55 protein-coding genes and 4 tRNA genes (1 of these 59 running past the window's edge) are annotated in these 56501 nt (G+C 74.0%); 28 read left to right on the plus strand and 31 right to left on the minus strand.

Annotated elements, in window-relative coordinates; translation table 11 throughout:
• Positions 1-1413 (plus strand): FtsX-like permease family protein (locus tag CS2_RS19025; RefSeq protein WP_217997367.1); only part of this gene is annotated, 1413 nt, incomplete at its 5' end.
• A 152-nt stretch (positions 1414-1565) separates the two neighbouring features.
• Here the strand turns inward: CS2_RS19025 and CS2_RS05880 are convergent.
• Positions 1566-2246, minus strand: coding sequence for a TetR/AcrR family transcriptional regulator (locus CS2_RS05880; protein WP_070319315.1), 681 nt, complete (start codon positions 2244-2246; stop codon positions 1566-1568).
• Positions 2247-2327: 81 nt separating this feature from the next.
• Between CS2_RS05880 and CS2_RS05885 the strand changes: the two genes are divergently transcribed.
• The 6 genes from CS2_RS05885 (at position 2328) to CS2_RS18775 (ending at position 11010) form a co-directional block, all read left to right on the plus strand.
• Complete coding sequence (locus CS2_RS05885; protein WP_070319276.1) at positions 2328-3164, plus strand: NAD(P)H-binding protein; 837 nt, start codon at positions 2328-2330, stop codon at positions 3162-3164.
• 109 nt (positions 3165-3273) lie between these two features.
• Positions 3274-3543 carry a hypothetical protein gene (locus tag CS2_RS05890; protein ID WP_070319277.1) on the plus strand — a complete coding sequence of 90 codons (270 nt, stop codon included), beginning with the start codon at positions 3274-3276 and terminating at the stop codon, positions 3541-3543.
• 1147 nt (positions 3544-4690) lie between these two features.
• Positions 4691-6265, plus strand: a complete 1575-nt coding sequence (locus tag CS2_RS05895) for an ATP-dependent nuclease (protein ID WP_169798628.1) — start codon at positions 4691-4693, stop codon at positions 6263-6265.
• Positions 6262-7782, plus strand: coding sequence for a UvrD-helicase domain-containing protein (locus CS2_RS05900; protein WP_082739914.1), 1521 nt, complete (start codon positions 6262-6264; stop codon positions 7780-7782). Before CS2_RS05895 ends, CS2_RS05900 begins: the two co-directional genes overlap by 4 nt.
• Positions 7783-8406: 624 nt before the next feature.
• Positions 8407-9282 carry a restriction endonuclease gene (locus tag CS2_RS05905; RefSeq protein WP_070319280.1) on the plus strand — a complete coding sequence of 292 codons (876 nt, stop codon included), beginning with the start codon at positions 8407-8409 and terminating at the stop codon, positions 9280-9282.
• Positions 9283-9423: 141 nt separating this feature from the next.
• On the plus strand, positions 9424-11010 hold the full coding sequence (locus CS2_RS18775; protein WP_156442019.1) for a hypothetical protein: 1587 nt from the start codon (positions 9424-9426) through the stop codon (positions 11008-11010).
• A gap of 50 nt (positions 11011-11060) precedes the next feature.
• Here the strand turns inward: CS2_RS18775 and CS2_RS05920 are convergent, their stop codons facing one another.
• Entirely contained in the window at positions 11061-11531 is a 471-nt protein-coding gene (locus tag CS2_RS05920; protein ID WP_070319283.1) for a hypothetical protein, read from the minus strand.
• A 220-nt stretch (positions 11532-11751) separates the two neighbouring features.
• Between CS2_RS05920 and CS2_RS05925 the strand changes: the two genes are divergently transcribed.
• Positions 11752-12087, plus strand: coding sequence for a hypothetical protein (locus CS2_RS05925; protein WP_070319284.1), 336 nt, complete (start codon positions 11752-11754; stop codon positions 12085-12087).
• 15 nt (positions 12088-12102) lie between these two features.
• Complete coding sequence (locus CS2_RS05930; RefSeq protein ID WP_233421083.1) at positions 12103-12672, plus strand: N-6 DNA methylase; 570 nt, start codon at positions 12103-12105, stop codon at positions 12670-12672.
• Between the two features lie 193 nt (positions 12673-12865).
• Here CS2_RS05930 and CS2_RS18780 read toward each other — a convergent pair whose 3' ends face one another.
• A complete protein-coding gene (locus tag CS2_RS18780; RefSeq protein ID WP_156442020.1) occupies positions 12866-13180 on the minus strand; it encodes a hypothetical protein in 315 nt (104 codons plus the stop codon).
• Positions 13181-13299: 119 nt separating this feature from the next.
• Between CS2_RS18780 and CS2_RS05940 the strand changes: the two genes are divergently transcribed.
• Positions 13300-13372, plus strand: a tRNA-Lys gene (locus tag CS2_RS05940).
• A 26-nt stretch (positions 13373-13398) separates the two neighbouring features.
• Here CS2_RS05940 and CS2_RS05945 read toward each other — a convergent pair.
• Entirely contained in the window at positions 13399-14205 is an 807-nt protein-coding gene (locus tag CS2_RS05945; protein ID WP_070319285.1) for a hypothetical protein, read from the minus strand.
• Between the two features lie 206 nt (positions 14206-14411).
• Between CS2_RS05945 and CS2_RS05950 the strand changes: the two genes are divergently transcribed.
• The 3 genes from CS2_RS05950 (at position 14412) to CS2_RS05960 (ending at position 17176) form a co-directional block, all read left to right on the plus strand.
• Positions 14412-15503 carry an NADH:flavin oxidoreductase/NADH oxidase gene (locus CS2_RS05950; RefSeq protein WP_070319286.1) on the plus strand — a complete coding sequence of 364 codons (1092 nt, stop codon included), beginning with the start codon at positions 14412-14414 and terminating at the stop codon, positions 15501-15503.
• 78 nt (positions 15504-15581) lie between these two features.
• Positions 15582-16127 carry an MOSC domain-containing protein gene (locus tag CS2_RS05955; protein WP_070319287.1) on the plus strand — a complete coding sequence of 182 codons (546 nt, stop codon included), beginning with the start codon at positions 15582-15584 and terminating at the stop codon, positions 16125-16127.
• A gap of 359 nt (positions 16128-16486) precedes the next feature.
• Positions 16487-17176 carry a YceI family protein gene (locus CS2_RS05960; RefSeq protein ID WP_070319288.1) on the plus strand — a complete coding sequence of 230 codons (690 nt, stop codon included), beginning with the start codon at positions 16487-16489 and terminating at the stop codon, positions 17174-17176.
• Between the two features lie 43 nt (positions 17177-17219).
• On the opposite strand, the gene CS2_RS05965 is transcribed toward CS2_RS05960, so the two are convergent.
• The gene (locus CS2_RS05965; RefSeq protein ID WP_082739915.1) at positions 17220-17855 is read right to left on the minus strand and encodes a M15 family metallopeptidase; all 636 of its coding nucleotides are present in this window, start codon (positions 17853-17855) and stop codon (positions 17220-17222) included.
• A gap of 152 nt (positions 17856-18007) precedes the next feature.
• On the opposite strand from CS2_RS05965, the gene CS2_RS19315 reads away from it, so the two are divergent.
• Both CS2_RS19315 and CS2_RS19320 read left to right on the plus strand, forming a co-directional pair.
• Positions 18008-18676: a response regulator transcription factor gene (locus CS2_RS19315; RefSeq protein WP_070319289.1), complete on the plus strand. Its 669-nt coding sequence runs from the start codon at positions 18008-18010 to the stop codon at positions 18674-18676.
• On the plus strand, positions 18673-19782 hold the full coding sequence (locus CS2_RS19320) for a sensor histidine kinase (RefSeq protein WP_070319290.1): 1110 nt from the start codon (positions 18673-18675) through the stop codon (positions 19780-19782). The genes CS2_RS19315 and CS2_RS19320 overlap by 4 nt, the downstream gene beginning before the upstream one ends.
• 67 nt (positions 19783-19849) lie before the next feature.
• Here CS2_RS19320 and CS2_RS05980 read toward each other — a convergent pair whose 3' ends face one another.
• The 7 genes from CS2_RS05980 to CS2_RS06010 all read right to left on the minus strand — a co-directional run bounded on the left by CS2_RS05980 (position 19850) and on the right by CS2_RS06010 (position 26438).
• Entirely contained in the window at positions 19850-20959 is a 1110-nt protein-coding gene (locus tag CS2_RS05980) for a VanZ family protein (RefSeq protein WP_070319291.1), read from the minus strand.
• Between the two features lie 24 nt (positions 20960-20983).
• Positions 20984-21856 (minus strand): prenyltransferase, encoded by an 873-nt coding sequence (locus CS2_RS05985; RefSeq protein ID WP_070319292.1) that lies wholly within the window; start codon positions 21854-21856, stop codon positions 20984-20986.
• Positions 21856-22218 (minus strand): lycopene cyclase domain-containing protein, encoded by a 363-nt coding sequence (locus tag CS2_RS05990; RefSeq protein WP_070319293.1) that lies wholly within the window; start codon positions 22216-22218, stop codon positions 21856-21858. Before CS2_RS05990 ends, CS2_RS05985 begins: the two co-directional genes overlap by 1 nt.
• Positions 22215-22610, minus strand: coding sequence for a lycopene cyclase domain-containing protein (locus CS2_RS05995; RefSeq protein WP_070319294.1), 396 nt, complete (start codon positions 22608-22610; stop codon positions 22215-22217). The genes CS2_RS05990 and CS2_RS05995 overlap by 4 nt, the downstream gene beginning before the upstream one ends.
• A complete protein-coding gene (crtI, locus tag CS2_RS06000; protein WP_082739916.1) occupies positions 22607-24292 on the minus strand; it encodes a phytoene desaturase family protein in 1686 nt (561 codons plus the stop codon). The genes CS2_RS05995 and crtI overlap by 4 nt, the downstream gene beginning before the upstream one ends.
• Positions 24289-25221: a phytoene/squalene synthase family protein gene (locus CS2_RS06005; RefSeq protein ID WP_046529143.1), complete on the minus strand. Its 933-nt coding sequence runs from the start codon at positions 25219-25221 to the stop codon at positions 24289-24291. Before CS2_RS06005 ends, crtI begins: the two co-directional genes overlap by 4 nt.
• Positions 25222-25292: 71 nt before the next feature.
• On the minus strand, positions 25293-26438 hold the full coding sequence (locus CS2_RS06010) for a polyprenyl synthetase family protein (protein WP_070319295.1): 1146 nt from the start codon (positions 26436-26438) through the stop codon (positions 25293-25295).
• A 159-nt stretch (positions 26439-26597) separates the two neighbouring features.
• Here CS2_RS06010 and galE point away from each other — a divergent pair, with 159 nt between their 5' ends.
• On the plus strand, positions 26598-27584 hold the full coding sequence (gene galE, locus CS2_RS06015; RefSeq protein WP_070319296.1) for a UDP-glucose 4-epimerase GalE: 987 nt from the start codon (positions 26598-26600) through the stop codon (positions 27582-27584).
• Positions 27585-27602: 18 nt separating this feature from the next.
• Here galE and CS2_RS06020 read toward each other — a convergent pair whose 3' ends face one another.
• On the minus strand, positions 27603-28508 hold the full coding sequence (locus CS2_RS06020) for an LLM class flavin-dependent oxidoreductase (protein ID WP_082739918.1): 906 nt from the start codon (positions 28506-28508) through the stop codon (positions 27603-27605).
• Between the two features lie 108 nt (positions 28509-28616).
• Between CS2_RS06020 and CS2_RS06025 the strand changes: the two genes are divergently transcribed.
• Both CS2_RS06025 and CS2_RS06030 read left to right on the plus strand, forming a co-directional pair.
• Positions 28617-29570 carry a LysR family transcriptional regulator gene (locus tag CS2_RS06025; protein WP_070319297.1) on the plus strand — a complete coding sequence of 318 codons (954 nt, stop codon included), beginning with the start codon at positions 28617-28619 and terminating at the stop codon, positions 29568-29570.
• An 80-nt stretch (positions 29571-29650) separates the two neighbouring features.
• Positions 29651-30787 (plus strand): S1 family peptidase, encoded by a 1137-nt coding sequence (locus tag CS2_RS06030; RefSeq protein WP_070319298.1) that lies wholly within the window; start codon positions 29651-29653, stop codon positions 30785-30787.
• 66 nt (positions 30788-30853) lie between these two features.
• Here the strand turns inward: CS2_RS06030 and CS2_RS06035 are convergent, their stop codons facing one another.
• A complete protein-coding gene (locus tag CS2_RS06035) occupies positions 30854-31198 on the minus strand; it encodes a metallopeptidase family protein (protein WP_070319319.1) in 345 nt (114 codons plus the stop codon).
• 156 nt (positions 31199-31354) lie between these two features.
• Between CS2_RS06035 and CS2_RS06040 the strand changes: the two genes are divergently transcribed.
• From CS2_RS06040 to CS2_RS06065, 6 genes are all read left to right on the plus strand, one after another.
• A tRNA-Glu gene (locus CS2_RS06040) sits at positions 31355-31427 on the plus strand.
• A 54-nt stretch (positions 31428-31481) separates the two neighbouring features.
• A tRNA-Asp gene (locus CS2_RS06045) sits at positions 31482-31555 on the plus strand.
• Between the two features lie 39 nt (positions 31556-31594).
• Positions 31595-31667, plus strand: a tRNA-Phe gene (locus CS2_RS06050).
• A gap of 156 nt (positions 31668-31823) precedes the next feature.
• Positions 31824-32255: a phage holin family protein gene (locus CS2_RS06055; protein ID WP_070319299.1), complete on the plus strand. Its 432-nt coding sequence runs from the start codon at positions 31824-31826 to the stop codon at positions 32253-32255.
• Positions 32256-32398: 143 nt separating this feature from the next.
• Positions 32399-32833, plus strand: a complete 435-nt coding sequence (locus tag CS2_RS06060) for a phage holin family protein (RefSeq protein ID WP_070319300.1) — start codon at positions 32399-32401, stop codon at positions 32831-32833.
• Complete coding sequence (locus CS2_RS06065) at positions 32830-33117, plus strand: DUF3618 domain-containing protein (protein ID WP_070319301.1); 288 nt, start codon at positions 32830-32832, stop codon at positions 33115-33117. The genes CS2_RS06060 and CS2_RS06065 overlap by 4 nt, the downstream gene beginning before the upstream one ends.
• A 198-nt stretch (positions 33118-33315) precedes the next feature.
• Here CS2_RS06065 and CS2_RS06070 read toward each other — a convergent pair whose 3' ends face one another.
• Complete coding sequence (locus tag CS2_RS06070; protein ID WP_370297485.1) at positions 33316-33597, minus strand: BldC family transcriptional regulator; 282 nt, start codon at positions 33595-33597, stop codon at positions 33316-33318.
• A 645-nt stretch (positions 33598-34242) separates the two neighbouring features.
• Between CS2_RS06070 and CS2_RS06075 the strand changes: the two genes are divergently transcribed.
• A complete protein-coding gene (locus CS2_RS06075) occupies positions 34243-34455 on the plus strand; it encodes a DUF3073 domain-containing protein (RefSeq protein WP_046529151.1) in 213 nt (70 codons plus the stop codon).
• Positions 34456-34896: 441 nt separating this feature from the next.
• Here the strand turns inward: CS2_RS06075 and purM are convergent, their stop codons facing one another.
• The 10 genes from purM to CS2_RS06130 all read right to left on the minus strand — a co-directional run bounded on the left by purM (position 34897) and on the right by CS2_RS06130 (position 46489).
• Complete coding sequence (gene purM / locus CS2_RS06085; protein ID WP_070319303.1) at positions 34897-36018, minus strand: phosphoribosylformylglycinamidine cyclo-ligase; 1122 nt, start codon at positions 36016-36018, stop codon at positions 34897-34899.
• Positions 36015-37562 carry an amidophosphoribosyltransferase gene (gene purF / locus CS2_RS06090; protein WP_046529154.1) on the minus strand — a complete coding sequence of 516 codons (1548 nt, stop codon included), beginning with the start codon at positions 37560-37562 and terminating at the stop codon, positions 36015-36017. The genes purM and purF overlap by 4 nt, the downstream gene beginning before the upstream one ends.
• Positions 37563-37650: 88 nt before the next feature.
• Positions 37651-38055, minus strand: coding sequence for a histidine kinase (locus CS2_RS06095; protein ID WP_233421084.1), 405 nt, complete (start codon positions 38053-38055; stop codon positions 37651-37653).
• A 187-nt stretch (positions 38056-38242) separates the two neighbouring features.
• Positions 38243-38620 (minus strand): sterol carrier family protein, encoded by a 378-nt coding sequence (locus CS2_RS06100; protein ID WP_046529155.1) that lies wholly within the window; start codon positions 38618-38620, stop codon positions 38243-38245.
• Positions 38621-38950: 330 nt separating this feature from the next.
• Positions 38951-40288 (minus strand): NADP-specific glutamate dehydrogenase, encoded by a 1338-nt coding sequence (gdhA, locus tag CS2_RS06105; RefSeq protein WP_046529156.1) that lies wholly within the window; start codon positions 40286-40288, stop codon positions 38951-38953.
• Between the two features lie 264 nt (positions 40289-40552).
• Positions 40553-41917 (minus strand): glycoside hydrolase family 6 protein, encoded by a 1365-nt coding sequence (locus CS2_RS06110; RefSeq protein WP_070319304.1) that lies wholly within the window; start codon positions 41915-41917, stop codon positions 40553-40555.
• Positions 41918-42175: 258 nt separating this feature from the next.
• A complete protein-coding gene (rsgA, locus tag CS2_RS06115) occupies positions 42176-43282 on the minus strand; it encodes a ribosome small subunit-dependent GTPase A (protein ID WP_082739919.1) in 1107 nt (368 codons plus the stop codon).
• A 72-nt stretch (positions 43283-43354) separates the two neighbouring features.
• Entirely contained in the window at positions 43355-44182 is an 828-nt protein-coding gene (locus CS2_RS06120) for a M15 family metallopeptidase (protein ID WP_070319305.1), read from the minus strand.
• Positions 44179-45663, minus strand: a complete 1485-nt coding sequence (locus CS2_RS06125; protein WP_070319306.1) for an RNB domain-containing ribonuclease — start codon at positions 45661-45663, stop codon at positions 44179-44181. Before CS2_RS06125 ends, CS2_RS06120 begins: the two co-directional genes overlap by 4 nt.
• An 85-nt stretch (positions 45664-45748) precedes the next feature.
• Positions 45749-46489, minus strand: a complete 741-nt coding sequence (locus CS2_RS06130; RefSeq protein WP_070319307.1) for an alpha/beta fold hydrolase — start codon at positions 46487-46489, stop codon at positions 45749-45751.
• Between the two features lie 70 nt (positions 46490-46559).
• On the opposite strand from CS2_RS06130, the gene CS2_RS06135 reads away from it, so the two are divergent.
• Positions 46560-47288: a helix-turn-helix transcriptional regulator gene (locus tag CS2_RS06135; protein WP_070319308.1), complete on the plus strand. Its 729-nt coding sequence runs from the start codon at positions 46560-46562 to the stop codon at positions 47286-47288.
• Positions 47289-47359: 71 nt separating this feature from the next.
• Here the strand turns inward: CS2_RS06135 and cobA are convergent, their stop codons facing one another.
• From cobA to CS2_RS06165, 6 genes are all read right to left on the minus strand, one after another.
• Entirely contained in the window at positions 47360-48586 is a 1227-nt protein-coding gene (gene cobA / locus CS2_RS06140; RefSeq protein ID WP_070319309.1) for a uroporphyrinogen-III C-methyltransferase, read from the minus strand.
• On the minus strand, positions 48583-48927 hold the full coding sequence (nirD, locus tag CS2_RS06145) for a nitrite reductase small subunit NirD (protein ID WP_070319310.1): 345 nt from the start codon (positions 48925-48927) through the stop codon (positions 48583-48585). Before nirD ends, cobA begins: the two co-directional genes overlap by 4 nt.
• Positions 48924-51506: a nitrite reductase large subunit NirB gene (gene nirB, locus CS2_RS06150; RefSeq protein WP_070319311.1), complete on the minus strand. Its 2583-nt coding sequence runs from the start codon at positions 51504-51506 to the stop codon at positions 48924-48926. Before nirB ends, nirD begins: the two co-directional genes overlap by 4 nt.
• 121 nt (positions 51507-51627) lie before the next feature.
• Positions 51628-52965 carry an ABC transporter substrate-binding protein gene (locus tag CS2_RS06155; RefSeq protein WP_070319312.1) on the minus strand — a complete coding sequence of 446 codons (1338 nt, stop codon included), beginning with the start codon at positions 52963-52965 and terminating at the stop codon, positions 51628-51630.
• 47 nt (positions 52966-53012) lie between these two features.
• On the minus strand, positions 53013-53924 hold the full coding sequence (locus CS2_RS06160; RefSeq protein ID WP_233421085.1) for a carbohydrate ABC transporter permease: 912 nt from the start codon (positions 53922-53924) through the stop codon (positions 53013-53015).
• A complete protein-coding gene (locus CS2_RS06165; RefSeq protein WP_217997368.1) occupies positions 53921-54868 on the minus strand; it encodes a carbohydrate ABC transporter permease in 948 nt (315 codons plus the stop codon). The genes CS2_RS06160 and CS2_RS06165 overlap by 4 nt, the downstream gene beginning before the upstream one ends.
• 271 nt (positions 54869-55139) lie before the next feature.
• On the opposite strand from CS2_RS06165, the gene CS2_RS06170 reads away from it, so the two are divergent.
• Both CS2_RS06170 and CS2_RS06180 read left to right on the plus strand, forming a co-directional pair.
• Entirely contained in the window at positions 55140-56207 is a 1068-nt protein-coding gene (locus tag CS2_RS06170) for a LacI family DNA-binding transcriptional regulator (RefSeq protein ID WP_046530779.1), read from the plus strand.
• Between the two features lie 235 nt (positions 56208-56442).
• Positions 56443-56501, plus strand: partial view of an alpha/beta hydrolase gene (locus tag CS2_RS06180; protein ID WP_070319314.1) — the start only. The gene runs 769 nt beyond the window's last position; the window shows 59 of its 828 coding nt (coding positions 1-59); its start codon is at positions 56443-56445; its stop codon lies beyond the right edge, outside the window.

Genomic DNA, 56501 nt, shown 5'->3' on the forward strand with positions numbered 1-56501 from the left:
CGCGCCGCGGCCGCGCGGGACCGGCACGCGGGGCGGCTGGCCGGCGAGGCGGCCGTCGTGCTGCTGGCCGTGGGGGCGCTCGTCGCGCTCGGCGCACGGGGCGTGACCGACGCCGCCGCCGGCTCGGGCGGCACCGCTCCCCCGGCCGCCGACGCGCTGCTGGCGCTCGCCCCGACGCTCGGCGTGCTGGCGGGCGGGGTCCTGCTGCTGCGCGTGCTCCCGGTGCTGCTGCGCCGTGCGGTCGCCGCCGCGGGACGGTCGCGACGCGCCGTCCCGGTGCTCGCGGCGGCCCGCGCGAACGACGCGGCGCGCGGCGGTCTCGCGTTCCTCGCGCTCACGCTCGCGGCGGGGCTCGTGGCGCTCGGCACGACGGTCGTCGCGACCGTGCAGCGCGGCGAGGTCGACGCGTCGTGGCAGGCGGTGGGTGCCGACGCGACCGTGACCGCGGCGGCGCCCGACGCCGGTCTCGCGGACGTCGCCGCGACGCTGCGCGCGTCCGCCGGCGTCGACCTGGCCGTGCCCGGGCGCGTCGACGAGCACGCGCAGGTGTTCGGCCCGTGGGGCGGGCAGCTGGTGCGCGTCGTCGCGCTGCCCGCGGCGGACTACGCAGACCTGCTCGCGCGCACGCCGCTGCCGGACGACCCCGCGCTGCGCGACCTCGGCACGGCCGACGGGCGTCCCGCGGCGCTGCTGAGCCCGGGGCTGCGCACCGCCGACGACCCCGCGGTCGAGCTGCTCTGGGGGACCGCACGCGTCGACCTCGTGACGGTCGGGACGGCGCCCGCCCTGCTCGCCGGGGACGGCGACGCGGTCGTCGTCGACGCCGACGCCCTCGCCGCGGCGATCGGCGTGCCCGTCGTGCCCGACCGCGTGTGGGCCGTCGGCACGGGTGCGTCCGCGGCGGTCGCGGACGCGGCGGGGCTCGACGGCACGACGGTCGCGACGCGCGACGCGTGGCTCGTCGAGCACCGCGCCGAGCCGCTGACCGTGGGCGTGCAGCGCGCCGCCACGGCGGCGACGCTCGCGCTGCTGGTGCTCGTCGCGCTCGTCGTCATGCTGGCGGCCGCCACGAGCGCGCCGCAGCGCGGCGCGACGCTCGCGACGCTGCGGACGCTCGGGCTCGGGGGACGCGACGCGCGGCTGGTGACGCTGGGCGAGCTGCTGCCGGGCGCGCTGCTGGCGGCGGCGGGCGGCGCCGCGCTGGGCGGCGCGCTCACGGGGGCGGTCGTCGGGCCGCTCGCGCTGCGGCTCGTGACGGGGCAGGCGGACGACCCGGCGCCGGTCTGGTCGGCGTGGTCGGCGGCGTCGCTGGGCGTCGCGGCCGTGACGCTCGCGGTGACGGTGCTCGTCGAGTCGTCGCTGCGGCGCCGCGAGCGCCTGGGCGAGGTGCTGCGGGTGGGCGGCAGCCGCTGAGGGGCGTGCGCCGCGGCGGTGCCGGGGCGGCGGTGCCGGGGCGGCGCTGCTGGTGCGCCGCTGCGTCGCTGGCGGGCTGGGCTGCGTCGCTGCCGGGCTGGGCTGCGTCGCTGCCGGGGCGGGGCCGTGGGCGCCGCGAGGCCCGTGGCGCGCTACCGGGCCGCCGTCGCGTCGAGCCCCGCGAGGATCACGTCGATCGCGAAGTCCCGGCGCGCACGTTCGTCGGGTCCCGTGAGCGCGCCCGCGAGCCGGTGCACGTGCGGGAAACGGTCGGGGTCGACGTCGGCGTAGACGTCGTGCGCGCGCCGGGGGTCCGCGCCGCGCCCGCCCGGCACGCCGCGGGAGGTGCGCTCGACGGCCGTCGCGGCGGCGAACTGCGCGATGAGGTCGATGGCCAGGGCCGCCCGGTCGTCGGGGACGCCGCCGCGGCGCAGCAGGTCGAGCTCGTGCTCGGCGAGGCGCAGCGCGCCGGGGAGGGTCGGGATGGTGCCGAGCGCGACGGCCGCGAGGCCGGGGTGCCGTTCGAGCGCCTCGACGGTGCCGACGACGGTCCCCGCGAGCGCGGCCCGCCAGCCGTGCGGCTCGGGGTCGACGAGCGCGACCGTGCCGTAGACGTGGTCGAGCGCGTGCTCGAGCAGGGTCTCACGACTGTCGAAGTAGGCGTACAGCGACGCGGGCCCTGTGGCGACGGCGCGTGCGACGTCGCGCAGCGAGACCCGGTCGACGCCCCGCTCCCGGACGAGCGCGAGGGTCGCGTCGAGGATCGCCTGCCGGGACAGCGCGGGCTTGGCCGGGCGCTCGCGGCGCGACGCGGGCTCGGGTGGCGTCGGCATGGCGCGAGCGTAGTTGACACGAACGCAGTTCGCGACGAACACTGTTCGCGAACGACGTTCGTATCGAGGGAGGGAGCCGTCATGGCGGTCCTGGTGGTAGGCGCGAGCGGCGCCGTGGGCGGCGCGGTGGTCGCGGGTCTGCTGGAGCGCGGCGTGGACGTGCGCGCGACGAGCCGCACGCCCGAGCGACTGAGCCTGCCGCCGCAGGTGCGCACGTCCGCGGCCGATCTCGACGACCCCGCGTCGTTCGACCCGGCCCTCGAGGGCGTGGAGCGCATCTTCCTCTACGCGGACATGACGCACCCGGAGCCGCTGCTGGCCCGCGTCGCCGCGGCCGGCGTGAGGCACGTCGTGCTGCTGTCGTCGTCCGCGGTGACGGCACCGGGCGCGGCGGACGACTTCAACGGCGCGCGCTTCCTGCGGGTCGAGCGCGCGGTCGAGGACTCCGGGGTCGCGCACACGTTCCTGCGGCCGGGCGGGTTCGCGAGCAACGCCGCGCGGTGGAGCTGGAGCATCCGCACCGACGGCACCGTGCCGCTGCCGCACCCCGACGCGGCGCAGGTGCCCGTGCACGAGGCCGACGTGGCCGACGTCGCGGTCGTCGCGCTCACCGGTGACGCGCTGCTCGGCGCCGCCCCCGTGCTCACGGGGCCGGAAGTGCTCACGCTCCGCGAGCAGGTCGCGACCATCGGTGACGTGCTCGGGCGCGACGTGCGGGTCGTCGAGCAGACCGAGGCCGAGTCGGCGGCGCTGCTCGCGCGGCACGTCCCCGAGGTGTGGGTGCGGCAGATCATCGGCGACTGGCGCGCGGCCGTCGGCGCGACGCCCGCCGTGTCACGGGAGCACGAGCGCCTCACCGGGCGCCCCGCGCGCACGTTCCGCACCTGGGTCGAGGACCACGTCGACCTGTTCCGCTGACACGCGCCGCGTGGCGCGGTGCACGACGCCGCGCGCGACGACGGTTGCGTGCGGTCACAGCGCCGCTGACACTGGTCGCGTCCGATTCCGACACGCAGGGGGAACCGTCATGACGCGCATCACCACGAAGCTCGGAGCCACGCTCGCCGCCGCGGGCCTGCTCACGGCGGGCAGCATCGCCGCCGCCGTCCCGGCGCAGGCCGCGACGGTCACCAGCTACGTCATCGCGTCCGCCACGTCCAGCGGGTGCAACACCGCCCTGCAGGGCGACATCCACGACCTCAAGGCGCAGGGGATCTACAAGAACCACACCCCGTGCACCAACACCGGCGCCTCGTCGTACCCGTGGCGCGCGCAGGTCTGGTACTACGCCGTCTGAGCGTCACGGCCGGCCGGGGCGACCCGGCCGGCCACGACCTCGGCGAGCGCGGCGTGACGGTGGCGGGCAGCCCCGGGCCCGCGTGGTCGCTTGCCTCTCCGGGTCGAGCTCTACGCGATTCCGGTCCACCTGGTCTGCTCGTCCACGGGCGACGACCGGTCGACCTGCGGCAGCCGCTCGACGGCGACGTGGCACGTCTCGTCGGGCAGCACGGTCCGGGCACCGGTGACGAGCAGCTCGTGCCGCCCGCTTCACGAATCACCCCTGGTCATCAGCGCGCAGGCGGCGGTGTCGCGGCCTCGCCGCGATCAGACCATCAGGGCCATGGTCATCGCAGCCACCAAGCAGGTGACGAGCGTCGCCCCCGGTCACCCGGCACCGCCCGCTCCGGCCAGCCTGTACCGTCGGTCCGTCAGCCGCAGCGGCCCTCCCGCCGCGCGCAGACGACACGGGTGCTGTCCCGCGTCTCCACGAGCAGGCCCTCATCACCCGGGCCTCTGGGACAAGCAGACATTCACTCCTGGCTGGGAGAACGGACCGCTACGGCGTCGAACGCCACCGCGAACTCGGGATGCGGCCGATGGCGATGCGGAACATCGGTCCCTGACTCCTGGAATGCGGCCTGCTCCGCAAACTGTCCGGGCCCCGGCCACCCAGAGGCCTACACGAACGAAGCTAGTGCTCCCGGGAGACTCGGACGCGCGGCGGTGCTCAGTAGCATGAGCATGGGTCGGCACAGTGAAGACGCGGGGATCCGCAGGACTCGAGGGGGACGCCGTTTATGCACCTGAGCCGCATTCGGGTTCGAGGTCTTCGCGGAGCCGTCGACGGGCCGCTGGAGGTGCACTTACCAGGGCGCTTCGCCGTCATCGCAGGGGCCAACGGCGGCGGGAAGACCACCCTCACGGACGCGCTCTACCTCAGCCATGTCAAGCGTTTCCCGCACCTGCCGAGGCATTCCGCCGCAGCACTTGGAGCTGGCGATCGGGACATTGAGGTTGAGTACCGCTTCGACGCCGACGTTGCCACCGAGGGCCCGCTAGGGCGACAGCTCCAAGCGCAAGCCGGGAGGACCGCGCCGGGAACTGTCGCCGCTGAGTGGGCGCGGACTCTTCACCGTGACCTCGGCGCGGTTCACACTAAGTCCGTGGATGGTCGGTCGAGCGATGTCGAGCAACGAACACTCCTGGTGCACCTGCCCGCTTGGAGGAACCCGCTAGACGAGCTGGCCCGGCGCGAGACGCGCATCCTCGTCGAGTTGCTCCGAGCACAACAGCAGAACCTGGGCCGTGGGCGTGACCTGTCCCGTCTACGTGGCAGGGCCTCAGGTCTCCTCGAGGCGCTCGCCACGGATGACCTACTCGTGGGGCTCGAGGAGCGGGTCAGTGAGCAGTTGCGCGCACTCTCCGCGGGCGTTTCCCGGAACTGGCCCTACATCCGCGGACAGGTCGTAGACGACCGCTACCTGGCGCGCGTGCTCGAGTTGATGCTCGCCACCACCGAAGGACGGAAGGATGCGCTGCCGCTCGAGGTGGTTGGCCTCGGCTATGTCAACCTCCTGCACATCGCCGTCACCTTGGCAGCCATCCCCGACTCGACGCGCATCGCGGCCGCTGCTGCCGCGGTGGCAGGCGGACCGCCAACCGGCCGGGTCGACGCCGGGACGGCGGAGGCGCCGCTGGACGAGGCTGACCGAGTCTTGCGCCAAGCTCGCGCCGAGAGCGAGAGCGTCGAAGACTCGTTCTTCCCTGACGACGCCTTCCATGTCACGTTGGTCATCGAGGAGCCTGAGGCGCACCTTCACCCCCAGCTCCAGCACTCTCTGGTTCGGTACCTGCGTCGCCAGGTGCGCCTCCGCCCCGAACTCCAGGTCGTTCTGTCGAGCCATGCGACAGACGTCATCACGTCCTGCGACCCGACCGAGTTGGTGATCGTGCGTCGCGACAGCCAGGGGCAGAGAGTGTGCCGAGCGATCGCGGACATCCCGCTCAGCAATCGCGACGAGGTCCTCCGCAAGACTCGACTGCATCTGGATGCCAGCCGTTCCGCCTCCTTGTTCGCGGAGCGATTGCTTCTTGTCGAGGGTGTCACCGAGGCGGCCGTGCTCCGCGAGATGGGATGGGTGTGGGCCGGGGAAGACCTTGACAAGCAGGCGTTCGTCGATGCGTTGAGCATCGTGCCGATGGGTACCAAGGTCGGGCCGTGGGCGGTGCGACTCCTTGCGACCAGGGGCCACGAGCTCTGCTCCCGACTAGCGGTTCTTCGCGACAGCGACCTCGACTTCGACGACCTCCCAGCCGCACCCATTTGGGCCAGCGACCATGACCCTGCCGTCTTGCTGGTGGAGCACTGTCATCCCACCCTCGAGCCCCAACTCACCGAAGGGAACGAGGGTCTCGTGGCCGGGGCCCTGCAGGACATCGGGATCTCGGTGCCTGACGAGGTCACGCCCCAGGCGATCCGGGACCTGTTCCGCAGTCGGCACAGGGCGGGCGACGTCACGGTGAGCGCTGGACTCGCCGCAAGCCGCAAGGGCGAGTTCGCGGAGGCCCTAGCGGGGCGGATACGCGAGATGCGCGACGTCGTCGGTGCTGGAGTACGGGTGCCGGAACCCATCGAGCGAGTCTTCGAGTTCTTGTACCCAACGCCCGACGCTCCGCTTGCGGCCCATGCGCCGGTGGCACGTCCCGCTCCGACAGCCGAGCGCGCCACACAGACGTGACCAGTGCCCTCGCGCACGCGGGCGCCATCGCTGATCTCACTGCAGAACAACGACTCGCAGCGGCCTCTTCGGCGAGCAAGCTCTTCATCGAAGCTGGTCCCGGCACCGGCAAGACCACCGTCTCAGCACAACGGTTCGGAGTACAACGCTTCGCCAGCGAACACCGGCACGACAGTCGCGCGGTAGTGGCCGTCAGCTTCACCCGGGCCGCGACCTACACGCTCCGAAGGCGGGTGCAGAGGTTGTGGGGCCCGGCAGCGCTGACCTGGCCGCACCGGATCGTCACCCTGGACACGGTGATGTGTGACCTCCTGCATGACCTGCTTCGCGAGCGATTGGTGATCTGGCCGAACATGGACGCGTTGTGGCCGGATGGCAACGTTGTCCTAGACGTGCGCGACAGCTGGGCCTCATGCGGCGGCACTGTGTCGACCCGCTCGATCTACAGCTTGCACCTGTCCGGGCGCCATGTGCAGCTACGCAAGGATTTCGCACCGAAGCACGCCTACCGGGTTCCAGCGGTAGCGGTCGTGCCTCACATGCTCGCGGGCACCTGCACCCATCAGGATGTCCGCGACATCCTTGAGCTCGCGCTTCGGGATCCTCTGTCTGCGTCGCGAGTGCGCCAGCGGCTCGGCGATGTGATGAGGGCCCTGATCGTCGACGAGGTCTTCGACGCCAACGATCTGGACATCGCGATCATCGAGTCAGCCATCGCAGCGGGCGTTGCCGTGACTCTGGTGGGCGACCCTTGGCAAGCGCTGTACCTCTTCCGCGGTGCCCGCCCGCATCTCGTTCCGGAGCGCCTTAGGCGAGCAAAGGTCCCCACACTGCCGCTGACCCAGTCTTTCCGGTGGCGCAGTGACGAACAACGAGACCTCGCCATGCGACTTCGCGAAGGACGAGGCGTGGTCCTCCCGACGGATACGGAGGATCTGGACGTTGTCCTCGCGCTGTGGTGGAAGGACCTCTGGGAGCTCCGCGGGGTCCTGCCGCTCGCGTTCCATTCCTTCAAAGGCGGATACGAGGAGGCCGCCGCCACCCTGCTTCTCAACCACTTGACACGCAGCATCCTGGACATGGACGCGACCTACCTCAACGACGCCCTGACGGCGCTCAACGTGCAAGACCGTGACGCTCTGAGACGGCTGGAGCCCGGTTTGCGGGAAGTGGTGGAAGTCTTGCGGCCTGGCGGGAGAACCGCCGTGACCGCGGCCTACGTGGAACTGGTGAAGGTCGTCGGCAGCGTGTCCGCGCGCGAGCTGCGCAGACCGCACCCAGCACACACAGGTCGTCTTGCCGACCTTCAGCGGTGCCTTGCGCTTCCCGAGAGACCGGTTCCAGGACTGACGACGCACCAAGCGAAGGGTGGCGAGTGGGACGCAGTCGCCGTTAGGTTGCGGGACGCTGAACGAACCGCCCTCGGGTCGGGTCTCTCATTGGCCGAAGACATGCACCGCAAGATCTACGTCGCATGCACCAGAGCCCGCTGGCGTACGGTCGAGATCTTGCCGTGAGGGGCGCCCTTCGCTCTGAGATGGAACACGTCGCGCTGGAGTGCGGAACGCGATCGCTCATGACGAACGCCCGCGCCAGCCCTATCTCCACGCCGGCTGCCGCACCCAAGTAGCCGCTGGTTCAGTGACCGCCAGTAACCACATGCTCACGCGCTCGCGCGGCTTGCCTCCTTCGATGCCCTACCGGTGACGCGACGGCGCTGCCATCATCGAGAAGTGGACGCCCCTGACGTCGTGGCGCTGAGGTGGAATGCCCCACCGGGTTGGCCTCCCGCGGAGCCGGGCTGGTTCCCCGACGAGCAGTGGCAGCCTCCGACAAGTTGGCCACCACCACAGATGGGCCACCAGTACTGGACGTTCGCGGAGGCTGGCACGCTCGAAGCCGAGGCGCTCGCTGCACCTGGGTACGAGCCAATCGTGTGGGAACCAGACCTGACGGGCATCACCCTGGCCTGGGTACCCGCCCAGGGGTGGCCGACGCCCCCGTCGCGGTGGTCGCCACCAGTGGGGTGGAAGCCACCTCGGGCGTGGCCGGCCGCGCCGCCTGGGTTCAAGCATTGGCAGCCCGACCCGCAGGTAGTCGCCACGCGTACGGACGGGTGGTGGCGCACGACGGTCGATCACGTGCTGCGCACGCTCGAGAGGCCCTGGTGGCGCTGCCTCGAGCTCAACGGTCTGGAAGGAATGTGGGCGCTGACCTGGTCCTACGAGCGGGTGTGCCACGCCCCCGTCCCCGCTGAGGTCGAAGCAGGGTTCGCCATGCCAAGTGATCACGGCGCGCTGCGCGCGGCGCGTTCGGCCACGGTCCAGGCGCTGGCCACCACAGCCCGAGCCCGTCGTGCGTGGCTCACCGGAGGTGCGGACCTGGCGATCGCTCGGCATGTCGCCACGCAAGGGGTGCTGGCTGCGCAGGCCCAGAGGACCGCGTTGGAGTCCGTAGATGCAGCGATGAAGGCTCGCGCGGCCGCCTTTCACGAGCACTTAGAGGCCACCGCGTACCAAGGGCTGGCGGCTGCCGATGTGGACGGAACCTACAGGGCCGCCGAGCGTGCCCTGTCCTCGCTGCGGGCAGCCTCTGAGCAGGTACTCGCAGCGCTCGACCGAGCACGTCCACGTCCAGACTGGCTGCGTGACAACTCTGTCGCCGAGGCTTCAAGCCGTTGGCGTCAGGCCGAGACCGCCGCCGCCGAGCACATGCGGGCGTTGGGCTTCCACGACGCGGCTGTGTCGCCGGACGGTGTCGACGCAGGGTTCGACGTCGAGGCGCGCCGGGCCGTGGCGCAGGTGAAGTACTGGGCGCACCCCGTAGGTCGCCCGCAGGTCCAGAACCTCGTGGGCGCGAACCAGCACGATGCGGTGATGCTCTTCTACGCCCGGTCCGGGTTCACCACCGCGGCCGCGCGCTTCGCCGACCAGGTCGGCGTCGCGCTCTTCGTGATCGAACTGCCCGATCGGGTCGAGCCTGCCAACGACACCGCGTGGGACCTCACCCGACGCTGAGGGCTATCAGGCCGGGACGGCGAGTCTGCCCGGACGGCGCGCTCCCTCCCCCCGGGTGAGTTCAGCCCGAAGTGCCCTACCAAGTGCGAGGACAGCGCTACGGTGCGCCTACGACGCCGACACGACCCGGGGGCCACCGCGATGCAGATCCTCTACGTCACTGACTTCAGCATCGAACCAAGCCCTGGGGTAGACCACGACACGGCTATCGACGCGACCCTTGGCACCCTGAGCACCTGGGTCGGCGACGACACCGATCCGATCCACGCGGCGGACCTTCTGGGGAACGGTCGCCGCGAACTCCAGCCGACACACGACGCACTGCGTAAGCACGCCGAGTGGACCCACCTGGCTTCCCCTCAAGGCGACTGGGTCACGCGACTCGACGTCGTGACTGTCAATGGCGACGGGAGTCACTTCACAGCTCGGGTGAGCATCGGTGAACTTCATGGGATCCTTCGGCTCCGCCTCGGTCTTGCGCGTGAAGTCGATGCGGCAGGACTGAGCCCGATCGCCGACCCTCAGGTGCGTCAGCCGCATGTGTTGGCCAACCTTGTCGGGCACCCCGGCCTGCGAATCCACAGCGGCGGGCAGCTCGTCGATGGCAGCGCCCTGCAGGCACGAGGCGCCGATGCAGCAGCCTTGGTCGCGGAGGCCCTCCGAGTTCAGCACCGTCTGCCCGTGTTACTGGTCCACACCCGTACCCGGGAAGCTATTCAGTCGACACGGCGAGCCGCTGCCGGCCTCGTTGGGCTGGTACGTGTCGTTACTGTCGACCTGCCGACCGCCCGCCAACTTCTCGCAGAGGAGCAGCGAGCACGCGTCCCCTACGCCGGGGGCCTTCTCGTGTGGTCGGACCTCGCCGTGCCACCCACAGCGGTGGGCGAGGACGTCGTGAACGCGCAAGACAACGACGCACTCCGGGCATCGGTCATGGCCCAGGTTGCCCCCTTGTCAGTCCTCACCCGCGGGTCCGACGAGGTGTACCGCGCAGTCCGAGAGGCAGGTCGCATCTCTCGTGCCGACGATGCCGCGGCGCGCACTGCGGCCGCAGTCGAGTCTGGAAGTCAGACAGCAATTATCGAGGCATTGACTCAAGAGCGCGATCAACTGCAAACGGACCTCAGCGAAGCCATGGAGGCATGGTCGGAAACTGAGGCTCGCGCGCGTGAGCTCGCCACAGAAGCAGCTCGCTGGAAGGCGACGACAGAACAACTCCAGATCGCTCAGCGCTACGCCGGCGCGACGACCGTCGAAGAGGCAGGCGAGGAAGGCGTGGATGAGCCACCCGAACTCGCCACGGGCGACACTGACACCCTCAGCGCCCTCATCGACCATCTAGAGAAGTCCGCCGAGGACCGACTGGTGTTCACAGACTCTGCCTACGCGGCGTGGAAGAAGGCAGACCGCTACCCCACACCCGGCGAGATGCAGATCGCCCTGGTCAAGCTCGCCCGCGTCGCACACGACCTCTACGACGGATCGGACCGAACTGTGGGGCACATGGACCGGTGGATTCGGGAGAATTATGACCTGAAGGTTTCGCTGCAGGACGACCAGATGCCGAAGGCGTTTCGCACCTTCACATTCGAAGGCGTCAAGTACGATCGGACGCCTCACGTCAAGGTGAACGATGGCGTGCCGCACCACGAATGCGGGCGGGTTTACTTCGCGTTTGACCAGAAGAATGAGCGCATAATTGTCGATCATGTCGGGTTGAAATACTAGGAGTCTCGTAAACCCGCCCGTACCCACAGTGACGTGGGGCGGGCGGATATTCAAGCGGCGGCTGGCAAGCCGCGATTGTCGCCACGAGTGACGCAGAGTCCGCACCGGGTGTTGTGACTCCCGGGCTCATGGCCCGCAACAGCGTCTATGCTGATCCATCGGTGGAACAGCGCCGCGTGCACGTCGGGGAAGAGGTCTGCGATCTCGTCCTCGACTTCGATCATCAGCGCGAACGTGTCGCTCGCGTCGTCGAGCGCGTGGCTGAACCGCTCGGTCGCCAGAACGGCGAGCCGGTCGCGGGTGCGCAGGAGCTGCTTGAGATGCCGTCGCCGGCGGTGCCCGCTGAGGGCGATGACGGGCTCGTGGTCGAGCGCCGTGGGTGTGGTGGTCACGGTGACCTCCTCGGTTGGACACGCCGCCGGCGGGATGCCGTCGATCGTGCGGAGCGCGGTGCGCTCACCGGGGACGGTGGGCGCGGGCTGTGCGAGCGCAAGGGTCAGGTCCGGAGCGACCTTCCTCATCACCTCTCTTCATGGGGCTCGGTCCGATCCCAGCCGCGGACGCGCTGGGTGCTGTGTGGAGTTCTCAAGCTGCGTTCTGTGACCCTCAAGGTCCGGCCCGAGGTAGTCGTGGCAATGACCCGCACCGACCGCGTCGGCAGGGCGCCCGTCACGCTCGCCCCCGCTCGAGTCGCACCCTCATGGCCACTGCCGTGGCGCCGCCGGCAGGCACGATCGCTGGATGGACACGAACGACTCGACAGCGGAACTCCACCTCAGTGACGGTGGCCTGTGGGCCGTGCGCAGCACCAGTGCCACGGTCTGTTACCTGGATCTGGACCGGATGCGGCTGTACCGCGATCGCGGGCCGGGCAGCCCGGTGTTCTTCTACGACGGGCGGTGGGTGCCACTGGTGCAGGTGCGGTCGTCGCGCGGCGACCGGGGTGTGGTGCGGGTCGGTGACCGGCACGAGTTCCTCACCGATCCCGAGGGCGCGCACCGTGCGGGGTTCTGTCGCCGCCGCGACCTACGCGATGTGCGACGCAGGGATGCGACTGGACGAGACGAAGGCCACTGAGATCACGCCGCAGTCGTGCTCCCCGACAACGTCCTCTTCGAAGACGGAGCCGGCGAGACCCTGCGCCGGCGCCTGCTGCGCGACTTCGACCTGCACACGATGCTCCGACTGCCGACAGGCATCTTCTACGCCCAGGGCGTGAAGGCCAACGTGCTCTTCTTCGACAAGAAGCCCGCAGCTGAAGGCCGCGCCTGGACCGAGAAGCTCTGGGTGTACGACCTGCGCACCAACCAGCACTTCACGCTGAAGCAGAACCCCCTCACCCGAGCCCACCTCGACGACTTCGTCGCCTGCTACGCCCCCTGGCAAGACCGCGCGACTCGCACCGAGACCGAGCGCTTCCACTCGTTCACCTACGACGAGCTCATCGCACGGGACAAGGCGAACCTCGACATCACGTGGCTGCGCGACGAGTCCCTGGAGGACCTCGACAACCTGCCCGCACCAGAGGTGATTGCCAGGGAGATCGTCGAGGACCTCACTGCAGCACTGGCAGAGTTCGAGGCCGTCGCAGCCGCGCTCGAGTCCCCAGTCACCTCGGCGATCGACAGCGGAGTCCCCACCGCACGTCTCTCCGAGGAGTGAGCATCATGGAAGGCCACCACACCGGCGACACCTCGATCCCCTGCGGACGCGGGTGATGGCTGGGCGCCGCAGGGACCACGACGCTGGCTACGTCCTTGACCGAATCGACACGATCCTCGGACAGGCCAGTCTCCGCGAGCATCGCTTCGACAGGCTACGCGGCGACCCGGGCGGGACAGGCCGGAGTGCGCACCTACCGGTCGACGCGTACTGGCCTGGCCTTGCGCTGGTCGTCGAGGTCTACGAGCGACAGCACGATCACCCCGTCGCCCACTTCGACAAACTCGAACGCCTCACGGTCAGCGGCGTACACCGAGGAGAGCAGCGCCGCCTCTACGACCAGCGGCGCAGGTCCGCCATCCCCGCCAACGGCCTGACGCTCCTGGTCGTCCGCACGTCGCAACTCGCTGTCGACCGCCGAGGTCGCCTCCTTCGGGATGCCGAGGCCGACAGCGTGCCGCTCAGCACTCTCGTGGGCGACGCACTTACCGACCCGGGCCGCGTTCACGAAAGCCCGCCGGTCTGACGACGACGCCGCGTACCCTGGGTGCGCGGGCCTGCACGGCTGACCAGGGGTTCTGTCTCGAGTTCTCTCGAGCCTTGTCTCAGTGAATTAGTGCTTGTCTCGGGCCTCTAGCTCAACTGGCAGAGCAGCGGACTTTTAATCCGCGGGTTGTGGGTTCGATCCCCACGGGGCCCACCCACGGCGTGACCACTGTGCGGGACCTACAGGTCGTCCCCCGGCAACGGCACCCGCACCCGCAGGGCCCGCTCCCGCGTCTGCCGGGCCGCTGCCATGAGCGGCTGCACGGGCAGCCCGACCCGCACCCGAGCCGCGTCGTCCGGCCGAGCCGGGTCGTAGAGCGCCTGCGCGGGCACCGCGAACGCCTGGCGGGGCACGACGGTCCGCACCGTGTGCCGCACGCCCTGGGCGTCGTCGAAGTGCAGGGTGCCGAGCACACGGCCCTGCTCGTCGGTGTCGTAGCCGGTGACGCGCGCCCACGCGGCGCGGCGCCCCGCAAGGCGCGCGAGGGTCCCGACGCGGCGCACGTGCCTCACGAGAGCGACGACGGTCGCGACGGTCGCGAGCGCGAGCAGCACCCCGTCGATGATCACAGGCACGCGCACGGCCCCGGCGGTGACCAGCCCCTCGGCGACCGCTCCGCGCCACCCGACCAGCAGCGCCGACGTCGCCACCACCAGGGCCGCGGCCGGCGCGACCCACCGCACGACCCCCGCACCGAGCAGGGCGCCGAGCACGACCGCCATGCCGCCGAGCGACGGCGCCGCCCCGGCGAAGTCGTTCGTCGCGCACGACCCGCCGCCGCAGTCCCACCGCACGAGGCTCGCCTCGTGCGCGCCGAGCCGCAGCATCCACCAGCCGAGCGCGAGCAGCGCGACCGCCGCGAGAGCCAGGGCGGTGCGGCGCTCGGGGCGGGGTGCGAGGGCCCGCGCGAGCGCGGCGTCCTCGGCGTCGAGGCCGGTGGGCTGCTGGCGGGGGTGCCCGGCGGACCGGGCGAGCGTGCTGGTCACACCCCCATCCTGCCAACCGCACGCGACGTCGGGCGCACGCGGGCGCGCCCGGTCCCCCGCGCGCCGAGCGGGTGGCGCCCGCGCAGCCGCACGTCGCTCGGTCCCGTCCGGCGCACCTTCATCACCGGACGTACGCTCGCTCCCGGACCGCCCCGACCCTCGGGCCCGACGGCCCCGACCCCGCCCCTCCCCCGGAAGGCACCCGCATGTCCGCGCTGTTCTCCCCGCTGTCGATCCGTGGCACGACGTTCGCGCACCGCGTGTGGATGGCGCCGATGTGCCAGTACTCGGCGGCCGCCGACGGGCCGGACGCGGGTGCGCCGAACGCGTGGCACGTGCAGCACTACGGCTCGCGCGCGGTGGGCGGGGTCGCGCACGTGATCGTCGAGGCGACGGCGGTGACGGCGGACGGCCGCATCAGCCCGTTCGACCTGGGCCTGTGGGACGACGCGCAGGTCGCGGCGCACCGCACGGTGACCGACCTGGTGCACGCGCAGGGTGTGGTCGCGGGCGTGCAGCTCGCGCACGCGGGCCGCAAGGCCAGCACCGACGCACCGTGGCGCGGTGGCAGCCCGCTCGCGGACGGTGCGGGCGGCTGGCCCGTCGTCGGCCCGAGCGCGGTGCCGTTCAGCGACGCGCACCCGGCGCCGCACGCGCTGACCGTCGAGGAGGTCGCGGACGTCGTGGCGGCGTTCGCGGACGCCGCGCGCCGTGCGGTCGCGGCGGGGTACGACGTGGTCGAGGTGCACGCCGCCCACGGGTACCTGCTGCACCAGTTCTGCTCGCCGGACTCGAACGTGCGCGACGACGCGTACGGCGGCTCGTTCGAGAACCGCACGCGCCTGGTGCGCGAGGTCGTCACGGCGGTGCGCGCCGCGGTGCCGGACATGATGCCCGTGCTCGTGCGGGTGTCCGCGACGGACTGGGTCGAGCCGGCCGGCTGGACGGGCGACGACACGGTGCGCCTCGCGCGGGACCTCGCACCGCTGGGCGTCGACATGGTGCACGTGTCGTCGGGCGGCAACCTGCCGCACGTGCGCATCCCCACGGGTCCGGCGTACCAGGTGCCGCTCGCGGCGCGCGTGCGCGCCGAGGCGGGCGTGCCGACGGTCGCCGTGGGGCTCATCACGGACCCGCAGGACGCCGAGCGGGTCGTGGCCGACGGGTCCGCCGACGCGGTCGCGCTGGGCCGCCCGCTGCTCGCCGACCCGGCGTGGCCGCACCGCGCCGCCGCCGCCCTCGGCGCCGACCTCGCTCTCGCCCCGCAGTACGAGCGCGCCCGCTCCTTCCTCGCCTGAGCACGCGCCTGAGTCCTCGCCCGACCCGTGACGGGCCCCGGCTGCGGGCCACCCGCTGTCGCCGCCTACCCTGGCTCCGTGGCCTCGATCCTCGCCGTGTGCGTCGTGCACGCCCTCCGTCCCGACTCCGGCCCGGTGGGCGTCACCGCGATCGACAAGCGCCCGGTCGACGGCCCGGTGAAGGTGGGCCCGCTGGGGCTGTACGCGGACGTGCAGGCGGACCGCAAGCACCACGGCGGCGAGGCGCAGGCCGTGTACGCGTACGGCCAGGACGACGCCGACCACTGGGCGGCCGCGCTGGGCCGCGACCTGCCGCCGGGCTGGTTCGGCGAGAACCTGCGCGTCGCGGGCCTGGACCCGAACGCGGCGCGCGTCGGCGAGCGGTGGCACGTCGGCGACCGCGTCGTGCTCGAGGTGACGGGACCGCGGACGCCGTGCTCGACGTTCGCGCGCTGGGTCGGCGGCGACGACGAGCGCGGCTGGGTCAAGCGGTTCGCGCAGGAGCGCCGCGTGGGTGCGTACCTGCGCGTGGTGCAGCGGGGGCAGGTGCGGGCGGGCGACGCGGTGGTCGTCGAGCCGGGCCCCGCCGACGCCCCGACGGTGCGGGACCTCCTGCACGTCTGACGGCCTGCGGGCGTCGCCCGTCCGCCGTCACCCGCCCCGCGGATCGCACGCCCGTCAGCACGTGCCGTCCCACCCCTCGACCGGCGGCGCCTCCGACACCCGCCCGTCCGCGCCGACACTCCGCACGACACACCGTCGTGCGCACCCCTCGTGCGGGTGAAACGTTCCGGATGCCCTGGTTCGCACCCGCCGAATGGTTGAATCTTCTCTCATCGCCGTGCGTACCGAGCGCACGTCTCCGACGGTGGAGAGGCCGGCGGCACGCCCGCCGGCGAGCGCAGCAGCCGACGACGCCCGCCCCTCGCGTCGCGCGCCCGCGCGGCCACGGGCCGGGCCGGACGACGTGGGGACGAGGACGCATGAGCGACACGACGCAGGCCACGCAGCGACCCGTGCGCGCGTGGCAGGGCCTGGAGATCCCCGCCCCGGGCGCGTACGAGCTCGACGAGGCGCACAAGCGCGTCGGGTTCGTCGCGCAGCACATGATGGTCAGCCCGGTGCGCGGCGAGTTCGCGCGCGCGGCGGCCACCGTCGTGGTCGGCGACGACCCGCTCACGTCGTCGGTGCGCGCGATCATCGCGACCGAGAGCCTGACCACGCACCACGACGACCGCGACGCGCACCTCAAGGGCGAGGACTTCCTCGACGTCACGCGCTTCCCCACGATCGAGTTCCGCAGCACGGGCGTCACGTGGCAGGGCCAGCAGGACGCGATCCTCCAGTGGGCGCGGCTGCGCAACCGCAACGCCGACCGGCAGCGCGTCTCGGCCGACACGATCGAGCGCGCCGACCGGCACCGCTCGCGGTTCGACGTCACGGGCGACCTGCGCATCCGCGACGTGACGCGCTCGGTCACGCTGCGCATGGACTTCGGCGGCGCGCGGCGCGACCCGTACGGGCGCGACCTCTTCGGGTTCCACGCGACCACCGAGATCGACCGCGAGGACTTCGGCCTCGTGTGGAACGTCGCGCTCGAGACCGGCGGCTGGCTCGTGGGCCGCACGGTCCGCATCGAGATCGCGGGCGAGGCGATCCGCCAGACCGTCTGACGCCGGCGCGAGCCGGGACGCCGCACCGCCCACGAGCCCCCGCTCAGCTCGACCCGTCGGCCTTCGCCGGCGGGCACTCGCCCCCGGGCTCGGTGACGAGCTCGAAGTGCCACATCTCGTTGGCGTACGTCGTGCACAGGCCGTAGCGCGTGCCGTGCTGGGCGAGCCAGCTGTCGGCGTCGGTGTAGCCGATGTCCACGGCGTCGCCCGTGACGTGGCGCGACAGATCGGGCGTGCTGACCCACTTGCGGGCCTCCTCGAGGCTGCCGCGGGTCCGCACCGCCTCGTCCAGCAGGTGCTGCTGGTAGTGCGCGCTGCGCCAGCCCGACGTCACGACCATCTCGACGCCGCGCGCCCCGGCGTCGGTCGTCGCCTGCTCGACCGCGGCGCGCAGCGCGGGGTCGAGGTTCGCGATCGCGGGCAGGTGCGTGTCGAAGATCGTCACGCCGTCGCCGCGGTCGATGACGCCGTCCTCGACGCCGGGCTCCCGGTCGGGGTCGAGGTCGAGGTCGGGCTGCGGTGCGTCCCCCGCGGCGGACGGCACGCCGCCCCCGGGGGCTCCCGACGCGGCCGAGCCCAGCAGGCCCGCGCCCGTGAGGGCCCACGTGACCGCCACGACCACGACGACCACGGTCCCGACGAGCACGAGCGCACGCCGCCGACGAGTGGGGGTGTCCATGTGTCTTTCCTCTCCGCACCGCCCTGGTCCGGGGGTGCGGACCGACTCCACCAGCGGGGACGTTGCGCGGACGTCACGCCGGCAGCACACGTTTCCGCAACACGGCCCGGCCTACGCTCGAGGTCCGGGACGACGACCACGAGGGGGACGCGATGCGGGTGCTGGTCGTCGAGGACGAGCCGTTCCTCGCCGAGGCGCTGCAGGCGGGGCTGCGGCTCGAGGCGATCGCGGCGGACGTCGCGCTCGACGGCGACGACGCGCTCGAGCGGATCGCGGTGAACGACTACGACGTCGTGGTCCTGGACCGCGACCTGCCCGGCACGCACGGCGACGACGTGTGCCGCGTCGTCGCGCGCGACCACCCCGGCACGCGCGTCCTCATGCTCACGGCGGCGACGCGCCTGCAGGACAAGGTCGGCGGCTTCCGCCTGGGCGCCGACGACTACCTCACCAAGCCGTTCGAGCTCGCCGAGCTCGTGGTGCGGCTGCACGCGCTCGCGCGTCGGCCCGCGGCCGCGGCGCCGCCCGTGCTCGAGCACGCGGACCTGCGGCTCGACCCGTTCCGCCGCGAGGTGTACCGCGCGGGACGGTACGTGCGGCTCACGCGCAAGCAGTTCGCGGTCCTGCACCTGCTCATGCAGGCCGACGGGGGCGTGGTCAGCGCCGAGACGCTGCTGGAGAAGGCGTGGGACGAGCACGCCGACCCCCTGACGACGGCGCCGCGCGTCACCGTCTCGACGCTGCGCAAGGCGCTGGGCGACCCCGACCTCATCACGACGGTGCCCGGTGCCGGGTACCGCCTGGGCGGGGTGGACGCGTGACCGGCGCGCCGCCGCCCGTGCGGGTCAGCGCGCGGCTGCGGCTCGCGCTGAGCTACGCGCTGTTCCTCGTCGCGGCGGGCGCGATCCTGCTGCTCGGTGTGTACGTCGTGCTGCGCTACGTGCCGGACTACCCGCTCACGGCCGCGAACCCGCGCGACTCGGGCGGCACGGTCGTCGCGACCCGCGGCGAGATCCTGCAGGCCGTCGTCGGCGTGTCGGGGTTCGCGCTCGCGGCGCTCGCGATCGTCGGGATGGTGGGCGGCTGGCTGCTCGCGGGGTGGGTGCTGCGACCGCTGCAGCGCATCACGGAGGCCGTCCGCGTCGCCGCCGGCGACCGCGGCCACCGGGTCGCGCTGGGCGGCCGCAACGACGAGTTCCGGCAGGTCGCCGACGCGGTCGACCACATGCTCGACGAGCTGCACGCGGCCTACGAGGTGCAGGAGCGCTTCGCGGCGAACGCGTCGCACGAGCTGCGCACGCCGCTGGCCGTGACGGCGACGATGCTCGAGGTCGCCGCACGCGACCCCGAGGGCCAGGACTACCCGGTGCTGGTCGAGCGGCTGCGCGTGACGAACGCGCGCGCGATCACGCTCACCGAGGCGCTGCTGCGGCTCGCGGACGCGCAGGCCGTGGGCGCGCGCGCCGACGTCGTGGACCTCGCCACGCTGGTCCGCGCGTCGCTCGCGGAGAACGCCGACGAGGCCGCGCGGCGCGGCGTCACGGTGACGACGGCGCTCGCGCCGGCGCGGGTGGTGGGCGACCCGAGCCTGCTGGCGCAGCTCGTGACCAACCTCGTCCAGAACGCGCTGCGGCACAGCGGGACGGACGGACGCGCGCACCTCACGACGACGACCGACCCGGCCGACCGCACCGCCGTGCTCGCCGTCGGGACGACCGGCGCGGTGTTCACCCCCGAGGCCGCGGCGCGCCTCGTCGAGCCGTTCCTGCGCGGCGCGGGGCGTCTGGCGCGCGGCGCGGGCGGCCACGGGCTCGGGCTGGCGCTCGTGGACCGCATCGTCACGACGCACGACGGCACTCTCGACATCACGCCGCGCGCGGCCGGCGGGCTCGACGTCCGGGTCGCGCTCCCCGCCGCACGCCCCTGAACCGCCGAGGGGGACAGCACGGGGAGACACCGCGAGGAGTCTCCCCGACCCCGCCCGGCCCGTGCCGTCAGCCGCGCACGTCCACGACGTCGGCACCCGTCAGCGTCCCCGACAGCCCGCGCCGCCCGCGCGTGAACGGCACCGCGAGCACGGCGGCGACCACGAGCAGCGTCGCGAGCAGCCCGGCGAGCGAGCCGACCGGCTCGGGGACGCCGGGCACGTCGGCGAGCCCGTCGAGCACCCACCACGCCCCGCCGACGACGCCGGCCCGCGCGACCCGCTGCGCGAGGCCGCCGACGCGCCCCGCCCACCGCGGCCCCAGCCACACGACGCGCTGACCCCACGACGCGCCGTCGCCCACGAACGGCGGCACCACGAACACCGCGACCCACGGCACGGCGAGCCCGAGCACGGCCTCGACGCCGGGCCGGGACCCGGGCTCCTGCCCCGCGACGGCCTCGCCGACGCGCCACAGCGTCAGCAGCACCGTGGCGAGCGTGGTGGCGAGCGCCCAGTCGAGCAGCATGCCGGTCCAGCGCCGCCACACCGTGACGGGTCGGGGCTGCCGACGAGCGACCTCGAGCGCCTGCACGCTGGGGACGACGCGCAGCACGAGCGGTGCGACGAGCGCTCCGAGCAGCGCGCCGAGGGTGTTCATGAGCACGTCGTCGACGTCCGCGACGCGGTACGAGCACGGGATGATCCCGAAGATCCCCGTGTACTGCGTGGTCTCGATCAGCACCGACGCCGCGAGCCCGCTGAGGGTCGCGACGAGCACGCCGCGGCGCAGCAGCGCGCGCACCGCCACGCCCCACGGCACGAACAGCACGACGTTGAGCACGACCTGCAGCACCGCGGCCGACAGCAGCGTCGCGCGCACGCCGAGGCCGGCGGTGTCGGTGCGGATGTCGGCGAGGAACCCGAGGGGTCGCAGGTTGTGGCCCGCCGCGTGCTGCGCGCACCACTGCGCGAGGTCGCCCGTGGGCAGCGGCAGCAGCGTGTACGCGGCGAGCCCGACGGCGTACGTCGTGACCGCGGCGACCAGCAGCACGCGCCGCCCCGACAGCCGGCCGTAGCGGCGGTACTGCCACGCGACGACCGGCAGGAAGATCGCCGCGAACAGCAGCGTCCCGCCGATGACCCCCACGTACGCCGGCCACGTCCACGCGTCGCGCACGCGGTCCTCCGTCCCGTCCGGCGGCTACGCGCCGAGCGCGACCGCGATGAGCAGCATCGTCACGAGGAACCCCGTGAGCAGGTTGAGCCAGAGGAACGTACGCCAGCCCACGTTGGCCCGCTCGCACGTCTCGTCGGTCACCCGCCGGAACCGCCACGTGCTCACGGCGTACGGCAGCGGCAGCAGCGCGGCGAGCACGCCGGGCCACGGCAGCGCGAGCAGCAGCAGCGCCGCGAGGACGTACGCGCCGGTCGCGGCGAGCACCGTGGGGCGCGCGCCGAGGACGGTCGCGACCGACCCGATGCCGCCCGCGCGGTCGGCCTGCACGTCCTGCACGGCGCCGAACGCGTGCGAGGCCATGCCCCACAGCAGGAACGCGACGAGCACGGGCCACGTGGTGCGCGCGGTCAGGTCCGCGCCGGCCAGCACCAGGGCGTACAGCAGCGGTCCGACGAAGTGCACGGACGACGACAGCGAGTCCAGGACGGGCCGCTCCTTGAACCGCAGCCGCGGCGCCGAGTACGCGACGACGTCGAGCAGCACGACGAGCAGCACGACGCCCGCGAGCGGCGACCCGAGCGCGAGCAGCCACACCACGAACGGCACGGTCGTCAGCAGGCAGGCCCACAGGATCCGGCGGTGCACGGCACGCGCCCGCTCGGGTGCGACCAGCCCGCCCTCGATGCCGCCCTTGCGGGGGTTGGCCAGGTCGGACGCGTAGTCGAACACGTCGTTGATCCCGTACATCAGCAGGTTGTACGGGATCAGGAAGAACAGCGTCCCGACGACGAGCCGGACGTCGACCAGCCCACCGGTGACCATGAGCCACCCGGCGGCGAACGGGTAGGCGGTGTTGACCCAGGAGAACGGCCGCGAGGCCGCGAGCACCTCGCGCATCAGCCGGCGACCTCATCGTCGAGCCCCGAGGGTGCCGCCGGCCCCGTCGCGGCCGCGCGGGCGTGCGACGACGTGCGCGGCGAGCGCCCGAGCACCACCCACAGGACGGGCACGAACACCGCGGCGGCGATCGCGTACGCGAAGTCCTCGAGCGGCGCGCCCCAGACGTACACGCCGAGGATCTTGTCGGTCGCGTACTCGTACAGGCCGACGTCGATCATGATCGTGTCGAACACCATCGTCAGCAGGCACACGTGCACGCTCGCCCACAGCAGCGGCCACCCGCGCATCCGCCGCAGCACGGGCCACGACACGGCCGTGAGCGCCACGAGCACCAGCACGTTCATGACGATGTTGGTCACGCGGCACCCCCCGCGTCGTCGGGACGCCCGGAGCGGCCTGCGTCGTCGGTCGCCGCGAGCGCGCGCCGCCCGGCCTCCCGCTGCGCGGCCGTGACGTCGAACCACCGCCACAGCAGCAGGCCCACGTAGCACAGCAGCGTGAGGAAGAACGCCTCCTCGAGCGGCAGCTCGGGCGCGAGCAGCACGCCGGTCATGTGCGGCGAGTCCCCGCGCGCGAAGATGCCGAGCGCGAGCCCCGCGAGGTCCCACAGCAGGAACCCGACGACGCCCAGCCCGACGGTCCACGCCGAGCGCCGGGCGTCGTACCAGAACGCGAGCCGGAACCGCCGGTCGAGCAGCGCGAGCCCGCCCAGCGAGACCGCGAGCGCGCCGAGGTAGGCGAACCCGATCACGCGCGCACCCCGCCCCGGCGGACGTCGTCACGGCCCGCGGCGACGCGCGACCACAGGCCGCGCGGCAGGCCCGCACCCAGGTAGCCGGGGCGCAGCGGTGCGGGCAGCGGGCGGCCGGACGTCTCGCCCAGCAGTCGCTTGGCGACGAGCTCGGCGCCGATGAGCACCATCGGCAGCCCGACGCCGGGCACGGTGCCGCCGCCGACGTGCAGCAGGTTCGGCACGCGGTGCGACGCGACGCCGGGCCGGAACATCGCCGACTGGCGCAGCGTGTGCTCCATGCCGAGCGCGGTGCCGCGCCACGCGGACATGTCGCGCGCGAAGTCCGCGGGCCCGACGACCCGGCGCAGCACGGTGCGCTCGCGCAGGTCACTGATCCCCGCCCACGACGCGAGCTGGTCGAGGTACCGGTCGGCGTGCGCGTCGAGCTCGCCGGGACGCGTGCCGATCGCCGGGTCGGCGGGGAACGGCACGAGCACGAAGAGGTTCTCGTGGCCCGCGGGGGCGGCGGTCGGGTCCGACGCGGTCGTGCGCGACACGTACAGCGACGCGACGTCGGGCACGTGCAGCCCCGACGGCGGCGTCGAGCGGCCGGGCCCGAGGATCGCGTCGAAGTTGCCCGGCCAGTCGCGCGTGAAGAACAGCGAGTGGTGCGCGAGCTCGGGCAGCTCGCCGCGCACGCCCGCCATGACGAGCAGCGCCGAGATCCCGGGGCCGCGGCGGTCCCACACGTCGGCGGGCAGGTCGGCGTGGGCGGGGTCGAGCAGCGCGGTCTCGGTGTGGTGCCGGTCGGCCGCGGACACGACGACGTCGGCCGCCAGCCGGGTGCCGTCGGCCAGCAGCACGGCGCGCGCGGTGCCCCGGCGGCGCGGCTCGCGCGGCGTGCGGGGCGCGTCCTCGACCTCGATGCCGACGACGTCGGCACCCGTGCGCACGTCCACGCCCTCCTCGACCGCGACCTTCTCGAGCGCCTCGACGAGCGTGTACATGCCACCGCGGGGGTAGTAGACGCCCTCGCCGAGGTCGAGGTGGCTCATGAGGGAGTACAGCGCGGGCACCCGGTAGGGCGAGGACCCGAGGAACACGGCGTGGTAGCCGAGCACCTGCCGCAGCACGGGGTGCTCGACCGTGCGCGCGATCCGGGCGGCGAGCGGTTCGGTGAGCAGCCGCGCGAGCGTGCCGGAACGCCGCACCACGTCGGTCGACAGCGCGCGGTCGGGGCGCTCGAACGTCGTGTACAGGAAGTGGTCGAGCGCGGTGCGGTAGGCGTCGCCCGCGTCGTCGACGTAGCGCCGGATCGCGGCCCCCGCACCCGGCTCGAGCGCGTCGAACGTCGCGGCGTTCGCCACGGGGTCCGCGACCACCTCGAACGGGTCGACGCCCTGCCCGGGCTCGGGGAACAGCCGGTACGCGGGGTCGAGCCGCTGCAGCTCGACGTGGTCCGCGAGGTCGCGGCCGAGCAGCGCGAACGTGTGCTCGAACACCTCGGGCATGAACCACCAGGACGGCCCGGTGTCGAACCGGAACCCGTCCTGCTCCCACGTGCCGGCGCGGCCGCCGAGGCGGTCGTGCCGCTCCAGCAGCGTGACCTGCGCGCCGCCCCGGGCCAGCAGCGCGGCGGTCGCGAGTCCGCCGACGCCCCCGCCGACCACGACGACGTGCACGGGCGCGTGCGCGCTCACCGGGCCACCGCCCGTCGCACGCGCCGCACCGGGCCCGCCTGCCGCACGCGGTCGCCCGCCTCGTCGGCCAGCACGCCCCCGACGGCGCGGGCGACGACGAGCGCCTTGACCGGGCCGGGCACGCGCACGCGCCGCTCGCGCAGCACCTCGACCGGCGTGGCGGCGAGGTCGGCCAGCAGCCGGTCGTACAGGCCGGTGGTCGCTGCCACGGCGCACCGGGCGCGGGTCGGCAGCAGCGGCAGCGCGGCGCGCGCCCGCGCCAGGTCCCCCGCGATCTCGTCGAGCACGGCCCGCACGTCGTCCTCCGTCAGGTGCGCCGGGTCGACGCCCGGCAGGTAGGCGCGGCCCAGGTCGCCGGAGTCGGCGGCGAGGTCCCGCAGGAAGTTGATCTTCTGGAACGCGGCGCCGAGCGCGCGCGCACCGGCCACCGCCTCGGGCGCGGGGTCGACGCGCGGGTCGCCGGGGCGGCGTTCCGCGTCGAGGAACACGCGCAGGCACATGACGCCCACCACCTCGGCGGACCCGTAGACGTACCGCTCGTAGCTCTCGCGGTCGTGCGTGCGGACCGTGAGGTCGGCGCGCATCGACGCGAAGAACGGGTCGATCTCGGCGTGGCCGATGCCGGTGCGGCGCGCGGTGCGCGCGAACGCGTGCACGACGACGTTCGTCGAGTAGCCGGTGCGCAGCGCGCGGGCGACCTGCTCCTCGAGCTCGTCGAGCTCGGCGCCGGCGTCGGGGCCGCGGTAGGTGTCGACGACCTCGTCCGCGAGGCGCACGAGCGCGTAGACCGCCTCGATGTCGCGCCGCGCGCGGCCGCCGAGCAGCCGCGTGCCCAGCCCGAAGGAGGTGGAGTAGGCGCGCAGCACCACGGCGCTCGCCCGTGTCGCGGTCGTGTCGTACAGGACCTGGCCGGTGGGGGCCGTGCGCATGTCGTGCGTCCTCGTCTCGGGGCGGGTCGTGCGGGTGGTGCGGTCCTGCTGCTGCGGCGGGGCTGTCGGGCTCAGCGCTCGCGCCCGGCCAGGTCGTCGACCACGCCGTGCAGGTACGTGGCCAGCGGTTCCGGCAGGGTCGTGGCGAGCGTACGCGCGATGTCGGCGTGGCGGGCGGCCGACGTGCGGACGGCCTCGACGGCACCGGTCGCGTGCAGCACGGCGCGCACGGCGTCGGCGCCGTCGGCGTCGAGGTCCGGGCGTCCGACGTGCGCGTCGAGCACCGCGGTCTGGGCGGCGTCGGCACGCCGGTACGCGATCCGCAGGAGCTCGGTGCGCTTGCCCTCGCGCAGGTCGGAGAGCACGGACTTGCCGGTGACCGCGGGGTCGCCGACCGCGCCGAGCTCGTCGTCGACGAGCTGGTAGGCGACGCCGAGCGCGGTGCCGACGTCGGCGAGCACGGCCCGCGCACCGGGCGCGGCGCCGGCCAGCACGGCGCCGGACTCGAGCGGCACGCGGAACGAGTACACCGCGGTCTTGAGCTCGGCGACGAGGAGCGCGTCGACGTCGGCGGGCGCCGCGAGCGCGCCCCGCACGTCGAGCAGCTCGCCGCCGACGGTCGTGCCGACGCCGTCGGCCAGCAGGCGCAGCAGCTCGGGCAGGGCGCCGGGTGCGGCGGGGGCGGCGCCGGCGAGCAGGCCGAACGCCTGCGCGAGCGCGGCGTCGCCGGCCAGCAGCGCACCGGCCGCGGCCTGCTGCCCGGCCACCGCGGGTCCGTGACCTTGCGCGGCGACGCGGGCGCGCGTGCGCCCGGCGACGTTCGCGCGACCGCGGCGCACCTCGTCGTGGTCGAGCAGGTCGTCGTGCACGAGCATCGCGGTGTGCAGCAGCTCGTGCGCGGCGGCGAGGTGCGCGGCGGCGCCGACGTCGGTGCCGCCGAGGCCGAGGTAGGCGGCGGCCGCGAGCCGGGGACGCATGAGCTTGCCGCCGAGCACGGCGTCGAGGTCGCCCCACAGCTCGCCGCACGCGGGGTCCTCGGCGGCGGCGCGCGTGCGCTGGGACGCGAGGACGTCGCGCAGCAGGTGCTCGGCCGCGACGGTCACGTGCTCGACGCCGTGGGCGAGGAGCGCCCCGTGCGCTCCCCCCTGGGCAGCGGCGTCGTCGTCGGGGAGGATCGGGTGACCGGCGCTGCACCGGTGGACGTCGCCCTGGCTCACGTGCTCCCCTCCCTGCCGTCCCGCCTGCGGAATCCTCAGCGTACTGAGCATCGTCCACGGCGCCACCGGAAGACCGGGAGGATCCGGACGCTCGACGACGATGTCGGAAGTTGTTCGAATCTGTTGCCTTGTGTTCGATCGGGTCGGTATGCTCGCGGCATGACATGGCTGGTGACGGGCGGGGCCGGGTACATCGGGGCGCACGTGGTGCGCGCGTTCCAGGACGCGGTGCGCGACACGGGGGACGCCACGCTCTCCCCCGTCGTGCTCGACGACCTCTCGAGCGGGCACGCCGAGTTCGTGCCCGCGGGCGTGCCGCTCGTGCGCGCGTCCGTCGTCGACACCGCGGCCGTGCGCGCGGCGCTCGTCGAGCACGCCGTCACGGGCGTCGTGCACCTCGCGGGCTTCAAGTACGCCGGCGTCTCCGTGCAGCGACCGCTGCACACGTACGAGCAGAACGTCACCGGCACCGCGCACCTGCTGGCCGCGATGGCCGACGCGGGCGTCGGGCAGATCGTGTTCTCGTCGTCGGCGGCGGTCTACGGCACGCCCGACGTCGACGTCGTCACCGAGACGACCGCCACCGCCCCCGAGTCCCCCTACGGCGAGTCCAAGCTGATCGGCGAGTGGCTGCTGCGCGACCAGGGCGTCGCCACCGGGCTGCGCCACACCTCGCTGCGGTACTTCAACGTCGTCGGCTCGGGCTCCCCCGACCTCCACGACTCGTCCCCGCACAACCTCTTCCCGCTCGTGCTCGACGCGATCACCGCCGGCCGCACGCCCCGCGTGAACGGCGACGACTACCCGACGCCCGACGGCACGTGCGTGCGCGACTACGTGCACGTCGCCGACCTCGCCGTCTCGCACGTCGCGGCCGCCCGTGCGCTCGCCGCCGACCGGCCGCTCGAGCGCGTCTACAACCTCGGCTCGGGCGACGGCCTGTCGGTCGCCCAGATCATGACGACCGTCGCACGGGTCACCGGCGTCGACTTCACGCCCGAGGTCGGGCCGCGCCGGCCGGGCGACCCCGCGCGCATCGTCGCGTCGGGCGAGGCGGCGGCGCGCGACCTCGACTGGGTCATGCGCCACACGCCCGAGCAGATGGTCGCGAGCGCCTGGGACGCGCACCGCCGCGCCCGGGGCTGAGCGGCCCGGACACCCCGGTCAGCGCGGCGCGGGCTCGAGCGCCTGCAGGCGCGGCAGCTCGGCCGCGAGGCGCTCGAGCTCGCGCTCGTCGCCCGCGTAGACGCCCGACGGCCGCGGCCAGTGCAGCACGACGTCGCCGAACCCGAGGGCCGCCGCACGCTCGACGCCCTCGACCGCGAGCGCGGCCGACGTCAACGAGAACCGCGGCGCGCCGTCGAGGCTCAGCCAGCGACCCACGGGGCGCCCGTCCGCGACCTGGTCGAACGCGTCGACCATGCGCGCGAGGCCGCCCCACCAGGACTCCTGCGCGGCCGTCTCGTCGACGCCGTCCCCGACGCCCGTGCCCGGTCCGTACGTCGCCCAGCCCTGCCCGTACCGGGCCGCGAGCGCCATGGTCCGCGGGCCGTTGGCGGCGACGACGAATGGTGTGCGCGGCCGCGCGATCGTGCCGGGCAGCATGCGCGCCGCGTGCGCCTCGTAGAACGCGCCGACGTGCTCGGTCACGGGCTGCGTGAGGAGCGCGTCGAGGACCTCGAGGAACTCGGCGAAGCGGCGCGTGCGCTCGCCGCGGGTCGGCGCAGGGCCGAGCACGCCGGCGTCCCAGCCTTCGCCGCCCGCGCCGACGCCCAGCACGAACCGCCCGCCCGACACGTCGTCGAGCCCCATGACGTCCTTGGCGAAGGGCACGGGGTGGCGGAAGTTCGGCGACGCGACCCACGTGCCGAGCCCGATCCGCTCGGTGACGGCCGCGGCCGCGGCGAGCAGCGGGACCGTCGCGAACCACGGCTCGTCGGCGAGGTCGCGCCACGCGAGGTGGTCGTACGTCCACGCGTGGTCGAAGCCCATCTGCTCGACGCGCCGCCAGCGCTCGCGCTGCACGGACCACCGCTCCTGCGGCAGCAGGACCACCCCGACTCGCACCATGCGGCCACGCTAGCCGGGCCGCGGCACGCTCCGTGGTGTCACGGTCACCGACCCCGGCATGACAGCCGCCCGTGACAGACACCGTCACGCGCCCGTAGGCTCGGGCGCATGGACCTCGAGGTCCGGCACCTGCGCACCGTCGCCACGGTCGCCTCCCTCGGCAGCATCACGAAGGCCGCCGCGGCGCTCGGGATCGCGCAGCCGGCACTGAGCGCTCAGCTCTCCCGCATCGACCGCGCGCTCGGCGGACCCGTCTTCGTGCGGGACCACCGCGGCGTGCGCCCGACCCCCCTGGGCATGCTCGTGCTCGACCGCGCGAGCACGCTGCTGCCGGCGGTCGACGCGCTCCTGCAGGACGCACGACGCGTCGCGTCGGGCGACCCGGCGCCGACGCTGCGCGTGACGTCCGCGGGCTCGGCGCTCGCGGGCCGGTTCGTCGCGCGGCTCGCGCGCGGGGGTGCGACGCCGCCGACGCTGCGCGCGGCAGGAGAGTGCTGCCGCGCCGCCGACGAGCTCTCCGCCGGCGCGCACGACGTGGTGCTGGCCGGGATGTGCGGGGACGCGCTGCCGCCGGGGACGCCGGGCGTGCACTGGCGGCTGGTCGGGACGGACGCGGTGCACGTGCTCGTGCGCGACGACCACGCGTGCGGCGACGAGGCGGACCTCGCCGAGCTCGCGGGCGAGCGCTGGGTCAAGGGCGCCGGTGACAGCTGCTTCGCGGCGTGCTTCCTGCGGGCGTGCGCACGGGCGGGCTTCGCGCCGCCGACGCCGAGCGAGTGCGACCGTGCGACGGGTCTCGAGCTCGTGCGCGCCGGGGCCGCGGTGGCCCTCGCGCAGCCCTTCGGCGCCCTGCCGCAGGGGGTCCGCCCGGTCGCGCTGCGGGGCGCGCCGTTGACGTGGTCGACGTGGCTGGGCGTGCACGACGACGCCCCCGAGGGTCTGCGCACGCGTCTGCTGGCGGCGGCACGGGACGCGCGTCGCGACGAGCTGGCGGGCCTCGCCGCGCGTCGTCGCGACGGCTCCGAGACGGCTGCCGGGCGCGACGCACGCCCGGCGGTATGACCCAAGAGTGATGTCCGCCTCGACGGGAGTCACTGCCTAGTGTGACTGTCACGGTCACCACCGACTCGAGAGGCAGCCCCATGAGCACACCCGCACGCACCCGCCGCGCCGCGGCGGTCGGCGCCGCCGCGCTGGCACTCCTCCTCGCCCCGCTGGTCGCACCCGCGACGGCCGCGCCGCAACCGGGCGCGGCCCCCTCCGCCGACCTGCCCGCGGGCATGGTCGACGCGCTCGAGCGGGACCTCGGCGTCCCGCGGGCCGAGGCGTCGCAGCGCCTGTCGTTCCAGGCCGACGCCGCCACCAAGGTCCGCACGCTCACGCAGGCGCTCGGCACGTCGTACGCCGGCTCGTGGGTCGACCCCGCCGCCGGCACCGTGCACGTCGCCACGACCACGCCCGACAAGGTGCGCGGCCCCATGGCGTCCGGCGTCACCACCGTCGCCGTGGACCGCACGCTCGCCGACCTCGAGGGGCTCGGCGCACGCCTCGACGCCGCCGGCCTGCCCGCCGACGTCGCGACCTGGTACGTCGACGTCACCACCAACAAGGTCGTCGTCGAGGCCGTGGGCGCGTCCACCGACGCGGCGGCCGGGCTCGTCGCCGCGGCGGGCGTCCCCGCCGACGCCGTCACCCTCACCACCTCGCCCGACGCGCCGTCGACGTTCGCCGACGTCATCGGCGGCAACGCGTACTACATCAACCAGACGTCGCGCTGCTCGGTCGGGTTCGCCGTGCAGGGCGGCTTCGTCACCGCGGGGCACTGCGGACGCACGGGCGCGACGACCACGTCGCCCAGCGGCACGTTCCGCGGCTCGTCGTTCCCGGGCAACGACTACGCGTGGGTCCAGGTCGGGTCGGGCGACACCCCCCGCGGCCTGGTCAACAACTACGCGGGCGGCACCGTGCGGGTCACCGGGTCGCAGCAGGCCGCGGTCGGCGCGTACGTCTGCCGGTCGGGCAGCACGACGGGCTGGCGCTGCGGCACCGTGCAGGCCTACAACGCGTCGGTCCGCTACGCCGAGGGCACCGTCTCGGGCCTCATCCGCACCAACGTCTGCGCCGAGCGCGGCGACTCGGGCGGCTCGCTCGTCGCGGGCACGCAGGCCCAGGGCGTCACGTCGGGCGGGTCGGGCAGCTGCAGCACCGGCGGGACGACGTATTTCCAGCCGGTCAACGAGATCCTCCAGGCGTACGGCCTGCGGCTGCTCACCAGCTGACGGACGCGCGCGGGCGGGGGCGGTCGTGGAGGGCGACCGCCCCCGCCCCCTCACGTGCGGCGCGGCTCAGCCCCACCCGAGCGCGTGCAGCCGGTCGTCGTCGATCCCGAAGTGGTGCGCGACCTCGTGCACCACCGTGATCGCAACCTCCTCGACGACCTCGTCACGGTCCTCGCAGATCGCGAGCGTCGGGTTGCGGTAGACGAAGATCCGGTCCGGCAGCGACCCCGCGGCCCAGAACTCGCCGCGCGCGGTGAGCGGGGTGCCCTCGTAGAGACCGAGCAGGTCGGGGTCGTCGGCCGGGGCGTCGTCCTCGACGAGCACGACGACGTTGTCCATCATCGCGGCGAGCTCCTCCGGGATCTCGTCCAGCGCGTCGCGCACCGCGTCCTCGAACTCCTCGCGCGTCATCTCGACCACGGGACCATCCTGCCTGGTCACGCGCGCGCCGGCGGGGTGCGCCGGCGTCCGTGACGCAGGGCACGAGGATCGTTTTTGGCGTTCGGCCGCAGACCCCGTATGGTTATCACCGGTCTTCCGACGCCTCGACGTTCGGGGCGGACACCCGCCCTCATCGTCTAGCGGCCTAGGACCCCGCCCTTTCACGGCGGTAGCACGGGTTCGAATCCCGTTGGGGGTACGAGCAGTGCAGCAGGATCAGCAGGAAGCTTCACGACGGCCTCGGTCGTCACGAGGCCCCGTAGCGCAGTTGGTTAGCGCGCCGCCCTGTCACGGCGGAGGTCGCGGGTTCAAGTCCCGTCGGGGTCGCTGCGAGGGCCGACCGAGAGGTCGGCTCCCTCGTATCGAGGCTCTGTAGCTCAGTTGGTAGAGCGTTCGACTGAAAATCGAAAGGTCACCGGATCGACGCCGGTCGGAGCCACACCACACCGAAGACCCCCGGGCGGAAGCCCGGGGGTCTTCGCGTTCCCGGCCCACCTCACCCGCTCGCGCCCAGCCTCGGGCCGATCGTCCCGACCGCGCGCGCCACCTGCGCGCCTAGCGTGGGAGCCACCGACCCACCGACCGAGGACACCCCGTGACCGCCACGAGCGAGCGACCCCGCACACGACTCTTCGACCGCATCACCGACCCGTTCTCCGAGCGCACGCGCGACAGGATCGTGCGCGCCGAGGACAAGGTCCGGGCCGCCGTCCAGCACGAGCTCGACGCCGTGAGCCGCAGCGTGCGGACGCGCGCCGTGCAGATCCGCCCGTCGGCCATCGCGTTCGCGGCGGCCGCCCTGCTGACGGCGCTGGGGGTCGCGCTGCTCGCCTTCGCGGGCGTCGTGGCGCTGGCCCAGGTGGTGCCGCTGTGGCTGTCCGCGCTGCTGGTCGGGGCCGCGCTGGTGCTGCTCGCGGCCGGCGCCGCCGCGTGGGGCCGTGCGATGCTGCCCGCCGGCCCCAGCCTCATCCCCGTGCCGCCGAGCACCCACCCGGCCGAGGAGCAGGTGCACCCCTGGGCCGACTGAGCCCCGCCCGACCCCCCGCGTGCGCCCCGCCCGCGGGCCGCACGGCACGCCGGCACGCGGGCTGGCCTCGCGCGAAGCCGGGTGGACCAGCAGACTGAAGACCTTCGGCAGCACCCGTCCCCGCAGGTGAGGAAGGTCCTCGAATGGCAACGCACTCCGGATGGGCGACCGACGCCCGCCCCGACGAGCCCCAGGACCCCCGGTCGCTGGGTCAGCTCGTCGCCGACCTCAGCGAGCAGGCGGCACGCCTGGTGCGGGCCGAGATCGACCTCGCCAAGGCGGAGCTCGCGTCGAAGGCCAAGCAGGTCGGCATCGGCGCGGGCCTGCTCGTGGGCGCGGGCGTGCTCGGCCTGTACACGCTGTCGGCGTTCATCGCGACGGCCATCATCGGCCTCGCGAACGCCGTCCCGGCGTGGCTCGCCGCGCTCATCGTGTCGGTCGTGCTGCTCCTGGTCACGGCCGTGCTCGCGCTGCTCGGCGTGCGCCACCTCAAGCAGGGCACGCCGCCCGTGCCGGACCGTGCGATCGAGAACGTCCAGCAGGACGTCGAGGCCGTCAAGAAGGGGTTCCAGCAGTGAGCACCGAGGACACGACGCCCACCCCGCACATCGCCGCGCTCGAGGCCGAGGTCACGCTGTCGCGCGAGCAGCTGGCCGCGACGGTCGACGCGCTGGTCGACCGCGTCCACCCTGCACGGCAGGCCGAGCGCGCCAAGGCCCGCGGCCGCCGCCTGTGGTTCGACGCCACCGACCCCGCGGCGCTCCCCGAGGACCGGGACCACGCACGGAAGGTGCTCGTGGTCGCCGGCGTCGTGGTCGCGCTCGTGGTGGCCGGGGTCGTGCGCAAGGTCGTCCGCGACTGACGCACGCTCGACGACGGGCGCCCGCCGGCACGACGACGGCCGCGTCCCGGCCCTCGGTGGATCCGCGGGTCGGGACGCGGCCGTCGCGCTGCCTGCTGTCCCGGCGGGCGCCTACGGCGTCCGCAGGACGCCCGCCGTCCGCACGCACTCCCCCACGGTGCGCGTCGGCCCGGACGGGCGTCTGGTGGTGCTGCGCCCTCAGGCGTCGGTGCCGCGAGGCTGCGGCACGCCGTTGAGCAGGTCCCGCACCTCGGACTCGCGGTAGCGGCGGTGGCCGCCGAGGGTGCGGATGGACGACAGCTTGCCGGACTTGGCCCAGCGCGTGACCGTCTTGGGGTCGACTCGGAAGAGCGTCGCGACCTCGGACGGTGTCAAGAGGGCCTCGGTCTCTGACGAGTGGGTGGACACGGTTCTACCTCCTTGCTCGTGACCCGGCGATGGAGCTTCAGGCCGGATCCGGGACTGCCCGGTCGGGCACATCGGTCGTCACACGAATCTGACACATCGGGCACTCCGGGACACCTCGGCTTCGTCCGGGAGGCCGGTGAGACGAGCTCCTCGACCGCCCCGGGCGTCGCCACGTCGCTGGAGCGCCGTCCGTGGCACGACCCTAAACCCCCGCGAACCCGGACACATCTGGGCGACCTCCGCCACCCGAATCGCCCGTTCGTGTGACGTCCGTCTCGGCGACGAGGGCGCCCGCGGAGCACCAGGCACGAGCCGCAGCGTGCTGACCAGCGTGAACATCACCCTCCCACGACCCAACCATGAGTTCGGAGAGCGAACGCGGCCGTCACGGGCCACACGAGGGGCCCAACGAGGGGGTGAATGTGATGTACCTCACAGTCAGGACGTCCGCATTGTGGTATCTGGGGGGTCGAAGTCCGGACCTGACGGGTGAGATGTCGGGCGCGCGAGTCACAGCGGGCGACGCACCGCCGTCACGGCCGTCCTGAACGCCCGACCAGCACGAGGTGCGATCGTGGCCGACCCCACCCGCGCGCAGGTGGTCGGAATGGATGACGACCATGTACCGTTGCCACACGAAGAGACTGATACAGCACCCCGGGGCCGCACGTGTGAGCACGGAGCCGCCCCGCTTCCACGTTAGAGGGGGTCGATGCCATGGGGCGCGGCCGTCAGAAGGCAAAGCAGACGAAGGTCGCTCGGGAGCTGAAGTACTTCAGCCCCGACACGAACTACCGGGCTCTCGAGCAGGAGCTCTCGTCTCGCCGCCACAACGACGTCGTCACGGACAGCCGCCGCAGCGCGGTGGACACGGACGACAGCGAGCCCGCCGGCTGGGACCGCTGGCCCTCGGAGGACGACGAGCGCTGACCGCGTTCGGGTCGTACGGGTGCGGTTCCCCTCGGCACCCGTCGGCTTCTCTCGTCCGACGCTGACGTGTGAGCACACCGTCGACGGTCGTCGTGCGTCGAGCACGCGCCGAGTCGACGACGGAGGTGCTGTCGTCGTGCGCTCGTCGGCGCCGCCTCGTCGAGGCGGCGCCGACCTGCACCCGGCGTCCGTCGTCGACCGTTCGAACGCCCCGACCCGGCCGCCGGCCCGCCGCGCGGTGCGTCCCGCGCCGCCGTCCGGTCGCGCACGGCGTGCGGCGCGCGTCCGACCGTGCCGCGACGTCGGGGCCGCTCCGCCGACCCCGCTCGCGAAGGCTGCCGTCACCGGCCCGGCGAGCGCCCGCATCGCGGCGCCAGCGCCGTCGGACGCGGAGCGCGAGCCGACTGCGACGCGGAGCCCGCGCCGGGGTCGCCGTGCCGGTCAGACGGTGCGGTAGGTGCCGTGCATCCGCACCGCACCACCCTGCACACCCTTGGTGCCGGCGACCACGTCGATGGCGGTCGCGTCCTCGTCGCGCCACGCACGGACCGAGCCGAGCACCCACGCGGGCATGCCGAGCTCGCGCGCCGCGCGCTGCACGTCGTCCGCGACGTCGGCCGCGACGACCGCCACCATGCCGACGCCCAGGTTCAGCGTGCCCTCGAGGTCGCCCCACGGCACCTGCCCGAGCCCCTGCACCAGCGAGAACACCGGCGGCAGCACCCACGAGGCGCGGTCCACGTCCGCGACGAGACCCGCCGGGAGGACGCGCGCGACGTTCGCCGCGAGCCCACCGCCGGTGACGTGCGAGAACACGTGCACGCCCGCCACGCCGAACCGCTCGACGAGCGCGAGGCAGTCGGACGCGTAGACGCGCGTCGGCTCGAGCAGCTCGGCGCCCAGCGTGCGCCCGAGCTCGTCCACGTGCCGGTCCAGGCCCCAGCCCGCCACCTGCACGACGCGGCGCACCAGCGAGTAGCCGTTGGAGTGCAGGCCCGACGACCCGAGCGCGACCAGCACGTCACCCTCGCGCACGCGCTCGGGCCCCAGCAGCTCGTCGGCCTCGACCGCGCCCGTCGCGGCGCCCGCGACGTCGTACTCGTCGGGGCCGAGCAGCCCCGGGTGCTCGGCGGTCTCGCCGCCGACCAGCGCGGTGCCCGCGACCGAGCAGGCAGCCGCGATGCCGCGCACGACGTCGGCGATGCGCTCCGGCACGACCTTGCCGCACGCGATGTAGTCGGTCATGAACAGCGGCCGTGCGCCCACCACGACGATGTCGTCCACGACCATGCCGACCAGGTCGAACCCGATCGTGTCGTGCACGTCCATGGCCTGGGCGATCGCGACCTTCGTGCCCACGCCGTCGGTGGACGTCGCGAGCAGCGGCCGGCGGAACGCCGTCAGCGCGGACGCGTCGTACAGCCCGGCGAACCCGCCGACGCCGCCCAGCACCTGCGGGCCGTGCGTCGCGCGCACCGCGTCCTTCATGAGCTCGACGGCCTTGTCGCCGGCTTCCGTGTCGACACCGGCCGACGCGTACGTCACCGGCTGCGGGGCGCTCACGGGTGCTCCAGCGCGGACGCGCCACCGGACGTCGGGACGATCGACAGCAGGCCGTCCTCGGGCTGGCCGAGCGGCAGCTCGTTCTGCTCGAGCAGGTGCTTGCCGAGCTGCTCGCTCGGCGGCAGCTCGATGGGGTACACGCCGCTGAAGCAGGCCGTGCACAGCTGCGACGCGGGCTGCTCGGTCGCAGCGATCATGCCGTCCTCCGACAGGTATCCGAGCGAGTCGGCGCCGAGCGACTGCGCGATCTCGCGCACCCCCAGGCCGTTCGCGATGAGCTCGGCGCGCGACGCGAAGTCGATGCCGTAGAAGCACGGCCACTTCACCGGCGGTGCCGTGATGCGGATGTGGACCTCGGCCGCGCCGGCCTCGCGCAGCATCCGCACGAGCGCGCGCTGCGTGTTGCCGCGCACGATCGTGTCGTCGACGACCACGAGGCGCTTGCCGCGGATGACGTCCTTCAGGGGGTTGAGCTTGAGGCGGATCCCCAGCTGGCGCAGCGTCTGCGACGGCTGGATGAAGGTGCGACCGACGTACGCGTTCTTCGTCAGGCCCTGCCCGAACGTGATGCCGGACTCCGCGGCGTACCCGACGGCGGCGGGCGTGCCGGACTCGGGCACGGGGATCACGAGGTCGGCCTCGACCGGGTGCTCGACGGCCAGGCGGCGCCCCATCGCGACGCGCGCCGCGTGCACCGACCGCCCCTTGATCGCGGTGTCGGGGCGCGCGAGGTACACGTACTCGAACACGCAGCCCGCGCGGTCGACGGGCGCGAACCGCGTCGAGCGCAGACCGTCGGAGTCGATCGCGATGAACTCGCCGGGCTCGACCTCGCGCACGTACGACGCACCGACGATGTCGAGCGCGGGCGTCTCGGAGGCGACCACCCAGCCGCGCTCGGTCCGGCCGAGGACCAGCGGTCGCACGCCCTGCGGGTCGCGCGCCGCGTAGAGCGTGCGCTCGTCCATGAACACGAGGCAGAACGCGCCGCGCAGGCGCGGCAGCACCTCGAGCGCCGTGGCCTCGAGCGTGTGGTCCGGGTCGCCGGCGAGCAGCGCCGTGATGAGCGCCGTGTCGGTCGTGTTGCCGCGCGCGAGCTCGCCGCGCCGCTGGCTGCCGTACCGCTCTGCGACGAGGTCGACGAGCTCGGCGGTGTTGGTGAGGTTGCCGTTGTGGCCGAGCGCCACCGTACCGGCGGCCGTCGGGCCGAGCGTCGGCTGCGCGTTCTCCCACGTCGACCCGCCGGTCGTCGAGTAGCGCGTGTGCCCGATCGCGATGTGCCCCTGCAGGGCGTTCAGCGCGGTCTCGTCGAACACCTGGGAGACCAGCCCCATGTCCTTGTAGACGAGGAGCTGGGAACCGTTCGACGTCGCGATGCCAGCCGACTCCTGACCCCGGTGCTGGAGCGCGTAGAGCCCGAAGTAGGTGAGCTTCGCGACCTCCTCACCGGGAGCCCAGACGCCGAAGACCCCGCAGGCGTCCTGCGGGCCTTTCTCGCCGGGTAGAAGGTCGTGGTTGAGACGTCCGTCTGCGCGGGGGGCCACGGGACCATGGTCGCACACCCCGCAGGGGGCGGGTCCACCCGGTCCGCGAGGCGTCGCACCCACCGCGCTCGGGGTGCGTCCTCCCAGGTCAGGGCCGCACGGAACGCTGCGCGCGGCGCGCGCTGCGACGGTCGACGAACGCCGCGACGCCACCGCCGGCGAAGCAGCCCACGACCGCGCCGGTCAGCGCGAGCAGCCAGCGCACGCCGTTCTGACCGCCGAGGAACGGCAGCACGCCGCCGTCGTCGGACGCCACCCCGCTGCTGCCCGCGGTCGCGAACGCGACGACCAGCGCGACGACGACGCCCACGAGGGCACCGGTCACCATGAACGCGCGGTACCGCGGGGCACGCCGCACGGTCGCGGGCGTCGCGATGCGCTCGAGCTCGGCCTCGGACGGCACGTCACCGGGCACGTCGGGGCGCGCGACGTCACCGGGCACGCCGTCGGTCTCGTCGGGGCGCGCGTCGTCGGGGCGGGGGGCGTCGGGCACCCACCGATCCTAGGTCAGCCCCTCCGGCGGCCCCGCCTCACCAGCGACGGACACCGTCCCGACGCGACGGACACGTGCACGCCCCTGTCCGTCGGTCCGCGAGCCTGTCCGTCGGCGGGGAGAGGGCGAAGAGGTGGCACGCGGGCGGCGGTGGGCCGGGGCGGTAGAGCGGGTGCGGGGCGGACGGTCAGCGGGGGCGGGCGGCCTGCAGCGGCAGGAGCCCGGCGAGGTCGGCGCGCTCGCCCGACGCCTGCACGCGACCCGAGGCCAGGGCGTCGTCCCAGGTGAGGTCGCCGGTGACGAGCCGCAGCCACGTGACGGGGTCGGTCTCGACGACGTTGGGCGGCGTGCCGCGCGTGTGCCGGGGGCCCTCGACGGCCTGCACGGCGCCGTCGGGCGGCACGCGCACCTCGACCGAGTTCCCCGGCGCGACGTCGGCGAGCTCCTCGAGCGCGAACCGCACGGCCGTGCGGCGCGTCGCGAGCGGCACGCCGTCGGGGTCGGCGCGCCACGCCTGCAGCGCGGCGCGGCCGTCGGCGGGGTCGGTACGTCGGCGGGGCGGCACGCCCCCATCCTCCCCCACACGGCACGGCGGATGCCGCGCGCTGCGACACGGTGATCGGTCGCCCCGCGGCACCTCCGCGACGACCGATGACGGGCTCACCCGCCGGAGCCCGCCACCCCCGCGCCCACCCCGCGACCCGTCGCGCACCCGACAGCCGCCGCACGACCGATCACGGGCTCACATGAGGACGGCCCATGCCGCGATCCGTCGCGCAGACGCGCGCCGACCGACGACGACCCCGTGAACGGTCGCGTGCCGGAGCCGGCGGGCGCGACCGATCACGGGGGCGTCGGGCGGACGGGCCGGCCGGGGCCGGACGGGTCAGAGGCGTCAGACGACGCCGAGGGCGAGCATCGCGTCGGCGACCTTGGTGAAGCCCGCGATGTTGGCGCCGAGCACGTAGTTGCCGGGGTGGCCGTACTCCTCGGCGGTCTCGGCGCAGCGGTCGTGGATGCGCGCCATGATGCCGGCGAGCCGCTCCTCGGTGTGCTCGAACGACCACGAGTCGCGCGTCGCGTTCTGCTGCATCTCGAGCGCGGACGTCGCGACGCCACCGGCGTTGGCCGCCTTGCCGGGCGCGTAGAGCACGCCCGCGTCCTGCAGGAGCGCGACGGCCTCGGGCGTCGTGGGCATGTTGGCGCCCTCGGCGACCGCGAGCAGACCCGCGTCGACCATGCGCTTGGCGTCCCGCTCGTCGAGCTCGTTCTGCGTCGCGCACGGCAGCGCGACCTGCGCGTCGACCTGCCACACGCGCGCGTCGGCGACGTAGTGCGCACCGGGGCGGCTGTCGACGTACGCCGAGACGGGCTTGCGCTCGACGTCGCGCACCTGGCGCAGGACGTCGAGGTCGATGCCCTTCTCGTCGACGACGTAGCCGCGCGAGTCGGAGCACGCGACGACGTGCGCGCCGAGCGCCTGCGCCTTCTCGATCGCGTGGATCGCGACGTTGCCCGACCCGGAGACGACCACGCGCATGCCGTCGAACGACAGGCCGCGTGTCGCGAGCATGCGCTCGGCGAACAGCACGGTGCCGTACCCGGTGGCCTCGGTGCGGACGAGCGAGCCGCCCCACGTGACGCCCTTGCCGGTGATGACGCCCGACTCGTAGCGGTTGGTGATGCGCTTGTACTGGCCGAACAGGTAGCCGATCTCGCGGCCGCCGACGCCGATGTCGCCCGCGGGCACGTCGGTGTGCTCGCCGATGTGCCGGTACAGCTCGGTCATGAACGACTGGCAGAACCGCATGACCTCGCCGTTGGACCGGCCGCGCGGGTCGAAGTCGGACCCGCCCTTGCCACCGCCGATGGGCATGTCGGTGAGCGAGTTCTTGAAGACCTGCTCGAAGCCCAGGAACTTGACGATGCCGAGGTACACCGACGGGTGGAACCGCAGGCCGCCCTTGTACGGGCCGAGCGCGGAGTTGAACTCGACGCGGAAGCCGCGGTTGATGCGCACGTGCCCCGAGTCGTCGACCCACGGCACGCGGAAGATGATCTGCCGCTCGGGCTCGCACAGGCGCTCGAGCACCGCGGCGTCGACGTAGTGCGGGTTCCGGTCCAGCACGGGACCCAGGCTCTCGAACACCTCGGTGACCGCCTGGTGGAACTCGCGCTCGCCGGGGTTCCGGGCGAGCACCTGCTCGAGGGCGTGCTGCAGCTGCAGCTTCATGTCGACTCCGCTCTGCTCAGCGAGGATCGGGAAACTGGTCGAGCCTAGAGCCGCACGTCCGTCTCCTGGACAGGACGTCCGGTCCGTGGTCGTCCGGGTTTCGCGCGAGCGTACGCCGGGGGTGCTCTCGCGGGTCCGTGCGCCGACGCGACGAGGCCGCGGGCACCCGGTGCGGGGTGCCCGCGGCCTCGTCCCGCCGCACGGCGGGCGGTGCTGCGCCGGTGCGGGTGGTGCGGCGACGCGAGCGTCACCGCACCACCGCGGTCACCACTTCGCGTTGCGCGCGAGCTCGAGCGCGATCTCCTGCCACCAGGCACCGGCCGACGGGCCGCCGTTGCACGTGCCGTCGGACTCGCCGGGGCGCTTGATCCACAGCAGCGCGTCGAGGCCGGAGCCGTCGTTCACCGCGACGGGCTTGTCACCCAGCGCGCGGCCGCGCGGGTTGCACCACTCGCTGCCGCTCGCGCCGTTGCCGTTGCGCGAGGTGTCGATGACGAACCGCTTGCCGCCCGTGAGCCGCGAGATCTCCTGGCCGTAGGCCTTGGCCTCGGCGGTGGTGCGGTAGTTGGAGACGTTGAGCGAGAACCCGACGGCGTCGCTGAAGCCGACGCGGTTGAGGCGGTTGGCGGCCTCCGACGCCGAGAGCCACGCCGAGTTGCCGGCGTCGATGTACACGCGGGCACCCTTGGCGGTCAGGGACTTCGCGGCGTACTGCAGGAAGCCGACGCGGTCGCCCTGGCCGGCGCAGTCGCCGAGCTGCGCGAGCGCGTCGGGCTCCAGGACGACCCACGGGTTGCCCTGGATGCCGGCCGCGACGGTGTCGACCCAGCGCGCGTACTCGGAGGTCGCGACGCCGCCGCCGGAGTACGAGCCGCAGTCGCGCCCGGGGATCGCGTAGACGACGATCTGCGCGGTCTTGCCGGCCGTGCGGGCGCGGCCGGTGTAGTCGCGGACCGTCGCCTGCGTCTCGGCGGCGCTCGCCCAGTCGCCGATCCACAGCGCCTGCGGCGTGAGGGCGATCTTGGCGAGCAGGTTCTTGTCGTTGCCGGACGCGGCCTGCCACGCGGCGTAGGCGGCGGTCTCGGGGTCGACGTAGAACTGGCTGCTCGACACCGGCGGCGTGGTCGGCTGGGTCGTCGGCTGCGTCGTGGGCTGCGTCGTCGGCTGCGTCGTCGGCTGCGTCGTCGGCTGCGTGACGCCACCGGTGCACGTCGTGCCGTTGAGCGTGAACGACGCGGGCACGCCGTTGCTGCCGCTCCACGAGCCGTTGAAGCCGAACTGCGCCGAGGCGCCGGTGCCGAGGCTGCCGTTCCACCCGACGTTCTTGGCGGAGACCTGCGAGCCGATGGTCGAGACGGTGGCGTTCCACGCCTGCTGGACGCTCTGGCCGTTCGGGAAGGTCCAGCGCAGGTCCCACGACGACACGGGGTCGCCGAGGTTGGTGACGGTGACGGTGGCGCCGAACCCGCCGGACCACTGGCTCGACACGGCGTAGTCGACGCGGCAGCCGGCCGCGGCCTGCGCGGCGGTCGCCGTGAGCGCGCTGAGGCCGGCGGTCGCGACCGCCGCGGCGGCGGTGGCCGCGACGACCGTGCGCCGCAGGCGCGACACGTTCGATCGGGGGGACATGGGCTCTCCTCGGGTGGGTCGACGTGGGGTGCGCACCGGTGCGGCACGGCCGCGGCCGGCACCCCCGGGACGGGCGTCGTCGTCGACGCGCCTGCCCGGGCGACCTGTCGATCACACCCGAGGCGGGTGAGGGATGGCGAGCGCTGCGGGGCCTCCTAATCGTTTCGGCATCGTGACTCGGTGCCGTCGAACCGGTTCGCCGACCGGCAGCGCTCCCAGCGCCCCGACCTGCGCCTCCACGTCCGTCAGGGCCCGACGTCAGCCGCGCGCTCCCCGCGGGCCGCGCACGCGCCGGTGGTACTCGCGCGTGGCCTGCTTGCGCCGCTCGCGCTCCTGCGCCGCGAGCCGCGCGTCCGCCCGGCGGGCCTGGTGCGCCGCCTCCGCGAGCAGGTGCCGCCAGCTCGTCAGCCGACGCTCGCTCAGCTCACCGTCGGCCACCGCGGCGCGCACCGCGCAGCCCGGCTCCGTCTCGTGCGCGCAGTCGCGGAACCGGCACGCCGCCGCGAGCGCGGCGACGTCGGCGAACGCCGCGTCGATCGCGTCGGGCTCGGCGACCAGACCGACGCCACGGACGCCGGGCGTGTCGATGAGGACGGCGCCGCCGGGCAGCGGCACGAGCTCGCGGTGCGTCGTGGTGTGCCGCCCACGGCCGTCCGCGCGCGCCTCGCCCGTCGCCATCACGTCACGACCCACGACCGCGTTGACCAGCGTCGACTTGCCCGCACCCGACGGCCCCACCACCACGAGCGCGACCCCCGGCTCGAGCAGGTCGCGCACCGCGTCGAGCCCGCGCCCGGTCACGACGCTCACGACGTGCACGTCGACGCCCACCGCCAGCTCGGCGACCTGCGCGGCCATGCCGTCCGGGTCCGGCACGAGGTCCGCCTTGGTGAGGACCACGACCGGGCGAGCGCCCGAGCGCCACGCGAGCGTCAGCAGCCGCTCGACGCGCCCCGGCGCCGGGTCGGGGTCGAGGTGCTCGACGACCAGCACGACGTCGACGTTCGCCGCCACGACCTGCTCGAGCGACGTGCGTCCCGCGGAGTCCCGCACGAGCGCCGTGCGCCGCTCGTGCAGCGCGACGACGCGCGGCTCCCCTCCCGTGACGTCGACCTCCTCGACGTCGACCACGTCGCCCACCGCGGGCGGCACGGGCGTGCCGTCGGGCAGCGGCACGAGACCGTCACGGGGCACGGCCGCGTGCCGCGGCTCGGCCGTGAGGTCGTCGGCGGGCACGACCCGCACCGCACCCCGGTCCACTCGCACGACGCGGGCGCGCGACGGCCCGCCGTCGGCGGCGGCCGACGGCGCGACGGACGGTGCGTGCTCGGACGCGGCGGCGTCGGACGCGGTGGGGTCGGGCATGGCCGCGACGGTAGGCCGCTCGCCCCGCGCCCGGCACGCGGATTTCCGCGGTCCGCGGCCCGCGCTCGCGGGTCAGCCGCCGGCGTAGACCGGCCCGCCGGGCACCCCGAACGCCTCCTCGAGGGAGCCGACGCCCGCGCCGTGCAGGTACGCGGCCAGGTCGCGGCCGACCCACCGCAGGTGCCAGCCCTCGGGCGCGTAGCCCGTGACCTCGGTGTTCGCCTCGGTGTAGCGCACGACGAACCCGAACTCCCAGGCGTGCTCGGCGAGCCACGCGCCCTCGGCGGTCTGCGCGAAGCAGGACTGCAGGTCGCAGCCCGGCTGCGTGCCCGAGCCGAGGTCGACCGCGAGCCCGGTCTGGTGCTCGGAGAACCCCGGCCGGGCCGAGTACCGCTCGGCGTGCTCGAACCCGCGACGGGCCTCGATGGCCGCACGGGTCGCCGCCTGGTCCCGGTACGACCGGTACCCCGAGAGGACCCCGAGGCGCGCGCCGGCGGGTGCGGCGGCCTCGACCATCGCCGCGAGGTCGGGCGCGACGTCGGCGCGCAGCTGCACGCCGGGCGCGACGTCGACCAGGTCGGGCGGCACGTGCTCGGCGGGGACCGGGTGCTGCTTGTTGACGACGACCCAGGGGCTGGTCGGGTCGGTCGTGGAGTGGCGCGTGAGGTCGAACGCCGGTGCGGACGGCTCGGGCGCAGGGGCGGGCGCCTCGGGCGTCGGGTCGGCCGGCGTCGGGGCCGTCGTGGGCGCGGTGAGCACGCCCTCCCAGGACACGGTCGCGACGGCGGGCGGCGGCTCGGGGTCCGCACCCCACAGCCCCGCGGCCGCACCGACCCCCGCGACGAGCGCCGCGACGCCGAGCGGCACGCCCACGGCCCGCAGGACGGTCCGGCGCGTCACGGCGTCACGAACCGCACGCGCCGCTGCGGCACCGAGACCTCGTCGAGCCGCGCGTCGAGCGCGCCGCCCAGCGGGAGCGGACCGTCGTGCGAGGTCACGCGCGCGACGACCGCGGGCTCGCGCAGCTGCAGCGCACCGCGTGCGCGGCCCTCGCGGGGCTCGTCCGCGTCGACGACGACGCCGGAGAACGTCGCGCCGACGTGCGGCGCGAGCACGACCGCCTCGACGAGGTCGAGCACGCCGCGGTCGAAGGCGCCCAGGCGACGGCCGGCCGCGGACATCGTGGCCGGCAGGCCCGGCAGCGCGGCGGTCGCCCAGTCGGGGACGTCGCGGCCCGCGACCGCCGCGAGGCAGACCTCGGTGCCGTAGCGGTCGACCAGCCGCCGCAGCGGGGCGGTGACGTGCGCGTAGGGCGCGCGGATCGCGGCGTGCTCGGCCGCGTCGCCCGTGGGCGCGGCCACGTCGCCGCCGAACGCCGTGTACCCGGCGCCGCGGAACAGGGTCGTGGCCTCGTTGAGGAACGCGGCGTGCGGGCCGCGCCGCGAGTCGAGGGTCGGCAGCAGCTCGGCGTAGGGCACGGACTCGGGCCAGTCGATGCCGAGCGCGACGGCCGTGCGGCGCAGCCGGGCGACGTCGCGCGGGTCCGCGGGCGGCAGCGTCCGCAGCACGCCGACGCCCGTGTCGAGCATGATCCGCGCGGCGACGACGCCCGTGAGCAGCGAGACCTGCGCGTTCCAGCCCTCGACGGGCAGGGTCGCGCGGAACCGCAGGCCGTACGTGCCGTCGTCGGCGCGCACGACCTCCTGCTCGGGCACGTCGAGGGACGCGCCGCCCCGCGCGCGCTCGCGCTCCTCGCGCAGCCGGCCGACCGCGGCGACGCCCTGCAGCACGTCGTCGGCGGTGCCCGCGTCGAGGTCGCGCTGCACCTGGTCGTACGCGAGCTGGGCGCGGCTGCGCACGAGCGCGCGCTCGACGTGCACGTCGGTGGGCTCGCCGTCGGCGTCGAGGTCGACGCGCCACAGCACGGCCGGGCGGTCCTGGTCGGCGAGCAGGCTCGCGGCACCCTCCGACAGCACGGCCGGGTGCAGCGGCACGCGCCCGTCGGGGCTGTAGCAGGTCAGGCCGCAGCGGTGCGTCTCGGCGTCGAGCGGCCCGCCGGGCACGACGAACGCCGCGACGTCCGCGATCGCGTAGTGCACGCGCCAGCCCGCGCCGTGGCGCGCGACGTGCACGGCCTGGTCGAGGTCGGTCGAGCCCGCGGGGTCGATCGTGACGAGCGGCAGGTCGGTGCGGTCGGCGCGGTCCCCGGGCGCGTGGCCGCCGGCCGGCAGCGCACGCGCGGCGTCCGCCGCCTCGGCGAGCGCGGCCGGCGGGTAGGTCACGGGCAGCTCGACCTCGGCGCGCAGGGCCGCGAGCCCGGCAGCGACGGTGGTCGTGTCGTCGACGACGGGGGCGGGCAGACGGACGGGACGGCCGGGCACGGGGACGACTGTAGGCGCCCCCGGCGGCCGCCCGCCCGGCGGGAGCGGGGCGCGCGACGGCCCCGCCCCCGCCGGGGCGCGAGCCTCAGCCGGCCGCCCGGCGGGCGACCGCGGCGACGACGTCGGCGAGGTCCGCCGGGCGGCTCCACATGGGCCAGTGCCCCGTGGGAAGGTCGACGACGTCGACGTGCCGCAGCCCGGCGACCTCGGCGAACATCGGGTGCCCGGCGTCCGCGAGCTCGCGGACCTGGGCGCCGGTGATCGAGCAGCACACGAGGGTCGTGGGCACGTCGAGGCGGCGCGGGTCGGTCAGCTCGACGGCCTGCGTCAGGACGGGCCCGGGCTCGGGGACGGCGCGGTCGCGGAACCGCGCGAGGGCGTCGGCGTCCAGCCCGTCGAGGCTGGCCTGCGCGCCGAGCGCGTCGAGGTCGGGCAGCGGGAGCTCGACGAGGTCGGCGGGGGCGCCGGGCGCGAAGACCGCGCCGGGCGCCGCCGGTCCGCTGTCGACCCACACGACGTGCGTCACGAGGTCGGGGTGACGGTCGAGCAGCACGCTGACGGGCGCGTTGGCGCCGCTGTGCGCGACGAGCACGACGGGGTGCCCCGCCCCGGCGGCGGCGCGCACGGCGTCCTCGACGGCGGCGGTCTGGTCGTCGAGCGTGCGGGTCGCGCGGTCGGGGTCGTGCGGGTCGAGGCCGGGCAGCGTGAGGGCGGCGGTCGCGAGACCGGCGGCGTGCAGGTGGGTGACGACGTCGTCCCAGGCCCACGCGCCCAGCCAGTGGCCGGGGACGAGGACGACGGTCGGGGTGGTGTCGGGGGTGCTCATGCCTCGATCGTCGACCGGGGCCCGGACACCGTGGTGTCACCGTTTCCGGCACGATCTGTACCGTGGCCGGGTGAAGCGAGCCGAGCGCCTGCACGCGCTGTCCGAGATGCTGCGGCGCAGCGGTGCGCGCGGCTGCACCGCCGAGCGCCTGGCGGACGAGTTCGGGGTGTCGGTGCGCACCGTCAAGCGCGACGTCGCGGCGCTCGAGCGCAGCGGTGCACCCGTGTGGTCGCGGCCGGGTCCTGGCGGCGGCTACGGGCTCGCTGCCCGCGCGTCGCTGCCGCCCGTCAACCTCAGCCCGGCGCAGGCGGTCGCGCTGCTCGCGGCGGTCTCGGCCGCCCCGGACGCGCCGTACGCCGACCTGGCCGGCGCGGCCGTGCAGAAGGTGCTCGACGTGCTCGACCCGCGCACGCGCGACCGCGCGATGCAGCTCGCCGAGCGCGTGTGGGTCGACGCCCCGCCGGTGCCGAGCCGCGCGGTCCGGTCGGCGCTCGAGCAGGCGATGGCCGACCAGCACGTCGTGCGCATCGGCTACGCCGCGGGCGACGGCACGGTGTCCACGCGCGACGTCGAGCCCGTGCTGTTCGCGGCCGCGAACGGTTGGTGGTACCTCATCGGCTGGTGCCGCCTGCGCGACGCGATGCGCTGGTTCCGCCTGGACCGCGTGCACCGCGCGACCGTCACGACCGCCACGTGCAGCGGGCGCACCGTCGCCGAGGTCGGGGCGCCGCCGCCGCACGCACGGCCCGTGCACGGGCGGGCGCCGTCGCCGTCGCGCGCCGTCACGTCGCCCGGGTGAGGGGCCGGACCCTCCCGACCACGTCGAGCAGCAGCGCCTCCCGAGCGGCGAACGGGCGCCCGGTGCCCCGGTCAGGCGACCGGTCGGTCCAGGAGCCCCTCGGCCGTCACGTCCCCCACCACCACGACGCTCGGCGACCCGAGCCACGCCTCGGCGGCGCGCTGCGCGAGGGCGGCGAGCGGTGCGCGCACGACGCGCTGCCCGGGCAGGGTCGCGCGGGACACGACCGCGGCGGGCTGCGCGGGGTCGACGCCCGCCGCGAGGGCCTGCGCCGTGAGGCGGGGCAGGCCGGCCAGGCCCATGAGGACGACGACCGTGACGTCGGGGGCGCGCAGCGCGGCCAGGTCGACGTCGGTGAGCGCGCCGTGGCCGTTGACGACGTGCAGGCGCGCGCTCGTGCCGCGGTGCGTCACGGGGATGCCCGCCGCCTCGGCGGCGGCGACCGCGGACGTCACGCCGGGCACGACGCGCACGGGGACGCCCGCGGCGCGGCACGCGGCGACCTCCTCGCCGCCGCGTCCGAACAGGAACGGGTCGCCGCCCTTGAGCCGCACCACGCGGTGCCCGGCGAGCGCGTGCTCGACCAGCAGCGCGTCGATCTGCTCCTGCGGCACGGTGTGCCGCCCGGGGGCCTTGCCGACGTGCACGACCGCGACGTCGTCGGCGAGCTCGTCGAGCACGGACGTCGGGCCGAGCCGGTCGGTGACGACCACGTCGGCCTGCGCGAGCAGCGCCCGCGCGCGGACCGTCATGAGCGCGGGGTCGCCGGGCCCGCCGCCGACCAGCGCGACCTCGCCGGCGCGCAGCACGTCGTCGCCGCCGCTGCCGGGGCGCACCTCCCCCACGACGACGCCGCCCGCGGCGACGTGCGCGACGAGCCGGTCGCGCACCGCCACCGCGCGCCCCGGGTCGGGCGGGCCGTCGGTGAGCACGCCCAGGTGCAGGCCGGAGACGCGCGCGGCGGCGACCGTGCGGGCCGTGCCGCGCGACGCGTCGGACGCGACGACGCAGAACACGCGCCGCTCGTGCGCCCACGCCGCGAGCGCCGCGTCGACGTCGGCGACGCCCGTGCACGCGTGCACGAACCACACGTCGTCGAGGTCCGCGGCGCGCACCTCACGGCGGTGCACCTCGACGGCGTCGCCGAGGTCGTCGACGCCCGCGCCCACGTCGGGGGCCACGAGCCGCACGTGCGCGCCCTCGGCGACGGCCGCGCGGGCGCGTCGCACGCCGACGGGCCCGGCCCCCGCGACGAGCACCGTGCGGCCCGTCAGGTCGAGCCCCGCGAGCAGGGTCACGGCAGGACCCGGACGTCCTCGCCGTCGACGACCACGCGGTAGACCCGCAGGTCGACGGGGTCCTTGCCGACCGGGTCGAGGCACGCGCCCGTGCGCAGGTCCCACACCTGCTTGAGCAGGGGCGACGTGATGGTCGGGGCACCGGCGACGTCGCCGACGATGCCGCGGCTCAGCACGTTGGCGCCCGTGTACGGGTCGCGCTGCTGGACGGCCAGCACCTCGTCGGACGCGAGCCGGAACAGCGCGACCCGGTCCTCGCCCACGAGGGCGCCGGTGCCGCACTCGGGCAGCAGGTCGTCGACCGCGCACACGCGGACGCCCTCGGCGGGGACCGTGCTCATCGCTCCTCCTGGGTGCCGGCGGCACGCGCGGACAGCAGGTCGGGGTAGCCCTGCTCGTCGGGTCGGGCCGGGCGCGCCTGCCCGCGCACGGGCACGTACGACAGGTCGGTGTCGGTCGCGTCGGGCGCGTTGACGTACGGCGTGAAGCGCCGCAGCATCTCGGGGTCCTCGAGGGTCGCGCGCCACTCGTCGACGTACGCGCCGACGTGCCGCGCGACCTCGGCCTCGAGCTCGGCGCCGATGCCGTCGGCGTCGTCCACCAGGACGCGGCGCAGCGCGTCGATGCCGCCCGGGTAGGACGCGACCCACGGCGCGGTGCGCTGCAGACGGTCGGCGCTGCGCACGTACAGCGCGAGGAACCGGTCGATGACCTGGATCAGACGGTCGTCGTCGAGGTCCTCCGCGAGCAGGTCGGCGTGCCGGGGCGTGAAGCCGCCGTTGCCGCCGACGTACACGTTCCAGCCCTTCTCGGTCGCGATCACGCCGACGTCCTTGCCGCGGGCCTCGGCGCACTCGCGCGCGCAGCCCGAGACGCCGACCTTGAACTTGTGCGGCGCGCGCAGGCCGCGGTACCGCAGCTCGAGGCGCACGGCCATGGTCGAGGAGTCCTGCACGCCGAACCGGCACCACGTCGACCCGACGCACGTCTTCACGGCGCGCAGCGACTTGCCGTACGCCTGCCCGGACTCGAAGCCCGCGTCGACCAGGCGCCGCCAGATCTCCGGGAGCTGGTCCTGCCGCGCACCGAACATGCCGAGCCGCTGCGCGCCCGTGACGCGCGTGAACAGCCCGAAGTCGTGCGCGATCTGCGCGAACGCGAGCAGCTTCTCGGGCGTGACCTCGCCGCCGGGCATGCGCGGGACCACCGAGTAGGTGCCGTCCTTCTGCATGTTGCCCAGCAGGCGGTCGTTGGTGTCCTGCAGCGTGACCTGGTCGGGCTGCAGCACGTGCCCGATGCCCAGCGAGGACAGGATCGACGCGACGACCGGCTTGCAGACCGCGCAGCCGCGGCCCTGCCCGTGCCGCGCGACGATCTCGGAGAACGTCCGCAGCCCCTCGGCGCGCACGAGCGCGTACAGCTCGGCGCGCGGCATGCCGAAGTGCTCGCACATGGCCTTCGAGACCGTGAACCCGGCCTTCTCGAGCGTGCCGTTGACGACCTTGGTGAGCAGCGGCACGCACGACCCGCAGACCGTGCCCGCGCGCGTGCAGGTCTTGACCTCGCCGACGCTGCGGCAGCCGTGCTCGGTGACGGCGGCGCGCACGGTGCCGACCGACACGTGGGAGCACGAGCACAGCACGACGTCGTCGGGCAGGTCGGTCTGCACGGGCGCGGCACCGCCGGCGGGCGCGAGGAACGCCGACGGGTCGGCGCCCAGCGGCCGGCCCAGCAGCGGGCGCAGCTGCGAGTACAGCTCGATGTCGCCGACGAACACGCCGCCGAGCAGCACGCGCGCGTCGTCGGACACCACGAGCTTGCGGTAGGTGCGCGCGACCGGGTCGGCGAACGTCACCTCGAGCGCGCCGGGCGTCAGGCCGAGGACGTCGCCGAACGCCGCGGCGTCGACCCCGACGCCCTTGAGCTTGGTGCCGTCCGCGGCCTTGGCGTAGACCGCGTCGCCGCCGAACAGCCGGTCGACGACGACGTCGGCCATCGCGTTGCCGGGGGCCACCAGGCCGGCGCACTCGCCGTCGTGGCTCGCGACCTCGCCGATCGCCCAGACCGCCGGGTCCTCGGTGCGGCACGTGGGCCCGACCACGACGCCGCCGCGCTCGGCGACGGGCAGGCCGCCCTCGCGCGCGAGGCGGTCGCGCGGGCGGATGCCCGTGGAGTAGACGACGACGTCGGCCGGCAGCACCTCGCCGTCGGACAGCTCGAGGCCCGCGACCGTGCCCTCGTCCCCCGCGAGCACGCGGCTCGCCGCGGTCGACGTGCGGATCTCCATGCCGAGCTCGGTGACCAGGACGCGCAGCGCCTCGCCGCCGCCCGCGTCGAGCTGCACGGCCATGAGCCGGTCGGCGAACTCGACGACGGTCGGCGCGACGCCGAGCGTGCCGAGCGCGGCCGCGGCCTCCAGACCCAGCACGCCGCCGCCGACGACGACGCCCCGCAGCGGGCGCCCGAGCGCGGCGGCCCGGCCCTCGACCCACGTGCGCAGGTCGACCAGGTCGGCGAGCGTGCGGTAGCGCAGCACGCCGGGCAGGTCGGTGCCCTCGGCGCGCGGCACCCACGCCCACGAGCCCGTCGCCAGCACGAGCTGGTCGTACGGCTCGACGCGGCCCGACGCGGTGGTGACGGTCTGCGCGGCGCGGTCCAGCGCGACGACGCGGTCGCCCGTGACGAGCGTCGCGCGCGGGTCGTCCCACACGCTCGTGTCGAGCACGAGGTCCTCGGGGGTCCGACCGGCGAACACCTCGGACAGGTGCACGCGGTCGTAGGGGGCGTGCGGCTCGTCGCCGATCACCGTGAGGGTCCAGTCGCCGTCGCGGCGGCAGAGCTGCTCCGCGAACCGGTGCGCGACCATGCCCGCACCGACGACGACCACGCGGCCGGGGGCTGCCGCCAGGTCTGCTGTCATGCCCCGAGTTTTCAACGGTCCGGCCGTGGGTAAGTGGGCCGAACGGCCCACCGTACGGGCCGGGGGCGCGGGTGGGCCGCGGGCCCGGGCGCCGGGGGTACCGACGCCCGGGCACCCGCGACTACTGGCCGAGCTGGTTCTGCAGGTCCTTCTGCGCCTGGTCGAGGGCCTGCTGCGGCGCGACGCCGTTCTCGTAGACCTCGGTCAGGGTGGTGGTCGTGAAGAGGTTGTTCAGCGTCGGCAGGTTCGGGTTGGCGAAGCCGTCGAAGTGGCCGATGCCGTCCTTGACCTCGTTGAGCACGTCGAACAGGTTCGTGCGGAAGTACTTGTTGAACTTGTTCTCCGGGTCCTTCGTGACCGCCTCGTCCTCCCACACCGACATGTTGACGGGGTCGAAGCCGAGGACCTCCCACACGGCGACGTTCGCCTCGGGCGACAGCTTGGCGAACGCGAGCCACTCCGCCGCGAAGTCCTTCTTCGGCGACGACTCGATGACGGCCGTCCCGGTGCCGCCGCCACCGATCGTGGCGACCTCGCCGCCCTCGACGACGGGCGCCGGGGCGATCGCGACGTCACCGGCGAGGTCGGGCATGTAGTCGACGAAGCGCGACGTGTACCAGGCGGGGTACACGACGGCGGCGTAGTCGCCGCTGTTGATGACGCCGAACGCCTGCTCGTCGTCGGGGCTGCCGCCGGGGATGGTGGAGATGGCGCCCGCGTCGAGCATGGCCTTCTGCATCTCGAACGCCTTGACGACGTCGGGGTTGGCGACGTCGACGTCGCCGTCCTCGTCGAAGAAGTTGCCCCCGAGCTGCGCGACGATGAGCGGCTCGACGAAGTTGACGGACGTGCTGGCGACGCCGAACGCCTTGCCGGTCGCCTGGTGGTACGTCGCGCCGGCCTCCGAGAAGTCGTCCCAGGTCTCGATGGTCGTGTAGTCGATCCCGGCCTCCTCGAGCAGGGCGGCGTTGTAGAAGGTCACGAACGCCCCGACGTGCATGGGGAAGCCGAGGATCTTGTCCGCGCGGGTGTAGAGGTCGAGCCGCGCCTGGACGATGTCGTCCTGGTAGGGCTTGGCGGCCTCGGACAGGTCCATGAGCGGGGTGCGGCCGTCCGCGGACACGAAGTTGCCGAACTTGTTGACCTCGATGTCGACGACGTCCGGCAGTCCGGAGCCCGAGTTGACCGCGAGCTGCAGCTTGTTGTGCATGTCCTGGTACGGGTAGACGGTCACGTCGAGGTCGACGGGACGGTCGGGGTTCTGCTCGTTCCACTCCTCGGCCATCTGCTCGTAGTAGTCCGCGTGGAGCTCGGCGAACACCCACATGTCGAGCGCGGTGGCCTCGCCGTCGGCCGGGGCCGCCGCGGGCTCGTCCGAGCCGCCGCTGCACGCCGAGAGCATGAGCGCGCCTGCCAGGCCGGCCGCGACGAGCGCCGGGTACCTGCGTGGTCCTGCCATGGTGGTGACTCCGTTTCGTTGTGTGGTGCGGGTGGCGGGGTGGACGATCAGCCCTTGAGCGCCCCCGCCGTCATCCCGGCGACGAAGAATCGCTGGAAGCAGAGGAAGAGCACGAGGACGGGCAGCAGGGAGAAGAAGGACCCGATGATCAGCAGGTCGTAGTTGTTCCCGTACGGCGTGAGCAGGGTGTTCAGACCGATGGGCAGCGTGAACTTCTCCGCGGAGCGCAGCACCAGCAGGGGCCACAGGAAGTTGTTCCACGTGACCATGCCGTTGAGGATCCCCATGGCGGCCAGCGCCGGCCGCGAGATGGGCAGGACGACCTTGAAGAAGATGCCGAACTCGGTGACGCCGTCGACGCGGCCCGCCTCGAGCAGCTCCTTGGGGATCCCCGTGAAGTACTGCCGGAAGAAGAAGATCGTCACGGACGCCGCGAGGAACGGGAGGACGATGACGGCGTACGAGTCCGCGAGCCCGAGGTCGTTCACCATGACGTACAGCGGCAGCATCATGATCTCGAACGGCACGGTCATCAGGAGCAGCACCGCGATGAACGCGGCGGTCTTGCCCTTGAAGTCGTACATCGCGAACCCGTAGGCGACGAACGAGCTGACGAGCAACGTGCCGGCCACCTGGACGACCGTGAGTCCCACCGAGTTGGCGAACCACCGGAAGTACAGGCCGGAGTCGGTGAGGAGCATGACGTAGTTGTCGAGCCGGAACGACGAGACGTCGACGTCGAGCCGCAGGCCGCTGCGCATGATCTCGCCGCCGTCCTGGAACGTGCCGACGAAGATGACCGCGAGGGGCACGAGGACGATGAGGCCGATGACCGCGAGGAAGACGCTCTGGATCGTCACGAACATCGCGCGCGGCAGCGGGTACCGGCGGCGGCCGGGGCCGCTCGTGGCGCGCTCCGCCGACGCGCCGGGCATGGTCGTGGTGGTCGGCGCGCTCATCGGGACTCCTTCTTGAACGTGCCGGTGAGGGTGAGGTAGGTGAGGTTGATCGCCATGATCACGACGAGCAGGACCACCCCCACGGCGGACGCGTAGCCGAGGTCGTTCTCCTCGATGCCGCGGCGGTACAGGTAGCCGACGACCGTCAGGCCCTGGTTGTTCGGGGAGCTGTTGCCGGCGTAGAGCATGAAGCTCTCGAGGAACATCGCCAGGCCGCCGTAGATGCTGATGGTCGTGACGTAGACCATGGTCGGCTTGATGTTCGGCAGGGTGATGGAGAAGAACTGCCGGAGCTTGCCGGCGCCGTCGATCGACGCCGCCTCGTAGTACTCGTCGGGGATCGACTGCAGGCCGGACAGGAAGTACAGGATGTTGACGCCGGTGTAGCGCCAGGTCGCCAGCGAGAGCAGCGCGACGAGACCACCGATGTCGGTGCGCAGCCACCGCACGGGGTCCGCCCCGAACCAGGCGATCACCTGGTTGACCAGGCCCGTGCTCGTCTCGGCGAACATGAGCCGGAAGATGATGCCGGCCACGACCACGGACGTCAGGGCCGGGACGAACATCGACGCCTTGAAGAGGTTCTTCAGGCGGGGCGACCCGAGCCGCGCGTTGAGCACGACCGCGAGCAGCAGCGGGACGGGGATGAGGATGACGAGAGTGAGGACCATGTAGCGGGCGCTGTTGTACATCGCCTGCCAGAAGATCCGGTCCCGCCACAGCCGCTCGAAGTTGTCCGTGCCGACGAACGCGGCCTCGCCGAACATCACGTTCTGCGTGCTCATGACGAACGTGCGCACGAGCGGCACCGCCCAGAACGCGAGCAGCGTGACGACGAACGGCGCGATGAAGAAGTACGGGGCGAGGCGCTGCGAGTACAGCAGGTCCTTCCACCGGCCGGCGGCCGGTGCTCGGGACGCGAGGCGTCCTGGGGGCTGAGCCACTTCTTCTCCTCCTGCCTCCAAGGAGGCGCCCGGGTCGCTCGTCGTCGATGACGGGCCGAGCAGCGCCAGAGCACCGCCCCGAGAGGCGCGATGTGCCGTCGTCTCTGACGTTGAACACCGCTGACCTGGCCGTTTACGACGTCGTAATGGCTCGGCCACTATTGCTTCCCCGCGACGGACCTGTCAACCTCATGCCCATGACGAGAAGTCGGGCGCTCCGCCGGGCGCACCTCCCGGCACACCGGACGGCGGCTCCGGCGTGAAGGTGACGATGCACGACGTCGCCCAGCTGGCGGGTGTCTCCAACAAGACGGTCTCCAACGTCGTCAACGACCACCCGCACGTGAGCCCCGAGACCCGGGCGCGCGTGCAGCGCGCCATCGACGAGCTCGGCTACCGGCCCAACCTCTCCGCGCGCGGGCTGCGGTCCGGGCGCACGGGCGTCATCGGGCTGGCCGTCCCCCAGCTGCGCCAGCCCTACTTCGCCGAGCTCGCCGACGCCGTGATCGCGGCAGCCGAGCGTCGCGGCCTCAGCGTGATCATCGGCCAGGCCGGCGCCGACCGCGCGCACGAGACGGCCGTCCTGGCCAACGGCCTGCGGCAGACCGACGGTCTGCTCTTCAGCCCCGAGCACCTCGGCACCGAGGACCGCGGCCTCCTCGACGACGTGACCTACCCGCTCGTCCTGCTCGGCGAGCGCATCTTCGGCGGGCCGAACGACCACGTCACCATGCACAACGTCGAGGGCGCGCGGGCCGCGGTCGAGCACCTGCTGTCGCTCGGCCGGCGGCGCATCGCCGTCGTCGGTGCGCACCCCGACCGCCGCACGGGGCAGATGCGCCCCTCCGACCTGCGCGTCCGCGGCTACCGCGAGGCGCTCACGGTCGCGGGCGTGCCGGAGGACCCGCGCCTCGAGGTCGTCGTCGCGCCGTGGCTGCCCGTCAACGGCGTCGAGGCCACGCGCGAGCTCATCGCGTCGGGCGTCGAGTTCGACGCGGTCCTCGCGCTCAACGACAGCCTCGCCATCGGTGTGCTGCGCGCCCTCGCGGAGGCCGGCCGCCGCGTGCCTGACGACGTCGCGGTCATCGGGTTCGACGCGATCGCGGACGGCCGCTTCACCACGCCCTCGCTGTCCACCGTCGACCCCGGCCGCGAGGAGATCGCCGAGACGGCCGTCGCGATGCTCGTCGAGCGGATCGAGGACGGCGACCGCGCGCTGCGCCCCCGGCGCTTCCACAAGGCCGCGTTCCGCATCGTGGCCCGGGAGTCCACGGGCGCGAGCACCGACGTCGTGGGCCCGTGGCTGCCGCACCCGCCCGCGACGGACGGGCGCGACTGAGCTTCGCTCAGGGGGCGAGGCAGGAGACGGCCCGGTCGACCGCGCCCAGGTCGACCCGGACGTCCGCACCGGGGTCCGTCGGCGCCTCGACCCGCTGCGGCCCCGAGGCCGACGCCGTCGGCGGGACGCGCGCGACGTCTCACGTCGCGAGAAACCAGACCAAATTCATCTCCTTTTATCTGGAGCATGCCTACGCTGCGAGGAACCCGCTCGACCGCCCCGACAGGAGCCCGCCGTGACGACCGCCGCACACCCGGCAGCGACGCTGCGCACCTCCGCGCTGCGCACCTGGAC

The organism is Cellulomonas iranensis NBRC 101100 = JCM 18110, from assembly GCF_001552375.1.
GTDB lineage: Bacteria > Actinomycetota > Actinomycetes > Actinomycetales > Cellulomonadaceae > Cellulomonas > Cellulomonas iranensis.

What these genes read in the sequence shown, in the direction of transcription:
- CS2_RS05880 (WP_070319315.1), bottom strand. Translation starts at nt 2,246, where the DNA reads ATGCCGACGCCACCCGAGCCCGCGTCGCGCCGCGAGCGCCCGGCCAAG.
- CS2_RS05885 (WP_070319276.1), top strand. Translation starts at nt 2,328, where the DNA reads ATGGCGGTCCTGGTGGTAGGCGCGAGCGGCGCCGTGGGCGGCGCGGTG.
- CS2_RS05890 (WP_070319277.1), top strand. Translation starts at nt 3,274, where the DNA reads ATGACGCGCATCACCACGAAGCTCGGAGCCACGCTCGCCGCCGCGGGC.
- CS2_RS18775 (WP_156442019.1), top strand. Translation starts at nt 9,424, where the DNA reads ATGCAGATCCTCTACGTCACTGACTTCAGCATCGAACCAAGCCCTGGG.
- CS2_RS05920 (WP_070319283.1), bottom strand. Translation starts at nt 11,531, where the DNA reads ATGAGGAAGGTCGCTCCGGACCTGACCCTTGCGCTCGCACAGCCCGCG.
- CS2_RS05925 (WP_070319284.1), top strand. Translation starts at nt 11,752, where the DNA reads ATGGACACGAACGACTCGACAGCGGAACTCCACCTCAGTGACGGTGGC.
- CS2_RS05950 (WP_070319286.1), top strand. Translation starts at nt 14,412, where the DNA reads ATGTCCGCGCTGTTCTCCCCGCTGTCGATCCGTGGCACGACGTTCGCG.
- CS2_RS05960 (WP_070319288.1), top strand. Translation starts at nt 16,487, where the DNA reads ATGAGCGACACGACGCAGGCCACGCAGCGACCCGTGCGCGCGTGGCAG.
- CS2_RS05965 (WP_082739915.1), bottom strand. Translation starts at nt 17,855, where the DNA reads ATGGACACCCCCACTCGTCGGCGGCGTGCGCTCGTGCTCGTCGGGACC.
- CS2_RS19315 (WP_070319289.1), top strand. Translation starts at nt 18,008, where the DNA reads ATGCGGGTGCTGGTCGTCGAGGACGAGCCGTTCCTCGCCGAGGCGCTG.
- CS2_RS05985 (WP_070319292.1), bottom strand. Translation starts at nt 21,856, where the DNA reads ATGCGCGAGGTGCTCGCGGCCTCGCGGCCGTTCTCCTGGGTCAACACC.
- CS2_RS06005 (WP_046529143.1), bottom strand. Translation starts at nt 25,221, where the DNA reads ATGCGCACGGCCCCCACCGGCCAGGTCCTGTACGACACGACCGCGACA.
- galE (WP_070319296.1), top strand. Translation starts at nt 26,598, where the DNA reads ATGACATGGCTGGTGACGGGCGGGGCCGGGTACATCGGGGCGCACGTG.
- CS2_RS06020 (WP_082739918.1), bottom strand. Translation starts at nt 28,508, where the DNA reads ATGGTGCGAGTCGGGGTGGTCCTGCTGCCGCAGGAGCGGTGGTCCGTG.
- CS2_RS06025 (WP_070319297.1), top strand. Translation starts at nt 28,617, where the DNA reads ATGGACCTCGAGGTCCGGCACCTGCGCACCGTCGCCACGGTCGCCTCC.
- CS2_RS06030 (WP_070319298.1), top strand. Translation starts at nt 29,651, where the DNA reads ATGAGCACACCCGCACGCACCCGCCGCGCCGCGGCGGTCGGCGCCGCC.
- CS2_RS06035 (WP_070319319.1), bottom strand. Translation starts at nt 31,198, where the DNA reads ATGACGCGCGAGGAGTTCGAGGACGCGGTGCGCGACGCGCTGGACGAG.
- CS2_RS06060 (WP_070319300.1), top strand. Translation starts at nt 32,399, where the DNA reads ATGGCAACGCACTCCGGATGGGCGACCGACGCCCGCCCCGACGAGCCC.
- CS2_RS06070 (WP_370297485.1), bottom strand. Translation starts at nt 33,597, where the DNA reads ATGTGCCCGACCGGGCAGTCCCGGATCCGGCCTGAAGCTCCATCGCCG.
- CS2_RS06075 (WP_046529151.1), top strand. Translation starts at nt 34,243, where the DNA reads ATGGGGCGCGGCCGTCAGAAGGCAAAGCAGACGAAGGTCGCTCGGGAG.
- gdhA (WP_046529156.1), bottom strand. Translation starts at nt 40,288, where the DNA reads ATGAAGCTGCAGCTGCAGCACGCCCTCGAGCAGGTGCTCGCCCGGAAC.
- CS2_RS06110 (WP_070319304.1), bottom strand. Translation starts at nt 41,917, where the DNA reads ATGTCCCCCCGATCGAACGTGTCGCGCCTGCGGCGCACGGTCGTCGCG.
- rsgA (WP_082739919.1), bottom strand. Translation starts at nt 43,282, where the DNA reads ATGCCCGACCCCACCGCGTCCGACGCCGCCGCGTCCGAGCACGCACCG.
- CS2_RS06130 (WP_070319307.1), bottom strand. Translation starts at nt 46,489, where the DNA reads ATGAGCACCCCCGACACCACCCCGACCGTCGTCCTCGTCCCCGGCCAC.
- nirD (WP_070319310.1), bottom strand. Translation starts at nt 48,927, where the DNA reads ATGAGCACGGTCCCCGCCGAGGGCGTCCGCGTGTGCGCGGTCGACGAC.
- nirB (WP_070319311.1), bottom strand. Translation starts at nt 51,506, where the DNA reads ATGACAGCAGACCTGGCGGCAGCCCCCGGCCGCGTGGTCGTCGTCGGT.
- CS2_RS06155 (WP_070319312.1), bottom strand. Translation starts at nt 52,965, where the DNA reads ATGGCAGGACCACGCAGGTACCCGGCGCTCGTCGCGGCCGGCCTGGCA.
- CS2_RS06160 (WP_233421085.1), bottom strand. Translation starts at nt 53,924, where the DNA reads ATGAGCGCGCCGACCACCACGACCATGCCCGGCGCGTCGGCGGAGCGC.
- CS2_RS06170 (WP_046530779.1), top strand. Translation starts at nt 55,140, where the DNA reads ATGCACGACGTCGCCCAGCTGGCGGGTGTCTCCAACAAGACGGTCTCC.